This window comes from Methanosarcina sp. 1.H.T.1A.1, from assembly GCF_000979295.1.
Lineage (GTDB): Archaea > Halobacteriota > Methanosarcinia > Methanosarcinales > Methanosarcinaceae > Methanosarcina.
Genome location: NZ_JJQY01000002.1, coordinates 1 through 57,671 on the forward strand (window position 1 = coordinate 1; position 57,671 = coordinate 57,671).

The following is a 57,671-nucleotide window of genomic DNA, read 5'->3' on the forward strand; positions in this document are numbered from 1 at the left end:
AAACTACTGGTAACTGGTGGCTGCGGATTCATAGGCAGCAATTTCATCCGCTATATGCTGGAAAAATATCCGGATTATCAAATTGTAAACCTTGACAAACTAACCTATGCCGGAAACCCCACCAACCTCAAAGACCTTGAAAACAATCCTAATTACTCTTTTGTCAAAGGCGACATCTGCGACCCTGTAATTGTCAATGAAGTAATGAAAAAGGTAGATCAGGTTGTCCATTTCGCAGCCGAAAGCCATGTTGACCGTTCAATTGAAGACGGTTCAGTCTTCGTTATGACAAACGTACTCGGAACAAACACCCTTCTGCAGAGCGCCCTTGCAAATAACATAAAAAAGTTTATCCATATTTCAACTGATGAGGTTTACGGAAGCACCATGGAAGGTTCTTTTATCGAAACAGACAACCTGAACCCTTCGAGCCCCTATTCTTCAAGCAAAGCAGGTTCGGATCTGCTTGCAAAATCATACTACACTACATACGGTCTGCCAGTATGCATAACCCGATGTACAAACAACTTCGGACCTTACCAGTATCCTGAAAAATTAATTCCCTTTTTCATCAGTAGATTAATGGAAGGAAAGAAAATACCTGTCTACGGTACCGGTCTGAACATAAGAGACTGGATCCATGTTGAAGACCACTGCTCTGCAGTAGACTTTGTCCTCCACAAAGGCAGTAGCGGAGAAATCTACAACATCGACGGCGGAAATGAACTGACAAACCTTGAAATCACTCACCGCCTTCTTAAAATGCTTGGCAAAGATGAATCTTCAATCGAGTACGTTGAAGATAGAAAAGGCCACGATTTCCGGTACTCCCTTGACGGCAGCAAACTGGAAAAAATGGGCTGGAAACCCCAATATGATTTTGATACTGCTCTGGAACAGACAGTCAGGTGGTACGTCGAAAACAAATGGTGGTGGGAGCCATTAAAACGCTGATAATAGGTTCTAACGGAATGCTTGGCTCAGACCTCTGCAAAGTCTTTCCCTACGCCGTCAAACTAACTCATAAAAATCTTGACATTACCAACCGGACGAGGGTAATAAACTGCATTCAAGAGATAAGACCTGATGTTGTAATAAATGCAGCAGCCTATACCAATGTGGACGGCTGTGAAGACAACAAGGAACTTGCATTTCAGGTCAATGGATACGGACCGGGGTACATTGCAGAAGCCTGCACCAAAGTTGGTGCATCACTTGTTCATTTCAGTACTGATTATGTTTTTGAAGGCTCCAAAAAAGAGTATGTAGAGTCTGAGATCCCAAATCCAATTAATGTATACGGCCATTCAAAATTGCTCGGTGAAAAGAAAATCATCGAGAATATGAATGATTACAGGATTGTAAGAATTTCCTGGCTTTTTGGCATTCATGGGAAAAATTTCGTTGAAACCATGCTAAAGTTATCCGGGGAAATGGATAATGTTAAGGTGGTCAACGACCAGTTCGGCAAACCTACCTACACAATGGACCTTGCCAGCAAAGTAAAAGAAATAATTGAACTAGAGCCCGGAATTTATCATATTACAAATGATGGAATCTGTTCCTGGTATGAATTTGCTTCATCTATTATTGATAACGTGGTTCCCTGTACCAGTGAAGAATTCCAAAGAAAAGCAAAAAGGCCGAAATATTCAGTTCTCGTGAATACTAAAACAGAACCCATGAGGCACTGGAAAGAAGCGCTTAAAGCCTATTTGAAGGAGAGAAATATATGAAAGGCGTAATACTTGCAGGCGGTACAGGCAGCAGACTGTATCCTCTAACCAAAGTGACTAACAAACACCTTTTGCCGGTTTATGACAAACCAATGATTTACTACCCAATGGAGACTCTAATAAACGCCGGAATAAAAGACATTATGATCGTATCCGGCAGAGGGCATGCAGGGCATTTTCTTGAACTTTTAGGTTCAGGGGTAGACCATGGAGTGCATTTTACCTATGAAATTCAGGAAAAAGCCGGAGGTATTGCCCAGGCACTTAGCTTAGCCGAAGATTTTGTTGATGGGGACAGTGTAACTGTTATTCTTGGAGATAACATCTTCCAGGATAACATCAAAGAGGATGTCACAAATTTCAATGGTGGTGCCAGGATTTTTCTGAAAGAAGTCACAGATGCTCACAGGTTTGGCGTGGCAGAACTGAAGGGTGAAAAAGTAATAGGCATCGAGGAAAAACCAAAAGTGCCAAAAACCAATTTTGCAGTTACAGGGCTTTATATTTATGGCTCTGATGTTTTTGATGCAATTAAAACACTCAAGCCTTCCGGAAGAGGTGAACTTGAGATAACGGACGTAAATAATTATTACATAAGCGAAGGGGCCATGGAGTACGGGGTTCTTGGGGGGTTCTGGAGTGACGCCGGGACTTTTGAAAGTTTGTTAAGAGCTAGTGAAATGGTAAAAATACATATGAGATAACTTGCTCTTAGTCATTTTTTTGTGGAGATGAGATTCAATTTGAAGCCCGTTGGTTTTTATATGATAGATATCTGCACAAAATAGCGAAGATCAGGTTGTATCAAAACTCGATCAATTTCTATAATTGGATAGCGAGAATTGTTGACTTTAAATATAAAAAATTATACAGAAATGCGAGTATAATATAGCCTTATAATAGAATGATTTACCCTAGTAGAATCAAATGTAGTTTTGAGATAGCCTAAATTTTGGAATAAACCAAAGGTACTATTTTGAGTTTAATGCAATAGTTACTGATAGTTTTAGGAACAAGCAATCCCACAATATCTAGGAGAAGTGGATCTTTCATTGAAACTGAAGTTTAAAAATCGGAGAAATAGATGTCAAAAGAAGATATGTACAACAATAAGAGTTGCATTTACTATTCAAATATTCGATGGGATATAATTGACCTAATACCCGAAGGAGATCACAAGGTACTCGAAGTTGGATGTGGTGCAGGGAATACTCTGATGAAAATAAAAGAAGTTAATAAAGCCAAAGAGATATACGGAGTAGAGATAAACAAAGAAAGTATACAAGAAAATATCAGAAATATTAATAAAGTAGCTATTGGGAACGTCGAACAGATTGATCCGCAATTTCCAGAGGAATTATTTGATTTCATTATATTTGGAGATGTTTTAGAACATTTAATCAACCCAGAAGAGGTTTTAAAAAAGTACTTGAAATATCTTAAAAAGAATGGAATAATTATTGCAAGCATACCCAATATAAAAAATTATGCTGTGCTATTTAATCTAATAATTCGAGATAAGTTTGAATACAAAGATGCTGGTATCTTAGACCGAACCCATTTGAGATTTTTTACAAAAAGGGAAATAATAAACATGTTCGATAGATCTAACATGCATATAATAAAAATTAAATTAAAGCTTAATTTTCCAATAAAATTTAGAGGTAAATATGTTCATTTTGATAGTGAGAATGTAATTCCTGGTTCCTCTTTCTTTACATCTCAGTATATAGTCTGCGCTAAAAAAAAGTTCTGAATTATGAAGAATAACCTAGGAATGAGATGAGTTGAATACTATCCAAAAAATTACTAAAAATACATCTGTTTTGTTTGTCGCACAGATAGTAAGCTTAGGACTGGGCTTTCTTTATACAATATATACAGCCCGTTATCTAGGGGCCGGCAGATTCGGAATTCTATGTTTTGCACTGGCATTTACAAGTATTTTTGGAGTATTTGCAGATTTGGGACTTAACACATTAGCCACTCGAGAGATTTCTAGGAATATGTCACTATCAAGAAAGTATCTTGGGAACATAATTCCGTTAAAGGTAATTCTAGCTATAATCACTTTAGGTTTTATTGTGCAAATAATAAACCTGATAGGATATTCTGATGAAACTAAAAAAGTTGTGTATATTATTGCATTATCTGCCATACTTACAACTTTTACAGGAATATTCAATTCAATATTTCAGGCATTTGAGAAGATGGAATATCAATCTATAGGTTTGATATTACAGAGTATGTTAATGTTTATTGGGGTACTTTTTGCATTAAATCAAAGGTTAGATATTATTAGTTTTTCCTTCATTTATTTAGTTGTCAATTTTATTGTTTTGGGATACAGTTCTATAATCTGTGTATGGAAGTTTGTTTTACCTAAATTTGAGGTTGATTGGAGTTTTTGGACGCATACTATAAAAGCAGCTCTTCCCTTTGGACTTACTGGAATTTCTGGCCTGGCCTATACATACACAGATTCTGTTATGCTTTCGTTAATGCAAGGAGATGAGGTTGTTGGATGGTACAGCGCAGCCTATAGGTTACCACTGATTTTGTTATTTATTCCAAGCGTTATTAATATTTCAATTTTCCCTTTGATGTCCCGATCTTATATCTCATCGAAAAGTTCTTTGAAATCAATATGTGAAGTATATTGCATATCCATGTTGATCATTGGCATTCCTATTGGAGTCGGGACAACTGCACTCGCGGATAAGATAATTTTGTTAATATTTGGAAGTGGATACGAGCCATCAGTAATTGCATTGAAAATACTTATCTGGACAATAGTAATTACTTATTCAGGTGCCGCATTTGTGAAATTATTTGAATCAACAAATAGACAAATAGTTATAACAAAAATATCAGGTATTTGTTTAGTGGTAAATATTATACTTAACTTGTTGTTGATTCCTAAATTCAGTTACATTGGTGCCAGTGTTGCTACAGTAATCACAGAGTTCATTCTTGTTGGGAGCATATTTATTTATTCATATAAAAGTGGATACGGAATTCCAGGAAAAAAACTTATTAGGATAATATCAAAAATAACTGTCTCTAGCATAATAATGGGCGTTTTTGTCTGGTATTTTGTGAACTTGAACTTATTACTATTGGTATCATTAGCAATTCCATTATATTTTGGAGTGCTCTATATGCTTAGAGATAGGGGATATATTTTGGAATTGAAACAGATGAAACAGATAAGTCTAGCCAAAAATAATAGTAAGTAGAGATAAGGTATTGTACATTAGCAACATACAAAAAGATTAAACTAATTATGATTGTTTTTGAATGTATATTAGAGTGGTGGATCAATGATTTCAATAGTGTGCGTAAATAATAATGACAAAATCCTTAATAATTATCTACTGAAAAGTCTAGAAAATCAAACGTTAGATTACGAACTAATTATTGTGGATAATACGAAAGGAACTTTCAAATCAGCGGCAGAAGCTCTAAATTATGGTGGAAGAAAGGCAAAAAGAAAATACATAATGTTTGTACATAACGACGTAAGTTTATCTTCAAATAAATGGTTAGAAGAAACCGAAAAGATGTTAGATTCTTTATCTAATTTAGGAATTGCAGGAGTTGCAGGAAAAAAAAATCATGACGGTGTAATGACAAATGTTACACATGGTGATCCACCAAAATTAGCTGGGAAAATTAGTATTCAGAGTCCAATAAAAGTCCAAACTCTGGATGAATGTTTAATAATAATTCCTAAATGTGTGTTCGAGGTACTGCAGTTTGATGAAAAAGTATGTGACAATTGGCATTTATATGCAGTAGACTATTGTTTAAGCGTAAAAATACTTGGTTTTGATGCTTATGTAATACCTAAAGGGATATATCATAGATCTTCAGGATATTCGATGTCAGAAATATATTATGTGACTTTAAAAAAAGTATCAAATAAACATAACAAAAGTTATAAAAACGTATATACAACAATGGGAGATTGGAACACCTCTAATCCTCTGATTTTGCAGAGAATCTGGAAGAAATTAAAATGTATACCAAAATACCTATCGGCAAAATTGATAGCTGAAAGATGCTGAAAATATTATTAAATTCTCGCGGGTTTCTCTCCTCGGGGAGAGACCCTCAACCTGTTTGCCGGATCCTTATTAGGGAAGCTCGAGCCGTGAATTCTACAGCAGTGTAAGTTCCAGTCTTTCTGGCACCTCCTCAATGAAGTGGCGCTCCGGCACCTTGTTCAGGCTCTGCCAGGGAGATCATGAAGGGGGTGCTCGTGATCGGCGCATATATTGGCGCATTCTGGGGGCTTATGCAGTGGTAGAAACGTGGATTATTTATGGTGTACTTTTTGCCGGGATTACGGTTGTGTGTCTCAGGAGGGGAAATGGAGCAACTATGGAACATGATTCATGAGGTTATAAAACTGAAGAATGATAACCGCAATTTGATTAGTTCAAAAAGCAAGTTAAAAACTCACATTTCGACCCCCCTTTCAAAAAGAAGGTTATTTTTGAGACCATTGAATAAATTTATTGTATCAGCTGAAAAAATAGAATCCATAATGTCAATAAGTTGTGCATGAATCTTACAATTCCGCGAAAATTCCGGCCCATTCTATAAAAATTACCACACAGTTGAGATATATTTCATCAAGAACTCATGAGAAATGCAAAATTTAATGTATAAGTGGGCGCGAAATGGGCACCGGACTGTATTAATAAAAAGATTAAGTTGGGTTTTATTGGAGGGGTCGAAATGTGAGTTAAAAACAAAAAATGGGATTGATAAATAGTGTTACTAGATACAGTTTTATGAAATGTGCAGATGCCCGCACAAGTTTGCGGAATTCGGCTGAATTCATAGAAAAAATTTATAAGTACAACTCGAAATATTATAAGTGTCGGTAGGAAAAATAATGTTCCCAAAAGTGAGTATCATTATTCTCAATTGGAATGGTTGGAAAGATACCATTGAGTGTTTAGAATCACTTTATCAAATAGATTATCCAAATTATGACGTTATTGTTGTTGATAACGCCTCAAAAAATGAATCAATTGAGAAAATAAAGGAATATGCAAAAGGTGAAATTGAAGTAAAATCAAAGTTTTTCATATTTAATCCGGACAACAAACCAAAAAAAGTCATCGAGTACACAACGGATGGATTGGAATCCAAAAATGAGAATTTAGAGAAATATGAAAATCTGGACTCTGACAGAAAATTGATCATAATAAAAAACGATGAAAATTATGGATTTGCCGAAGGAAATAACATTGCTATAAGATACGCTTTGAAGACTTTAAAACCTGGATATGTACTATTATTAAACAATGATACTGTTGTTGACAATTATTTTGTAAAAGAATTAGTGACAATTGGAGAAAGAGACAAATCAATAGGAATAATAGGTCCAAAAATATATTATTATGATAGAGACGGAAAAAATAATGTTATTTGGTTTGCAGGAGGAAAAATAGGGAAATGGTCAGGAAAAACCTATCATTTAGGGCGCGATAAAGAAGACAAAGATATTTACGATGAAATCAAGGAATGTGAATATCTAACTGGCTGTGCAATACTACTTCGGAGAAATTTAGTAGAACAGTTGAAAGGGTTTGATAGCTCTTATTTTGCATACTATGAAGACGTAGATCTTTCAGTTAGAGCCACGAGAAGAGGTTGGAAAAATGTATATGTTCCAACGTCAAAAGTGTGGCATAAGGTTTCAAAGAGTACTACAAAAAGAGGGAAAAAATTTTCTCCGACAACAATATATTATATAACCAGAAATAAAATATTATTTATGAAGAAACACAAAAGTAAATTTAGATATATATTGTTTATTATATATTTTATAACATATAGAAATGCGCAAATGTTTATGTATTTACTTCTTATCGAAAAAGACACAACGTTATTAAAGAAATTCTACCAAGGAATGATAGCTAGCAAACCATTTAATAAAAGTTAATAACTCGTAACCTGCTTTCGGCAGGTAAATGTATAGTGTCAAGGCCGGTGAATAATTCCTCATTTTAGCCGGATTAAAATTCCCCAATTTCCAATCCTTGAGAAAAACTCGAGGATCCTAAATAATGCTGAAAACGGAGGAATGGCTATTGATACGAGATTTGTATTCACAAGGCTTTAGCATCAGTGAAATCGCCAGACAAACAGGTTTTGACAGGAAAACTGTGGGGAAATATCTTCGGCTGAAAACCTTGCCTGAACCCCAGAGACGTCCTGGAAGGAAGAGCAAGCTTGATCCATACAAACCTTATATTCTTGATAAACTCAAAGAAGGTCCCTATACTGCTATTCGCCTCTATCGGGAAATCAAAGAAATGGGTTTTGATGGAGGAAAAACCATAGTCAAGGACTTCGTACAAAAAGTCCGACCTGAGCAGGGAATCCCTGCCGTACTCCGATATGAAACAAAACCAGGTGTCCAGGCTCAGGTTGACTGGGGAGAGTTAGGAACTGTTGAGGTTGATGGAAAGGTAAAGAAGCTTTACTGTTTTAACATGATTCTTGGATATTCCAGAATGAGATATGTTGAATTTACACTGAGCATAGACACTCCAACTCTAATTCAGTGTCATCTGAACGCTTTTGAGTACTTTGGAGGATTTCCACAGGAGATTCTCTATGATAACATGAAGCAGGTTGTTATCAAAAGAGCCTTAAAGTCATCAGATTCTGAATGGAACTCACAGTTTGAGGATTTCTTCAAATGCTTTGGTTTTATTCCACGGTTATGCAGGCCTTACAGGCCTCAGACAAAAGGCAAAATTGAAAATACAGTCGGTTACGTTAAGAGGGATTTTTTCCTTGGAAGAAGGTTTTCCTCTCTTGAAGACCTGAACGCCCAAGTTCACAGGTGGTTAGAAAGGGTAAATTCAACTGTCCATGGAACAACCTATCAAATCCCTATTGAACGCTTTAAGGAGGAGAACCTGAGCCCTCTGGGCCAGGTTCCTCCTTACAAAGTTGTCCATAAGGAGACCAGAAAGGTCTCCAGAGACTGTTATATTTCTTTCCTTGGAAATAAGTATTCTGTTCCTTACAGGTTTGCAGGAAGAACTGCAGAGCTTCAGATCTTTGAAGGAAAATTTGATGTCTATGTTGATTATGAGAAGATCTGTGAACATGAAATTCTTCCCGGAAACTGCAGAGTTTCAAGGAAAAAGGAACATTTCCAGGGTCTTCTGAGCGAGATTCTTAAAGAGAATTCAAAATGCAAGAAAAATTCACAGATTCCGTTGAAATTCTCAGGTCCAGAAGTTGAAAAAAGGTCTCTTGATGTCTATGAAACATTCAGTGAAGGTGGTTTTGAATGAACAACTTCAGCTACGAAAGGATTCACAGTAACTTGCAGTACCTGAAACTGAATACAATCGAAGAGCTCCTTGATAACTGCCTTGAAATTGCTGCAAGGGACAGCAAGACAACAATGGAAGTCCTTGATTATCTGTTTGAACGGGAAAAGAAACACAAGGAAGCTGCTGCAATTGAGAGAAGGATGAAAAGTGCAGGTTTTCCTGTGAAAAAGACGCTTGAAGAATTCGATTTTGAGTTTCAGTTATCTATTGATAAAAAAGTCATAGAAGACCTTGCAACCTTGAGATTTGTTCATAATGCAGAAAACGTTGTTTTGCTCGGTCCTCCTGGCGTTGGAAAGTCGCATCTTGCAATTGCTCTTGGAATTGAAGCGGTAAAAGCAGGAATTTCGGTTTACTTTACCAATACAGGAAACCTTATTGAAAGGTTGAAATTAGCAAATAGAGAAGGAACGCTTGAAAAGAAACTCAGGGACTTGATGAAATATAAAGTGCTGATAATTGATGAAATAGGATATCTCCCATTTGACGAAGAAGGAGCTCACTGCTTATTTCAGCTAATCTCCAGACGTTATGAAAAGTGTTCAACGATCCTGACATCAAACAAGTCATACGGAGAATGGGGAGAGATATTCCAGGATCAAGTAATAGCGGCTGCTGTACTGGATCGCATACTCCATCATTCTACTACGATTAACATAAAAGGAGAGAGCTATAGGCTAAAGGAAAGGAAAAAACAGGGAATAAAAATGGGAAATATGTATCAGTGATTTTAGAGTAAGCTTTTAAAAAATTGAGTAAAATTTATATCAGCATATGAGGAAATTTATACCGGCTAATGTGAGGAAAAGTAAACCGGCCTTGACATATAGCTTAATCAGTATCTCCGAACGAAGTTTATACTTTAGTCAAAAAGTATAAACTACGATAAAAATCAGGTTATGAATAAAGGATTTTACTACCTCCATTAGAATATATGGAATTTAATTTATCCAAAAAAGGATCCATCTCTTTAATATCGTAATAAGTTGGAGCAGAAAGCTTTGGATCATATCCAATGCAAACACCTTCAACAATATTTAAATAACTTAAATATACATAATTTCCTTTGTTAATTTGTGTTGTATCACTATTTAGAGGATATATTTTGGCAGGCGATATCAAGCCATAAGCAATAAGTGCACTACCACCCTCACCATTTCCTTTAGTAGCATAAACATTGCTTTTTTGAACCATATTTAAAGATAACCATTTAGCATTAAACACATTATCTTCATACATGTAATCAATAAAATAACCTTTGTGTTCGAGATCTCCATACTGTTTCACACTTTCTTGACTCAATGAGATGGAAGAGGGATTGTCTTTGAAAACTTCAAAAATAAACCCACTGTTAAATAGAAGGAAAATTATAAAAAATACATACAATGTTCTTAATTCGAATTTAGTGACCTGAGAAAAACAAGTATTCTTTAATATTCTGCAACTTAGCAATTTGATACAAATAATACCACCTATCACCCCAATTGGAGAAAGGAAAAAAAGAGATAGATGATATAATCTATAAGGATTCATTACTGCAAAGCCAGAAATTACGATTCCTGCCACACATATGAGGAGCCAATACAGAGAGAAACAAGAATAAATATTTTCGAATTTTGCAATACATTCTTTTATAGAGACAGCTAAAAGCCCAACACAAATAAAAAACATGGTTACATAATGTAACATTTTATAGATCAACCGTAAAAGAGAGTCTGGAGAACTTGCAAAGTAATTCATGCCCCTCGAATATTCGGGGCTCATAAAATTTATATAAATTGTTTCAAAAATATTAGTTCCAAGATTGAAAATTGAATTAAATATAGATGAATTCGAAATATATAGATACCACGCAAATACCATCGTACAAAATATTATGAGATAATTTAGAGAGATATATTTGTTTATTCCATTCAATTCGTTGTTCTTCATAATTAAAAAATAAGTATTTGATTTATTTTGCGAGAGATATGAGACAATACGTCCATAAATAGACAAACTAACAAAAACAAAAAGTAAAGAGAACAGAATAAGGTAAGAAGTCCCATAGTGAGAAACAATTAAAGAGAAGGAAAGAACAATCAATAAGAATTTGGATGTGGCATCTTTTTTAAAATCAAACATTAAGAGTAATAATAAAGCGAAGAATATTTCGGCTGTTGACTGTTTACATAAAGAGGGTATAACTTTGTAGAAAGGATATAAAGACATGAAATAGAAAGAAGCTAAAAATGCAATTTTTTCATTCGTTAGTTTATTATATAGACTGTAAAGTCCTAAGGGAATAAAAGAATATAAAAATGGATAAACTATTTTATAGACCCACGTCAAATTGAAACCACATAGAATTTTAAAGATCGGTGCAATTAGCGTTACACTTAACATAGAATTATAATTAGAAGGAAGTGTAGAATTCCAATATAAATTATTAATTACCAAAGATGAAAAATATAATTCACTAATTGCATCATATTTATTCACATACATAGATATCAACGTATCGTGAAATATAAGTGAAATTGATATTATCCATACTGCCAAAGGATATAATTTATTGGGCACAAACACATCAAATCCAATAAGAAATACAAGAACGGAGATTAAAACAAACATTGCCATTAAAATGCCATTATAATGATAAAAGTTCACACAATATGTTCCAAATATACATAAGAAAGGAATAATAAATAGAGAAAGAAATTGAGAGGAAAAAATTTCTTTGAGATCTATATAATTTGGTTCTGAAAATTCCTTATCTCTTAAATAACAAATTAAACATAAAATCAGTATAAACACAAAAATTGTAAACATTAAATACTTTAGAGAAAGTGGAGTATAAATACCAAATAACGGATATGTAACATTTATGAAAAGTCCAATAGACATTAAAGAAAAGAGACTCAAACCAATTGAAAAGAATAGTGTTTTAGTGATACCTAACTTATGTAATTTAAGTATTCGAAGTATAAGAATGCCTGGTACAAATGCAAGATCAATAAAACAAATTATCTGCCTTATTATTGAGATTTGATATGTTATTGAGACAGAGATTACACTGTCAAACATAATTAGTCCAAAAACGGAAAGTTGAACAGAGAATATTATTATTAGAAAATTCTTTATGCACCAATCATTGATTTGAAAAGGATCTTTTATTTTCATTATAATACCCGTTCTCACAAATCTGTAGAAAGTTCCATATACACATTTAGCGTTTCTTTGCCAAACTTTTCCCAACTAAAAAACTTAGGACTCACCGCGAAATAACATAGGCAGTTTTTAAGAATGTATTAAATAACTTTCACGAGCAAGATAGCTGATTTAACTTTAACTAAATTGTCTATTGCCTAAGTTATTTCGTTACAAATCCTTAGCCCTTTCCAGTCCTTTTGCAATCATTTTGTTTTTGAGATCATCGTCTGTCAATCCCTATAAATTGAATTTGCTAATTCTGCTGGATTAAGAGGATCAAAAAGACATCCTGCATCCCCTAGAACTTCCGGAAGAGAGGAAGTGTTTGACACAATTACAGGAGTGCCACAAGCCATTGCCTCAAGAGGTGGTAATCCAAAACCTTCGTACAAAGAAGGATAAACAAATAAATCAGCTGCATTATACAAAGCAGGCAAATCTTCATCGGGAACATAACCTGTAAATATGACATCGTTTTGCAGGTTTAATTCATTCACTAAATATAAGAGTATCTCTATATGTTCCTCAAATACGGAAGATGTACTTACTTGTTCATAACTAGTGCTGCGATTCCCAAATAAATCCATTATTTGGGGAGGGATTTGTTGATCACGAGATGGATTTTGAAGTTTAGGTTTATGGATGTAATCTGGAATCGATACACTAGTCAATAACTCACGAATACAACTTATGTAAGGAAGATAAAGATTGGATATAAAACAAACTTTCATATTAACTCCTAAGTAACGAATCTGTATACGCTTTAAGAGTACCTTGTGTACATTTTTCCCACGAAAAATTCTTCTCTACAAGTTTTCTCCCGTTCTCCCCCATTTCAATTCTTAAAGCTTCATTGTTTAGCAGATAAAGCATAGAATCTGCTAGTGAGTTTTGATCTTTAGGAGGAACTAATAACCCAGTTTCTCTATGCTTTATTACGTATTGTATTCCTCCCACTTTTGTACCTATTACAGGTTTACCACACGCACCCCCTTCTATCAACACCATCCCAAATCCTTCTGTAATTCTTGTTGAGGGTAACACAATAATGTCTGAACCTCTATAATATTCTATTAATTCCTTTTCCTCAATAAATCCAGAAAATATTACTTTATCAGAAATATTCAGATCTTCACACATTTTTTGATAAATAGGGATCATATCCCCTTTTCCAACAATAATCAAATAAACATCTTTTTTAATTTTAGATACCTTATCAAAAGCTTGGATCAAATAATCTACGCCTTTATGTGTGTGGGTCCTGCGGAGTTGACCTACAAAAAGAATAATATTTGATGAATGAGGTATGTTATAAGCATCGTGTGGCTTGAATGATTTGCCAACAGTATAATTTTCAAGATCAACTGCTGGAGGAACTAATACAAGCTTATTTTTAAAAGGATCAAGAAATTGTGATTCATTATAACAATAAGGAGATGCTGTAATTATTGGAGAACTAATTTTAAGAGGTATGGTTCCGAATGTATGATTGTAAATAGTCGAAATTAAGTTCATGAAAAAAGTAGGTTTAATAACATCGTTATGGTAAGTCAGTACAAATGGGACCTTATAAATCTTACTGACAATTGAAGCAACCTCTGCATAAAAGGGAACAGGAGTTACTCCATTAATTATATCATACCCATTATCTTTGACTAATTTAGACATTTTGAAAAAAAGATCAAATCTTATAGGGGTATTATAAAAGGTAAAATTTGGTTTATGCCTGATAACTTTAATACCATAAATTTGTTCGATAGAATCTACATCATTTCTTGTACTACATAATACAGTAACATTATGTCCTTTTCTTACCATCTGTTTTGCTACATTGTATTCATAATTTTCCAGTCCTCCAAGTTCCGGAAAAAAGTAAGGGCAAACCATAAGTATATTTAAAGATTTTTTCTCCCTTTGAACAAGTTGGTCCAAATTTGGGATAATGGTTCTGCTTGCAGCAACCTTCATAATAGGATTCAATTTCATTTACTATTTCCTCCCAATCATACTTTTTTGGCATCCTCTTCAAATAGAGTGGAAAGCTCTTCACTTTCAACTTAATGTACTTTTTTCTCTGATAAATTGAGCCAGAGATAGTATCTCAAATTTCTTGCTCACTCTGTCAAACATATACTGATATGCACTTACACCCAGTTTTTTGCAGTCTGAACAAAGGAGTACGGTCGGCAGCAAGGGTATAAATTGTGCGAACCTCCATTTTCACTAAATTCTTTTGACTGCTGTTTAATGACTTCGCTTACACCAGAATAGATCCTAAATTCGTGAACAAATATTGCAACATTCAAACATTACTTTCAATAAAACCGAAACCCATAAAAGAATTTAATGTTATATTGAATTATATAATTGATCCATTTTTTTAGATATTATTTCCCAACTATAATTAAATACAACAAATTCTTTACATCCTTCCATCAGCTTCTTCAAAGATAGATCATCCTGAAATAATCCAATAATCTTTTCTGCGAGTTGTTCAAAATTTTCAGAAGAAAAAACACATATATTCTCTTTTGGTAGCATTTGCGTGAAACAGGGAAGATCACTAACAACTAGAGGAGTACCACATATAAGAGATTCCAATGTAACTATACCCTGAGTCTCCCCGAAAATACTTGGTACTACAGTTAAATCCGCAATGTGGTAACATAATACTAATTCATAAAAAGAAACAAAACCCATGAAGATTACATTTTGTTCCAATTTAGAGTCTGATACTATTTTTTTTAAAGAGTTTTTGAGTGGACCATCACCTACAATTATTAATTTTGTATCTGGGCAACTTTTATTAATAATAGCATAAGCCTTGATTAAGTCCAAAATTCCTTTCCTATCTACTAAACGACCGACAAACAATAAAATTCGTTCATTTTCTTTAAGACCCAACTTTTCCTTAAAATGTATTATATCTCTTACATCCACCATATAATCCTGTGGATATATCCCATTCGGAACAATTTCCAAATTGTTGAGACCAAATTCACTAAAGATTCTCTTATTCTCGGCATTATGGACAACAACCTTGCGAGCACCTCTCAAAATAAATATTCCAATCGTTGAGATGTATAGATCTTGAAAAACGGATTTTATTTTGGAATTATAAATTAGCTTATTTGTATGGCAGGTAATAATCAAAGGATATTTTTTAATTCTATTCATAAATCCAGCTATTATTGTTCCAAAAAGAAAAAAATCATGAGCATGAACGATATCAAAATCGCTCTTCATCAATTCTATAAATATTGATGGTGTAATTGGGTTATTAAGTGGTCTACCCAACGACCTCAAAGGAATTACATGTACATTTGGATGAATATCAATTGAACTTATATCTCCGACATCATTCGGACAATAAATTGTAACATAGTGACCTTGTTTTGCTTGAAGCTGTGACAGATCATAAACATGTTTAGCAATACCACTAACTGCAGGTGGATATTTTGTACAAATATGACAGATATGTAATTTATTTTGGGATTCCCCCATTTTCACACCTACTATTTAAGATACTCAATTTTCGTATTCCATCTTCTTCAACCTGTACAAAATCTCATCCTGAATCTTCCGCTGGGTTTTCAGGATATCAGCTATCATTCCAAGAGTCATCGTGGAAACCCCAATAAGTATCAGTAACACTGTCATCACAGCTGAAGGCAAATATCCTCCCACTGCCCCTGTTTTAAAGAATCCTAAAAGTACCCGAGACCCGAAAAGAAGACCTACTAAGATAAATAGGGAACCAAAACCAAAAAATGTATCAAGAGGATGGAAGTCACGGTACCCCCTTGCAATTGTAACCCCTGCCCTCTGGGCATATTTCCAGATATTTGAGATCAGGCGGGAAGGACCCCCTTCCCGTTTTCTGAACTCGATTGGGACTTCTTCGATCACAAGCCCGTAGTAGGAAGCCTGGATGAGGGTTTCCTGGACATAGGTGTAATCAGCCATCACATTCAGGCGCAGGGCACAGTCCCTGGTAAATGCCCTGAAACCGGACTGGGCGTCAGAGATCGGGATACCCGAAACCTGTCTTGTGATGAAAGTTGCGATTCTATTCCCTATTCTTTTCTGGAAGGGCATGTACTCGATATGGCCTTTTGTGCGGGAGCCCAGGACAAAATCGGCTCTGCCTTCAAGGATTGGCTCTATGAGTTTACAGATTTCTTTTCCGTTATACTGTCCATCTCCATCGGTATTCACAATGATGTCGGCACCCATTTCAAGGGCGGTCTGAAGGCCTGCTCTGAAGGCGGGGGCAAGACCTTTGTTTTTCTTGAAACTGAGAATTTTATCTGCGCCTGCTGTTTCAGCTTCCTGAATCGTATTATCGGTTGAGCCGTCGTTGATGACAAGGACTTCAACTTCGTCACAACAGTCACGGGGAATTTCTTTTATAACGGAGGCAATTGTTTTTTCTTCATTGTAAGAAGGAATCATTACTACTAATTTCATAACATCACCAGATAGACAAAAAAAGGAATAGGGGTTTCATCCCTGTAAACAGAAGCCAAAAACATTTTTTGAACCAACATTTTTTAAACCAGCATTTTTTAAAACATGATTATTTCTATCCACCTTCAGGCATTTCCTACGATAAAGGGGGACCAGTTTTTGAAAGGATCAGGATTACATTTTGGGGAGATGTCGTCCTAACTCGATTATTTTCTTTCGGGTTATGCACAGAACATTGTTGCCCATAAACTGTTCGGCACTCATTTAGAATAACTCCCTTTGAAAGATGAGGATGAAAATTTTTAGATATATACTAGATAAGTGATGATAAGCCTCGTGGCTTTAATGACATAATGACTGTTTGAATTTAATGAGGAAGGTAATTTTTTAAACAATGTGGAAGGGAGATCTATATAAACTTTTTGATTTGGCATTAAAATATAATAAAAATAAAGTAATAATAAGAAGGGGAGAACCAGTGTTTAAATAAAAATAATATAATAGGATTGAACTAACAGTTGTAGAAAAAGGGCAATGTTAGAGAGATTGCAGAAATCGAAACATGATAAAAAAATAGAATGGTAATCCAAAAACATGATTATCCGCCCCTATAATTACCTTGCCACATCTAAAGGCGAGACTTCAAAAAGCCTCAAGAGATATTTCTCATTGGTATGGCCCTTGTGAGCCAAATCTCTCTAAGGGGCACTTGCCGCATTTTTATGTGGCGGTAAAATAAGAAAAAATAAGACTATCCAGGCGAAATATGAATACCTGAAAAATGAATAAGTTAAGTTTGTTTTTCGACGGAAAGGAGAGAAATGCCTGGAAAAATAAGAAGGGTAATAAAGAAATTGCCATTAAAAAAATAATTCAGTACCAAAAAAATAATTCAGCCCCCCGGTATAGATGAAAAGAATTTAAAAGAGGGGCTGAAAGCGAATAATTAAACAGACTCGGTCTGCCTGGTAGCTCCTGCCATGGAATGCGCTACAATTCCCCTGAGGGTCATGTATGCACCTGCAAGGGACAGGAAGACCATAAGGAAGGTATGCCCGAAGTTAAGGCTTGCACTGCCCAGGAAAACGGTCTCAAGTAACTTGAAACCCATATAGAAGCCGCATGTTGCAAGGGCAAAGCCCGGTACCGAGTAGAAGTACAGGGGCCTGTTGGCTTCCATATCCTCACCCACGGCCTTCAGGGCTCCGCGGAGGTACTTTACCGGGTTTCTGGTTGAGGTTTCGGAGAGCTTGAAAGCTCCGATCTCGACTTCAGTTATGCGGACGCCTGACCTGCCTGCATCTGCAAGCATTTCATTTTCTATGGCTATCTTTTTGCCGCTGAACCGGAAGATGTTTTTTGTAGAGGCTGCAAAGGCACGGAACCCGCTCTGGGAGTCGGTAATCTTGAGGTCAAAGTTCATTTTTACAGCGGTGCCCTGCATGGTCTGGCCGACGCGGCGGTAGATGGGGACGTTTTTGTCCGGATAGCTCAGGTAGCGACTGCCGTTTACCATCTCGGCATTTCCTTTAATGATAGGGGCAACGAGCTTAGGGATGTCAGCAGGGTTGTGCTGGCCGTTCGCGTCCATTGTAACTATAATATCTGCGCCGAGGTCGGCTGCAGTTTTAAAGCCGGTTTTGAGGGCTTCGGCTTTTCCCTTGTTGGTTTGGTGAGCCACTACTTCAGCTCCGGCTTTCCTGGCGACTTCAGCTGTCCGGTCAGTGCTGCCGTCATCGACAACGATTACATTATCGACATAAAGTTTGGTGAGAAGGACCAGGCTTCCGATTGAGACTTCTTCATTGTAAGCTGGAAGGATAGCGGTTATATTTTGAGAGGATATCCCCCTGAAACGTTGGTTCTCTTTATGGGTTAGGTACTGGGTACTGTTGCCCATAAGCAGTTCGTTACTCATTTGTATGACCCCTTTGAAATTTATATTATGAAGTTTGTATTATTAAGTAGAAATTATAGCGGCTAAAAGCCACTTAATGCCAGTGATGGCATGATTGTTTGAATTTTTAAAGGTTGGTTTGAATACCAAATGCACTTAAATTTTTTATAGACTTGAATCTGGGGCACGAATATATAAATATATTGACAGCCCTACTGTGGCAGAATTATAGATGAGTTATAATAATATCGGTAGAGTCTTTAGTATGATAAATATAACATTATATGATTGAGATACGCGCCTGCAAAAAGCATCGGAAATCTGAGGGTAAAAAGTATAAGTAATCAAAAATAAAAAAATGATTCCGAAAAAAAACAATATCATAAGAACACGAGATTCTGCGCTCTGGTGCCGCAGGCTCTCCCGGATACCAGGGAATTTATTTCAAGGGGTCTGAAACTTTAGAGCTCAACTCAACTCCATCTCCCACTTGCCGCATCTGCAGAAGAGAGGGAAAAAAATGAAACCGGTGAATATGAAAAAAATCAAATTGAATCTGTTTGCCCGGGCTTGACGGGAAAAACATATTCTGAAATTAAGCAAGTTTAAGCAAAAGGTCGTCCTCTGATACATGGTTGATATACACCGAATGCTTGAGGAAAAGTGACAGCTCCCCCGAATAAATTCGCAGACATATTTGCAGCTTCCAGAACAAAACTTGACAATAGAGTAGAGGTTGTAAAGTACAAAAACATCATCAATCAGCGCATTGTTGAAGAGTTGGCGACGGCATCCCGCATTAAAACGACAGGGATTAGCCTTAGACACCCCTAAAAAGAGCGAAAGAATAAAATGTATGAGAAAAAGATAGTTACTCTCCTGAAAGAAACTGGAGAAATATAATAATTTTTTAAATTATACGCCGGATGACCTTAATGACCGGAAAAAAAGTTCCATCAGACCTCTTGACCGTTATTGGGCTTGTGATCCTTACCGATCTCTTTGTACTTACGCCCGGATTAAGTGAAACTGTGCTCCGCAATATACTTGGCCTGCCCCTTGTACTTTTCCTGCCCGGGTATGCCCTGATTGCGGCACTCTTTCCTGCAAAATCCGACCTTGACGGGATCGAAAGGACAGCCCTATCCTTCGGGCTGAGCATTGCAGTCGTGCCCCTGATTGGCCTCGGCCTTAACTACACCCCCTGGGGGATAAGGCTTCTACCAATCTTGATAAGCCTGTCACTGTTCACCATTGCAATGTGCGGGCTTGCATACCTGAGGCGGGCAGGACTTCCCGAAGCCGATGCTTTCGAGGTGCCCTTCAGAGAAACAGCACTCGCGCTTAAAGCCGAAATTCTGGAAAAACCTGAACCGGGACTCGACAGGGCCCTCACAGTTATTCTGGTCCTGTCCATCCTCCTTTCTGTTACAACTCTGTTCTATGTAGTTGTCACCCCAAAAGAAGGGGAACACTTCACAGAGTTCTACGTCCTCGGACCTGAAGGGATGGCTGACAATTACCCGACAAACTACACACTCGGAGAGAGCGGGACAGTAATTGTTGGGGTCGTAAACCATGAATACAGGCCAGTAAATTATACAATGGAAGTAAGGCTTGAAAACAAATCCCTGCCTCTGCCCGAAGATATGCAGCAGGTCGCACTTGCTTATAACGAGACCTGGGAAGAGCCTCTAACGCTCACTCCACCGGTCGAAGGAAAGGATATGAAACTTGAGTTCCTGCTCTTCAACGAGACCGACAAAAACACGCCCTACAGGGACCTCCACCTCTGGATAAATGTAAACTCAACAGATGGCTGAGGGTGTAAAAGTCCCGGAGACTGCAAAAACGTGACTTCGGAAGCAAAGGTCTCCGGGATCCTCAGGCTGGCAGCCTTAAAGATTAAATGCCGGCTGCCTTTTCAAGCTTTATCTGCCTTCATTTCAGAGCTTTCCGTGGAAGAAACTCAATCATCCTGACTGAGCCCCCATGTCCGGTCAGTCGGAGAAGCTGGGCAGAGGGCCATATGAGTGAAATACATTTGCACCGGTCCTGTGGATTTGTGAACTTTTTTGCTTTTGGGATACAGTATTTAACTCGGAACGGAGGCCAGTGAATATTTATAAAGACCTCACCTTTTTCAGTAGCCATTAAGTTCACAAAAGTTAAAGCTCGCTATTTAAGGGAGGTCACTGTCTACGAAACTTTATATAACATTTACAATAAAAACGTGTATAATATGAGAGCTGCATGGCATCTCTGATATTTAATAATAAAAAACCAGTAAAAAACCTTTAATAAGAGATACACCGAATAGATCTGAACCCGCCCCGATTTGAAAGAGGAGTAATTTCAGTGCAAAAATTAATTAATTCTCATAAAAATCAAAAAGAACTGAATTTTCTAATTATCGTTTCAGTTCTGATTCTGGCTTTACTGGCAATTTCTCCAGAAGCCGCATCAAGTAGCAACCTGGAGTTATCACCTTCTCCAGAGATGGGGCCCGTTTCAGAGCATATAAGCGCCGAAGCCCCGGAAGAAACAGGAGATTCCGGAGTTATTTTAAACTCATATGAAGATCCCGAAACACCCCCGAAAATCGGACAGTATGTAGACATTGTCTATACGGTAGGCGGAATCGGGGCAGCAGTTCTGATTCTTCTCGCATATTTACGCATGACTTCGGGAGATCCCGGACTTGTAAAAAACCCCCTGAAAGATCTCCCTTCACTAAAAATCTGGAAAACAGCCAGGCCTGAAGAATCTGAAGAAACTGCTCAGGAAAAACTCGAAGCCAGAAAACTCAAGCTCTTTACCGCAGTCCCTGTCCTGAGTATAACCTTTGCCGAACTCCTTATCTTTTCAGGCAGGATGGGAGCAGCTGTCTGGATACATATAGGCACCACAATTGCCCTTTCCCTTTCCAATATCTTCATAAAAGACCCCGAAGTCCACAAAATCCACCAGGCCCTGATGTTGCTCCCGGTGCTCAGGCTGATAAACCTGTCAATGCCTATCTTTTATGATACCACCCTTTATACCTTCGTTTTCATCTACGGCCCCCTGGCAATTCCTGTGGCAGTCATTGTACTGCACCAGCGGGATTCCCTTGAACAGATAGGGATTACCCTGAAGCACATAATACCCTACATGATTATCTCAGTCCCGCTGGGTCTTATACTCGGGCTTGGAGAGTATTTGACCATCAGGACAGGTTACCTGATCCCGGACCTCACCTTTATAAACCTGCTTAAGCTCACCATTGTAATGGTTTTTTTCGTGGGCCTTGTCGAGGAAGTGATCTTCAGGTCAATCCTGCAGACCAGGCTCGAGACCGCCCACGGTGTGTGGGCAGCCCTTATAATTTCAAGCCTCCTGTTCGGACTCATGCACTCCGGATACGGTACTATTCAGGAAATCCTCTACACTGGCTTTGTAGGATTTATCATGGGCCTTGCCTTCCATAAAACAAAAAGCCTGCCCTTTATTGCTGTGCTCCACGGCTTTGTCAATGTATTCCTTTTCGGGATCCTGCCTCACCAGCTAAGCCTTTGGCCGGGTTTCTGAACCCCAAAAGAAATCATAAAAACTCTTTTTAGGAAAACTTTCCCGGAGCTATTGGTACTCTGGGCCCCCCTTTTTAATTATGCTTCGGAAAAAACCTGATAGACCCTATGAAGGAAAAACGGGAAAAAGAGAGCCTTGAGTAAAACCTGAAAAAAAGGTCATCCATGGGAAGAAAACAGATGGCTCTTCGTTGTTTTGTGTGGATATCCTCAGAAAAACCAACGCGGTCTTGAATTGAAAATCAGCAGGTCAAATCGAAAAAGATACTCATTTTATTTTGTGACAACGCCGGCGAGCCAAAAAGAGAAGTAAAACCAGTCAGGGCATGAAAAAATTAAATGAAAAAATTAAATGGAAAGGGAATTTTTTCAAAAACAGAAATTAAATAATCTCGGCAACCTTGAAAACGACGATCCCCGCAAAACTCAAAAGTAGGGGAATAATTGCCAGATTAAAAGAGCTGTTAAGAGATTTATTCCAGCATTTGGATGCGGAAAGGACTTCCTTTAGAGACAGGAGAGCAATAAGCCCGACAACCACTGCGGCCCCGTACTGAGGAAGTCCCGGGCTCGTAACCATGGAAATTGCACTTGAAGAAATCGCACTTGAAGAGATAATACTAGATGAAATTACGCTTAGCAACATACGAACACCCCTGTAAACATTGAAGCATATACCCGGACACTGAAGAATCACTGGTATAATAATAAACTATTGGAATAAGATTATATCACTGGCATAATGCTGCAACATACTATAAAATACTTATTACTAATTCTGAATTATAAGAGAAGGTAGATCCCTCTGTCAGCCCATCAAGTCACCTGAGTACGTTTTTAAAATTAAGAAGAGGTGATAAATGAATAGAGTTATGAGACGTTTGGAATTATAACACACAAATAACCATCAATAGAGAGAAAATACGGAATATGAGAAACCAGAATTTCATAAAAACCAGGCTTCAACAAACAAAATTAATTAAATAACTGATGTAAAAAATAGACAATAAAGCTGTGCAAAAAATCCGGCACATATTCCCTGCAGACAGTTGTTAAAAAGTCCCTTAAGGCAGTCGATTTTTTATTCAGCGTCCCTCCAGCCTCAGTCTTGCCCTGACTTTCATATTTAACTGTACTCAATATTGCTTACTTTTCTCTGCTTTTTTAGCCTTTGAATATTCTCACGTCTCAGTCCTTCATGTACCCCTGATTTCTGGCTCTTGATCCTGAATGCTTAAAATACTCCAGGCTTCTATCCGCCTTACTTGTACCAAAAAGGACTGAGAAACAGAACAAAATGGGAACAACCAGAGAAAAACTTGAGAAAGAAACCTGAAAAAGAAAATAGTAACTAAAACACCGAGAAAAAAAATCACTAAAAAAGAAAATTGTAGTGCAGAAACGCACAAAAAATGGTTAGTGGTGTCAAGAAGGAGGAGAGGATTCCGGAAGCCCGGAATTTAGACTACCTCTCCAACCTTGAAAACAACAATTAAAGCAAAACAGAAGAGCATAGGTAGGATTGCCAGGTTAAAAGAACTGTTAAGGGCCTTGTTCCAGTGTTCGGATGCCGAAAGGACCTCCTTTAAAGAAAGAAGGGCAATCAGCCCGACAACTACCGCTGCACCATACTGAGGGAGCCCGGGACTTGTAACCATGGAAATTGCACTCGATGAAATTGCACTCGATGAAATTGCACTCGATGAAATTATGCTTAATAGAATACAGATACCTCCCATAAATAATAACTCAGATATACTCACGATTTTGTGAAATTAGTCATATATGAAGAATGCATACTATAAAAAAGTTTCCTGAGATATTAAACGATTGAGATATGAAATATAGTAGAGTAGTATCATAGCCTCATAGACAAGAACCTCATAGAGGGAGAAGAACATAGAGAAGAATCAGCATCTAAAGAAGGAGATAGAGATTCATGCAGAAGGTTATGAGATAAGAATGTTGAGAAGCTTATAGAATAAATGCGAGAAAAGGATATAAACATCAAATAACATTACTAAAACGTTTGCCAAAAAAAGAAGAGGAAGTGAAAATCGGAAGTATGCAGTCATGTTAATTTAAAAAATTAGGGAGTCGGTAGAACTCAGGATATACTATTAAAAAACAAACAGAATAGAAAATCATATAATTGAAATCCAGAGAATTTAACTCACTATCAATAGAAATTTATATAACATTCACGGTAAAAATCTATACAATGATCGTTCTTTAGCATTATTATAAATATATAATTTTGAGCTAGTTATAACAAAAATTTAAATAGACACGTGATAAAAATAAGTAGTATGTCCTTGTTTGAAAAGGAGTAATTCCCGTGAAAAAATTCATTCATCCCCCTAAAAGGCGAAAAACATCTGCCTTTATAATCCTCTCCCTTTCGGTTCTTATTCTGGCTTTACTTACAACCTCACCTGCAGCTGCAGCAGTTAACAGCTGGGATTTATCCCCCGAAAACCCCGTTCTTGGAGATACCCTTCGAATTAAAGGGAGTGCATCTCCGGAAGAGGAAATCGAAGTACAGGTAACTTTTGAGAAGGCCGTTCCGGTATCCGGAGGGGAGTACGAGTACATATTGGAAGGCGTGAAAATCCCTGAAGGTTTCAAAAACCGCTTCACAGTCCAGGCCAGCGAAGCCAAAAACCTCAATGTAAGGGTAAAAATGCTAATCTGGGTGACTAAAAGTTCAGAAGCTTCCGGAAACACTGCAACTGTGACGCAGTCAAGTGTCCCTCCGGGAACCTACCAGATAAAGATGGATGGGGATACCAGAGGAGGAGCCTCAACTGTAACCCTGAAAATCACAGCTGTCCAGCAGATACAAGCTGATTCGGATGGTGATTTCAGTTATTCTTATAATACAAAAGCCGTTCCTCCGGGGGACTTTGAAATAAGTGTCGGGGGCATCAAGAAAAAAGTAACCGTTCAGCAAGGGAAGATCCCAGCTGTGACTCCAGCCCCTTCAGAGGAAACAGAACCTGAAACCGTAGAAGAGACCGGGGAAACAGAAGATACTGAAGACAGCTTAAATCCAGCCCAGCCCCCTGAAAACGGAAATGAAACATCTGTTTTAGATATAGAAACTCAGGGGCCCAAAGCTGCTGAAAATACAGGACTGTCTGTAGATACAGCTTATATGCTGGGAGGAATGGGAGCAGCCGTTCTAATCCTTATCATGTATTCAAAAAGAAAATGAAGCAAAAATAGGAATTTCAGCCCATAGCATGCAAACAATTTGCTATCCTGAAACTGATGAATCAAACAGATTCAATGGGAATATGGAGGAATGTAAATTGAGAAAAAGTCTATTGATACTTATACTAACGATATTCATATTAACCTCTGCACCGGCAATGGCGGGGGGTGGAAAAACAGATGTAAACCAGCTCGGCAACATAAACTTTACCGATAAAGTGGTTTACTTCCAGAGCCATACAAGCGACCCGGCCGAAGGGAACTGGATCACAATGGGATGCCCAAATGAAGGTAGAAGAGTCCAACTTCCTCAGCCGATAAAACTCACTTATAACGGCCCTAAATATGTAGAATATAGCGGGGCTTCCGGGATCTTAAATAAGGACGAAGAGAAAAGTTATACGATAACATACCCTTCAACTGATTCTTATACCACCCTCCCCGTTTACCTCCCTGATGAAGACTTGAGCATGTCTTTCCACGGAGAGACCGGTCTTGAAGGAGAAAATGTAGATATCTACCTGTTCAAAGTGACCTCGGACTGTGCATACGGGCTTTTTGATGCCTTCCAGGCAGGAGATATCGAAAATTTAAACACCCTTTTCCAGGACAGCGTTGAGGGAGAATATGAAAAGTATTCTACTCAACTCGGAGATTGCGGCGATTTATCAGACTATGGCCTTGGATGCCTTGGTGCAGGCCAGTACTGCATAGTTATGGTTCAGCAAAATGATGACGGAAGCATGACAGTCCTTTCTTCAACAGTTTTTGTGGTTGTGGAATCTGAACTGTACGTCTCCTCCCCTTCAAGTATAGAAAAAGGGGATGAACTGGACATAAGCATAACAGGAGTTACCAACGAAAACGCCTGCACCTACGGAGCAGTCCTCATAAAGGAACAGGCATACAAAGCAAACATAGAAATCAACTCCGATGGCACCAGGGACGGAACTTCAGTAATAGTAAACGATCTGGACCTTATTGATGAATTTGACATAACCTCCTCAAACTACAGGTCTAAACTGACCAGGAACGAGCTTCAGAAAGAAATCCAGACCCTTATAGGGGAAGGAAATGGAGCCATAGCAATAGGGGAATCTGGTCAGAAAAAACTGTCACTTACCGCATTCGATCTGCCTGTAGGCTGCTATTACCTCCTTGTGGGCGCATATAACCCCGAAAAGGGACTGGTAGGGCTCTCCCAGATGGAAGTCGAGATTAAATCAAAAGGAAATTCAAACGGTGGCGGCAATTCAGGAGAAAACAAAGGAGGAAAAGGAGGCAGCGGAGGAGCAGGAGGCTCCCCTGAACCTGCGAAGAATGTCAAGTCAAAAGAGCTCTGCCAGCAGTTTGTCTCAAATGGCCACAGGATAAAGTTTGAGTTCACAAAGGGAGCTACCTCTGTCGGTTATGTGGAGTTTAACGCCAAAAAGACTGCAGGCAAGATAACAACTATTATTGAGGAACTGAAAGGAAAATCCCCACTTACTCCCACCGAGCCTGAAGGAGAGATCTACAAACACCTTAATATCTGGGTAGGAAACGGCGGCTTTGCAAATTCAAACAACATTGAAAACGCCATTGTGGGCTTCAGGGTGAGCAAGGAATGGATCACTGAAAACCACATTAATATGGATGCAATAACCCTTCAGCATTTCAATGGAGATCAATGGGACTCCCTTAAAACGGACAAAGTAGACGAAGATGATGAGTATCTCTATTTTGAAGCTGAAACTCCGGGCTTTTCCCCATTTGCAATTACAGCCAGCAAGAATATCCTTGAGATTGGAGAAAAAACAGGAGACACTGAGGTTCAGTCAACTTCAGATGCAGGGCAACAAGACAATTCAGGGTCAGTTATGGAATCTGATATGCCTTCTAAAGAAACCGGAAAAACTGGATTAAGAATTACCAGTTTCTTTATAGGTTTCCTTGTAATCGTTCTGACGGGAGCAATTATAAAGAAGAAAATAGACCAGAACAATGAAGATGGAGATGGAGATTCTGAAGAGTAACTGGAGATTCTGAAGAGTAAGAACGAACAGGAGATATTATTTCTCCTGTTTAAATTCGATTTTTAAAATTACCATGTTGAATAATTGATCCGGTTTTAAAAAATCAGGCCCTTATAGACTTAAATAAGGCTTTTTAATCCCTGTTCCAGTTCGATCTCTCCTTTCCACCAGCCGGCAATTTTTGAGACATCTGCCCTTGAGTCCCGAACATCTCCTGCCCTTGATGCGGCATGGATGATCTGGCTTGAGGAGCCGGTCAGTTTAATTATATTCTCAGCAAGCTCCAGGACTGTTACGCTTTTTCCCATAGCTACATTGAAGACCTGACCATCCCCATGCTCGAGGGCTGCTACGTTTGCCCTGACAACATCCCTGACATGCACGAAGTCCCTGCTCTGAAGTCCGTCGCCGTAAATGACAAGGTCTTTTCCTGCCTTTGCCCTTTCCAAAAAAAGGGGGATAACGGCTGCGTACGGAGATTTAGGGTCCTGGCGCGGACCGTAGACATTAAAGTAACGCAGGCAGGTAGTCCGAAGCCCGTGGTCCTCATAAAACATCCTTGCCAGATACTCACCGTCAAGTTTGGAGATTGCATAAGGTGAGGCAGGTTCAGGATACATACCCTCGCTTTTAGGAAGTACAGGGTTATTCCCATAAATTGCAGCTGAGGATGCGGTCACAAATTTTTCAACTCCTGCCCTGACGCATGCCTGCAATACATTAAGTGTTCCAAGAGTGTTTATCCGGAAAGCCTCGACTGGTTTTTCACAGCTGAGAGGCACCGATACCAGGGCAGCTTCATTGAAGACGCAGTCCATGTCCGAGACCGCCTTTTCAACTACAGCGGGATCACAGATATCCCCCTGGATGAATTCAACATTTCTGTGCTGAGGGATATTTCGGGAAAAACCAGTAGTAAGATTGTCAAGGATCCTTACACTATGGCCTGCTTCTGCGAAATACTCAGCTAAATGGGAGCCTATGAAACCTGCTCCTCCTGTAACCAGCACTTTCATGTTTCGAGAAAAGGAAGAGGTATAAAATAAAATTTTCCATGCGGGCCTGAAAGTTCCTTAGTTCGGGAAAAATAGTGAAAGATCCAGGAGATAGTTATCACCAGGAGAAATCCCTTCAGAGGGGAAAATATTTTCATAGAAAGAAGCCTTATGGGTACAGGGGAATTAAAAAAAATTGGGAATTCGGGTCTTCACGATAAACCAGAAACTGAGAAGTAAAGTACAGTTAGCCATACAGCTTGAGGGGGCTGGAAATTTCCAAAAAATGTTTCTTCAAATTAGTGGCTTATTTACCAGTTTATTAAGCCGATTTACTCAATCGATTATTCCTTTTAGGTTTTCCATTATTCTGCAGTAACAATCTCTGAAGAGAGAATGCTGGCTGAGTAAAGTGGGGAAAATGCAGCAGGGTAAAATGCGGGGTGTGCATAAGAGAGATAAAAATATATGCATAAATCGACATAAAACGAATGGATTATAGAAGATTGGCGGAAAGCTTACATAACTATAAATTATAGGAAGATGGAATACTAAATATTTAAGCAGTGATAAAAATGGCTGGAAACAGACAATCTCCTCTGGATCTGCTGCTTGTGGCAGGTCTTGTGATCCTTACTGATATCTTTATACTTGTGCCCGCACTCAGCGGAAGCTTTCTGCGTACAATCTTTGGACTTCTTCTGGTCCTTTTCTTGCCAGGATATGCCCTGATAGGGGCTCTACTTCCTGCAAAAAAAGACCTTGACGGAATTGAAAGAGCCCTGCTTTCCTTAGGATTAAGCATTGCCGTGGTCCCACTCATGGGACTTGGAATGAACTACACTGACTGGGGAATCAGGGAAGTTCCAGTCCTCACGGGGCTTTCAATTTTCACCATTTTCATGTGTGGGGTAGCATATTACAGAAGACGCCAGCTGCCTGAAGCTGAAGCTTTTGAAGTCCCGGTCAAAGCCTCTATCTCTGCTCTGAAGGCAGATCTTCTGGGAGAAACTCGGGGGGAAACCAGATCCGGAGCCGACAGAGCCATTTCAATGTTACTGGTAATCTCGATTCTGGCCTCTCTTGGCAGCCTTGCTTATGTCATAGGAAATCCCAGAGAAGGAGAAGCGTTCACCGAGTTTTATATCATGGGACCTGACAGAATGATTGAGAACTACCCCACAAACTATACACTCGGAGACAGTGGAACAGTTGTTGTAGGGATTACGAACCATGAGTATAGAACTGTGGATTATACAATGGAGATCAGGCTTGAAAATAGTTCCCTGCCTCTTCCGGAAAACCAGAAATATGTAAACCTTGACCATGACGTATCCTGGAAAGAGCCAGTTACTTTTACTCCGCCGTTTGAGGGAAAGAACATGAAACTGGAATTTCTGCTTTTTAATGAAACCGAAAAAAGTGTGCCTTACAGGAACGTGCATCTCTGGATTAATGTCACAAAGGAGGACTGAATATGGCATCTCCAGACTATCCATCTTCGGAGCTGGAAGCAGGACAGATCTCTTTGCCGGAGCTTGGGAAAATGTTTAAAATGCAGACCGATGAAAAAACCGGATTCTTAAAAAAGATGTTCTCTGCAGGAGCTCCCGTTATTGCTATTGCTTTTGCCGAACTGCTAATCTTTAGCGGAAGAATAAAAGAAGCCGCGCTAACCTATACGCTGCTTCTCATCATCCTTTCACTTTCAATAATGGTCTCAAAAAAAATGGAGATACGCAAAGTTCACCAGGCACTTATACTCCTGCCCATTCTTCGCATGGTAAACATTTCAATGCCGATCTTCTTTGAATCCAACCTTTACTCTTTCGTATTCATATATGTACCTATGACAATTCCGGCAACTATCATATCCATTCATCAAAAAATCCCGGGAGAGAGGAAAGTAGATTTACTCAGGAAAATGTGGATTTATCTGCCCGTTTCTGTCCTCGCAGGCCTGATCTTTGCAGAGGCAGAGTATTTATTAATCCAGACCAGCCCTCTTATCCCGGATCTTTCACCCATTAACCTGCTGGAACTCACAATTATAATGATTTTTGTAGTCGGCCTGATAGAGGAATTTATCTTCAGAGGGATTATCCAGACAAGGCTGGAAGAGTTTTTAGGGCCTGTGGGAGGCATCCTGCTTGCAAGCCTGTTATTCGGGATAATGCATTCAAGTTATGGCACCCCTTACGAGATGGCATACACATTTCTTGCGGGAGGCGCACTTGGGTATTTATTTTACAGAACAAAAAGCTTTTCTCTCGTAGTAATGATTCACGGTTTTATAAACATATTTTTATTTGGGCTAATTCCACACCTGGGTCCGGGATTGGGACTGATATAAACACTGTTGAAAAAAGTATAAAAGAAACTATACATAACATGGCGCACAAATTAAGCAAGATAGGCGAAAATTAAAAGCCCATGCAAAATCAAAGTCGTTACTATATCAACAGATGAATTTCAACAGATGAATTTGAGAATGAGTTAAAAAGGAAAATCGGAGAAGTTACCAGAGTTGCAAACGAAAATATATGGAATCGGAAAACACCAGAGTGTGGGAAGAAAGTACAGGAAAAGATGGGATGTAAATATATAAATACGGAAGAAAAACTATGAAGCCTCTCATGCTCAAACCTAACAGAGCAGGACTGAAGCCCCTGTTTTGTTTACTCATTATACTAATCCTTTTTTTTGGGGCTACAGCCTCTCCTGCCGCTGCAAAGGTAACAGGCTGGGAAGTAAGCCCTGAGAACCCGAAAATCGGGGATACTCTTATAATCAGCGGACTTGCCACTCCTGAAGAAGAAGTGGAGGTTTCGGTTTCCTTTGAAAAGACAGTGCCTGTATACCTGAGAGAGTACACCTACGAGTTCGAAAACATTGAAATCCTTAATTTTAATAACCTCTTTACTGTAAGAGCAGAAGGGGTGGAGAACCTTAAAGTTAAAATGAAAATGGTTCTCTCAAAGACAGAGAGCGCCTGGGCAGATGGCGGGATAGCTACCGTGTCCCACTCCGGGGTTTCTCCGGGAGAGTATAGAGTCAGGGTAGACGGTATAGCAGAAGATGGAGCTTCAGGTGTTAACCTGAAGGTCACAACAGTTCAAAAACTGAACGCCGGAAAAGACGGAAAGTTTAGCTACAGGTACAGTACCGGATCGGTTCCTTCAGGAAAACTTGAAATCAAATTGGGGAATTCGGAAAGGGAAATTATCTTTGACGCAAAAGGAAACGTCCCTGTCTTACAGGCTCCTCCGGCTTCTTCTCAGGTCCGGGCATCTGGAGAGCCTGAGGAGAGAAAAACCTCCGAAATGGCACTTGCAGGCAAGGAATCCACAGATACGGAACTAACAGACAGAGAAAATGAAGAAAAACGCAGTATTTACCTGGCTGAAAGTTCGTGGGATGAAGATAATACTATAGCTGCAACTGCTGGAGAGGTCCCTTCAAAAGAATCAGTAAAAGAATCAGTAAAAGAATCAGCAAAAGAATCAGCAAAAGAACAGGAAATTCAAGAGCATGAGAATCGGGTCATCGATTACTTCTATTTGCTTGCCGGTATCTTAGCAGGATTTGGGGTTTTACTGGCGGGCAGGATGAAAAAGTAAAGAGTGTTGACCTCTTTATTCCCTGTGTCCCGTAGAGTATATAAGTGTGGTTCTCTTAAAAGGGAGTCGAAAGTTATTTAGTAACAGGATTTCAGGGCATTTCGGAGAAAAAGTTTATGGGAAGGCACTCAAACCGCTTCTGGGAAATTGATTGCCTGCGGGGTTTTGCCGTTATTTTAATGCTCGGATATCATTTTCTCTATGACCTCGATTTTTTCGGGCTTGCTGATATTGAGTTAAGGTCCGGCACTTTTTTATATATAGGTAGAGGTGCAGCATTCCTTTTTATCCTGATATCCGGAGCCGCTCTTTCCATAAGCCGTTCAAGAGGTCTTGATAATGGAGTCTCAGGAAAGCCTGCGGAAAATTTTTCAAAATACCTTAAAAGAGGGCTGAGACTTTTTGCAATGGGAATGATAATTACAGGAATAACCTGGATTTTTTTTCCGGGACAGTATATTCTCTTTGGGATCCTGCACTTTTTCGGAGTCTCAGCAGTGCTTGCCTACCCGTTCCTGAAGTACGGAAAAGAAAACCTGTTCTTTGGCCTGTTTTTTGGCATTATAGGGCTCTACCTCAAAGACAGGACTTTCGGGTTTTCTGCTCTTCTCTGGTTGGGCTTCAGGCCAGAAGGCTTCATAACCCTGGACTATTTCCCTCTGTTCCCCTGGTTTGGGGTACTTCTTACAGGAATTTTCCTTGGAAACTCTCTCTATAAAGATGGAAATAGGCAGTTTAAAGTCCCGGAAGCCGAGAACTTCTTGCTTCAGAAACTCATTTCCTGGATCGGAAAACATTCCCTGTTCATATATTTTATCCACCAGCCTCTCTTCCTCGGACTTTTGCTCCTGAGCGGGCTCCTTGACCCGGGAATGATCTAAATATTTGCTACCTGCCTGTTTCCTCCGCGAAAAACTGCTTTTTCGTCTGCTTTTTTGGCGCAAACAGAATTGACAGAAAGAACTAAACCTGCTGGTTTTATATATTATATAGAGTACCTGATTTTGCATTATTATCCGGTATTTAATATTACATCTGTAACTACTCAACGATAATATTTTCACATAACCAGGTAATGTTTTCACATAACAAAGCAATATTGTCGTATAACCGGGAAATATTTTCACATATAAAATTATCCACGTATTGCAATACGAGAAACCGTACTGCAATACTAATCTTGCACTGTCCCCTGAAAAATCATCAGCGCGATTTACCCGTGTATATACAGTTGAACTCTTGAGAATCAACCTGTAAGGAATAAAAAAGTGCGAAACCACAAAGAAAATGGAGAAAAGAATGTATCTGGAAATTGCAATGCTTGCCTATTTTGTAGCCCTCTTCCTAACAATTCGAGATATTCGGATTTTTAAAAGAACGGGGTATTTTTCCTACAGGAAAGGTGCCCTCAGGGGGCTTGCAGCTTCTTCCCTGATCCTCTTAGGGGCAATCAGCATTGAGATAAAGCCGGATCTTGGTCTGCTTATTGTTTTACTCGGGCTTATTGTCAACCGCAAAGGGGTAAGAGAACCGGTTTTTACGAGTGCAGGAACACTTGACCGCTTTCTTGGAAAGACTGATTATGTAAAGAGCAACAAGTTAAAAAGAAGAGATTAAAAAACAGGAATAAACAAAAACTGAAGGGTGAGAAGGGACAGGTAGAAATATAGTCCTCACGGTAGAAATTAACACTTTACAAACTGATGTGGATGTATTTATCGTCACGTACCAAAATTTCTCTACTTACTCTTAAATATAAAGTGAACCACGGAAAACACGTAATAAAGGAAGTACGGGCACAAGCGTTAAGTGCTTTCCGCGTCTTCCGTGATTATAGCATCAGGAGAGGGGTTTTCCCTGACTTTCTGTGTTTTCCGCGCCTATAAACCTTCGAGTGACTTAAGTGTATATTTACATCAGAAACTATGGCAGAAGAAAAAACATTTACAGAAAAGGTAGGGACATTCCCGAAAATACTTTTTCACCCCAAAACTTATAAATCTCAAGTTACCTATTAGTCGACAAAATCAGTATAGTTAAATTTTTGAATCCAGTTTCCGCTAAATCATTAATCGGAGATAGAAGAAAACCCATGTTATGGAACTGCTTCCTTCTCCGACTTCACGTTAACCAGAATTCACAGGGAAACATGGTTAGACAAACCACAAAAACTTGAATAACTGGAATAAAAAACAAAAATCTAAGAGGAGATACGATGGGAAATATAAGACAGACAAACATCAAAAGAACTGCATTTAGCCTGCTTGAAAACTACGGAGACGTTTTTACAAAGGACTTTGAGACCAACAAACTCCTTGTGACAAAGTATACAACCATTGAGAGCAAAATAATCAGAAACAGGGTTGCAGGCTACGTCACAAGAAAAGTTGCACGCATGAAAGTTTACTGAATAAGTTTACTGAATAGATAAAGAACTTATTTCCAGGGAACAGGCAGGGATATCGTATATGTTTGAAGGAGCAATGCCTGCCCTGATCACTCCTTTTACGAAAGACGACAGGATTGACAGGGAAGGTCTACGAAGGAATATAGCGTTTGTAGAAGAGGGAGGGGTTTCAGGAATCGTGCCCTGTGGCACAACCGGAGAATCGGCAACCCTTTCCGCTTTGGAGCATGAAGAAGTAATCAACATTGCAGTGGAGTGCGCAAAGGTTCCTGTGATTGCAGGAACAGGTTCAAACAACACGGGAGAAGCCCTCCAGTTTACAAAACATGCCGCAGATGCGGGTGTTGATGGCGTACTTCTGATCTCTCCCTATTACAATAAGCCTAATCCTGCAGGCCTGCTTGCTCACTTCAAGAAAATTGCAGAGGCAGTAGATATCCCTATGATCCTCTACAATGTCCCCTCCCGGACAGGGCAGGACATGCCTGTGGATGTTATCACCAAACTTGCAAAGGTAGAAAACATCGTGGGAATCAAAGAAGCCAGCGGGAACGTCGGCAAAGTTTCCCAGATCCTTGAGCAGACTATAGATGACGATTTCGTGGTGCTCTCAGGCGAGGACGGGCTGACTCTTCCGATTATTTCCATGGGAGGCAGCGGAGTCATTTCAGTTGTTGCAAATATTGTGCCTGACAAAATGTCGGGAATGGTAAATGCAGCCCTCAGGGGAGACTACGAGACTGCAAGAAAGATCCATTTCGAGATAGCCCCTCTAATACGTGCCCTTTTCCTTGAAACAAACCCGATTCCGGCTAAGAAAGCTGCAGAACTTATCGGGCTCGCAAGCGGGCACCTGAGGCTTCCACTCGCTCCCATAAGCGACGACAACCAGTTAAAGCTTGCAAATGAGCTCAGAAAACTGGGGGTAATGGAATGATTAATGTAGCAGTACTCGGAGCCTGCGGCAGGATGGGCTCCTTAATTATAGAAAACATTACCTGCTCCACCAACATGCAGCTAGTTGCTGCTTTTGATGTGGGCAACATCGGAAAGGATGCAGGGGAATTTGCTCATGTGGGCAACCTGGGAATCCAGATTTCAGATGTTAAAGACCTCGAAACAGTCCTGAAAAAGACTCAGGCTGATGTCCTTATCGACTTTACTATAGCCGGTGCAACCATTGTAAATGCGCCTGTTGCCGCAGGATGCGGAGTAAACCTTATAATAGGAACTACGGGCCTGACTCCGGAACAACGGACAGTAATTGATGAAGCTATCCAGAAAAACAAGGTACGTGCAGTCATATCTCCGAACTATTCCGTAGGAGTTAACGTCTTTTTCAAACTCCTTAGAGAAGCTGCAAAGTATCTTGAAGACTACGATATAGAGATTATCGAAGCTCACCACAACCAGAAAAAAGACGCTCCAAGCGGGACCGCTCTTCGCGCAGCTGATGTGATCAGTGAGGCTCTGGGTGGCAAAGAGTACGTATACGGAAGGGAAGGCATCGCCCCCCGCGGCAAGGAAATCGGAATCCACGCCGTGCGTGGAGGAGACATCACCGGGGACCACACTGTACTTTTCGTAGGAAACTCCGAAAGGATTGAGATCCGGCATATGGCTCATTCCCGCCAGATCTTTGCCAAAGGTGCAGTCCGTGCAGCCGAATGGGTCTGCGGGCAAACCCCCGGAATTTATAATATGGACGACGTGCTCGGCCTCTGAGCTGATTGAGTTAAACTCATTCAGCCCGATTTTTAATTTTATACTTTTTTTGGATAATTCTTTTGAACCCCAGCCAGGAGGGGGCATTTTTGAGAATGGATTTAAGCTCCGCTCCCTTAATTCAAACAGATATCTCTCCTATTGAAATTGGCTGGCCTTCTGCATAGTCAGCATAGAGTTCGACTTCAACAGTGTTCCAGGGCTGAACATTCGTACTGTATGTTTCCGTAGACATGTTGTCAAGAGTGAATTTGAACGTATAATCCACGATTTCAAACCCCGGAACCCGGAACCGGAAGGGTTTGGGATGATAAACTTCCTCTCCTGCTGCAAGTTCATATGTTTCATCAAGCACGGAATTATTTTCCGAGTCATAGATTTCTACCCTGAGTTCATGCCCTTCGTTGTCATGGTTCCTGACAGTAAAAAGTGGAGTCGGTGGCCCGGCAATGAGATAGGGGACGACCACAAACAGTAACATGAATATCAATACCAGAAGGGAAATTCCGAGCATTAGTTTTCTTCTAAAACTTCTCATAATGATTTCACCTGATTGCTGTGACTGAATCTCAATTACTGAATCTCAATTACTGAATCTCAATTACTGAATCTCAATTACTGAATCTCAATGCCGGCCTCAGGGCTAACTGAAATTGTCATAGGCACATCTGAAGCGCTGGATTCTTCAAGCGGTCTGTTCCCTGTAGAAGCATCAGATTTTGAAAGAGAGGATTTGTTTTCGGTCTCCACGAAAATACTGACGTTATTCGAGCTGGTCTGCCCTATCCAGTAGGGTTTTGTGAGATCTTCCCCTCCAGAAGTGTGATACTCTGCAAAAAGAGTATATTCTCCCGGGGGAAGAGTCCAGCAGCTTGAATCCTGGTCTATCTTCAGAGACTCTTCCGGCTGAAGTTCCACAAGGGCGTCATCCATTAGCAACTCCCTTTGAATCACCCCGCATTCATAATGTACATAAGAGCTGTTCGAACTCACAAAAGTAATATCATAACTGATCTGTTCCATCAATTTCCATACGTTTACATTTGTATTTCCTGCGTTTGTCAGGGTAAGCTCGATATTGAAGGGTTCTCCTTCAGTAACCCGGGTTCTATCGGGTACAAGCGTAAAATCCAATTCTTCTGCTTGAGTTTCCGAGTTTTTACTGTCAATACACCCTGAGCAAAGAATCAAAAAGAAAAAAACTGAACTGATCAAAGAAACTCTTTTATTTAGTTTCATGTCTACCCTTCCCGGCCAACCCTCACACCTCATAGGGATTTAAAGAGAGATCAGTCCCTGCCAAAGCAGAAATCTTCCTCCTTACACCGAAGGAGCAACTCAAGGACTGAACCCCTGCTGGCATCCCTGCTGCCGGGGACAAGGACTATAATTTTTTCAACAGGCTCATAGATCTTTATTTTTCTGCCCCTCTGGCTCCATTTTACCTCTGAAACCCGTATCATACCTACAGCGATAAGGGAGTCGAGATTATATTTGAGAGTGCTTAAGCCCAAACCGAGCTTTTCTGCAAGTTCACCTGCTGACAGATCCCTAGTTTCCAGAAGCTTCAGGATTTTTATTGAATTTGCATTGGAGAGAGCCTGCATTAGTTTCCGGGAATTTTCCGAAATAAACAAAACTTCTAAACTTTGTTCTGAATAATCCTCCTTCTGCATATCAAACCCTCATTCCATCTTCAGCTTCTAACTTAGATTAGCGTGAAACCTAATTTAATTATTATACTATTCAAAAAATATTCCTGCTTGAAAACAAATTTTGACCTTATTCCATATAGATTTTCCGGCCAGATCATCAAACTATTCTTGAGAAAACTTTGGGATTCCCACAATCTGGTAAAAATATTCAGAACCGGAACTCTAAAAATTTAAGAAGATAGGAAGCTATAAATTGTCAACATCCAGATGTTTACATATGTCCTTCCGGCAGGTGAAAAACAGTTTGAATTCTGGGTCCTGCGCCGAAACGGGCTCCCGAATATCAATATAGCAAAGCGTTTCGGGGTCTCCAGACAGGCGATCTCAAGAGCCCTCCTCAGTATGGATAAACGCATTGAAGAATCCCTGCTTGAGATGGCCAGGGCAAACAGGATAGAAGTAGAAAAGCTGGACTCAAAGAAAGGAATTCTCTTAGGGAGATCAGTTCCTTTCAAGACCAGCGCAATAGTCTTTGTCTCAGTAAAACATGGAATGCAGGTCTGGTACGAACATGAAGGGGAATGCGGGTCTTGCGAAAGGTACAGGGAATGTATCGAACTCCTCTGGGACTTTGCAGAAGAAATGCAACTCAAACTCCAGAGTTCGGAAGACCCCACAAAAATAGCTGACGAATTGTTTGGAAAATTGAAAGAATTGGTGGAACAGGCCTGACTTAAGGCAAATTAAATGGGGGAAAGATAGACGATGGATATATTCACAAAAAGTATAAGGAAACTGATGGGCTGGTGCCCAATGAAAAATTCCCTCGCGAAAGGATGGCAGGAAGACAACTTCCCTAACTTTAAATTGGAAGATAGGAACATTCAGCTAGTGCCATCTCCCGTGAATCTGCACGGAAGTAGAATTCCTAAGGTACGGGTTAGCCTCTTTGATGGGAAGTGGGTATTATGGGCATTAATAATCACTTTTTTCACAATAATAGTCTCATTGTTTTTCTGGACATGTAGTCCTGAAGGCTCTTACTTAGTCATTTTTTCAGGCCTTATTATGTTCCTTATGCCTCTCATATTATTTCTTAACCGTCCAAATGCTGCTTCAGTAACGCCCGGAAAAATCATAATCAAGAAACCTATGCGTAAGACAGTTGTGATCGAAAAAGAGAACATTAAACAAATCTCAGTAACGAGGACAGGAAATCGTTTTATTTGCTGGCTGATGCGCTTAGTTTACGTTATTTGGATACCACTTTACTTTAAAAAAGAGATAATGACAACTTTGCATGATCTGAAAATGTCATATCCAGACTACATTGAACTCAGTCAATTTCTACGCCAGCTTGCATTACTAGCAATGTTCCTTGTAATGTTTTACAATAGCGAACTCATGGCACCTTATCAACGAGCCATTAAAGTAACCACAAACTCAAACCTGAGAATCTGGTTGTATACCAAAGAACCTGAAGAACTTACAACGATCCTCAGAAACGAGAAGGAATAAGAAAAAAGAGAAAAAAGAGGAATTATTCTGAAATTGTGATTCCCTGGAGACTAATTACCTGGAACATATAAACAAACTCATTATTTCAGGCTTTTTAAGAGTTGTTGAAAGCCCTTTTCATCCACAACCCTCTGGGTATTGAGCATTTTCTTAAATTCATCGACGCCTTTTTCCCCACCTTTCCCCTCAAGCTTATCCTTCAGCTCCATTGCCGCCCGCAAAAGCCCGGCTGCCTCCTCATAGAGAGCTTCTGCCTCTGCCTTTGTAAGTTCTTCTGTTTCCAGCAGTTCTTCATCTGCTTTTGCCCTTTCCTTCAGTTTCGGGATAAGAGCCCTGATTTCAGCAGTTTCATCCAGATTGAGGAGTTCTTTTTCCCCCAGTTCCCGGACCATGTCCCGCAGCCTGTACTCCTCACCCTCAATCTCCACACTTTCAGGGATTTTCTTCCCGGCCCAGGCAAAATCACTCCTGAGACTCCAGAGAAGTTTGCTGCGCTCCTGAGAGCCAAGATATTCTGATTTGGTTTTGTTTGTGTTAATTTCATCTTTTAGCATGAACTCTTCCCCTCAAATCCAGACATACTTTTATGATTTATCCGCCCGGGCTCTTATTCTTTTCCATTCCTGCCCGGAAAACCGTTTTAATCTACATTGAAAGTGTAAGAGTAAACTGTGCAAATCTACTGAACTGGCATCCGGAAAAGGACTTATCTTACCCGGAGAGAAGACCTGAAGACCTCAGATTTCTCGTATTTTCAAGCCAATTTTTCAAGCCAGTTATACTGCACTTGGATTTGTCTATATTCATTTTTTTACTTAATTTCCGTTTATCAGTATTAATTTTTTATCCACACATACAAAATAGATTGAAGAGTTTATTGTCCAGTTATTATCTATTCCTCTTTTTTTCTCTAAAAAACAGCTGCATTATGCCTTTAAGAAGAAGAAAAAAATGATTCATTTCATAGCATCCATATAATTTAGTGAACATCCCATCCAAAACATATATATTAATTTTATATAGAAAAGTGTTAAATATTTAAGAAAATAATTATAGATTGGGGGGATTTCGACTAACTGGCAATCAGATAAGGAGCCTGGGGAAGAGGGCGAAACATTAAAAATAATATAACCTTTTCTGTGCCTGCGATGCCGTCCCTCCCAATAAATAGTAAAATGGAGTGAAAAACTTGAGGTATTTGACAAAAATATTAGTACTGACAGCCTGCCTGATCGCATTGAGTGGGGTTGCAGCAGCTACGGCCATCAATGGTATCGTATGGTACGATAAAAATTGTAATGGGAATCTCGAAAACGGAGAGGGAATGAATGGAATCGAAGTAAAGTTATATGAATCCAATGGAAACTTCGTCGCTTCTACGAATACAGCATCTAATTCGGGAGTTCCCGGATATTATTATATAAATATTCCAACAGCTATACAATCATCGGGTACCATCAAATATTACTATATCCAGATAGAAGATCCATCATTCCGTACATTCAAGAGTGACTGCATCAAAGTGCCCTTCTGCAACACTATTCGCGTGAATGCACCTCTCTGCAAAGATGTATGTCCCAGAAGTCCTGGTTACTGGAAAAATCATCCTGATGCATGGCCAGTGGACGAAATTACAATTGGTGGTGTAACTTATCAGATGGGAGATACAAACACAGAGGGAACTGCTTTATACTACATGTCCCAACCTGTAAAAAAGGACAAAACTATCACTATGTTCAAGTCACTGGTCGCTGCCAAACTGAATGGAGGTTATTGTGATCCATGTATAGCCAACACGGTTTACGCTGCTGATCAATGGATGAAAGAGCATCCGATTGAACAGACCACAAGAGCGAACACCTGCTGCTGGGAAAGAGGGGAACCTCTGAATATAGCTCTTGATGCATACAACAACGGGCAGTTATAAACGGCACTAACAGAGCCAAAAGTTTAGTCAGCCATATGTGACCCCCCCACGGCTTTCCGGGGGGTTTTCAGGATAAAAACTGAAAAAAAAATTACTTTTCTAACCGGATTTGGATTCCCCTTCCGGTTACAGTAATTTTTTAATTTTTTAGAAGCCATTCTTTTTTCGTGAAAAATTTGGTAGTGTCCTTGAGTAATTGACTTATTTTTATATATCTGTGAATTCTAGAATTGTTTGTAAAGTGGATTGAAATCACTTCCGAAATAGAATTAACACAATCACGAAATGAAAAGTCAAGTAAATATTGTCTTTAAAAAAGACACGACCCATGAATTATTCCCGAATCCAATATATTTTCGTAATGTCTCTGCCCCGGCATACACTCTTTTCCACTATGAATGTAAAAACTAATTTAATGTGTGTTTAAAAGAAGAAAATTTAATTTGCTTGTATAACAACACTTACAACACTTGTATTTTAGTTGACTATTTCGGCCGCTACTTATTTTAAAATTCGATACAGAAAAGTGTTAAATATTTAAGAGTATTATCAATTGTTGGGGAAGATTAGACTAACTGGTAATCCGGTAGGGAGTCTAGGGGAAAATATAGAATAATTGGTCATACTATTTGCCTATCTGACTAGCAGTATCTTTGTTTTTCCACACATAGAAATATGAGAAACAGAATCTTGTGAGAAATAGAATCTTAGAAGAAAGTATCTCAATTAATCGAATAGAAATAGGGAGTGGGAAAACTTTAATGGTTGGGGTAGAGACTACTTAGTATCTCAGCATGGGCTTTTGAGGAATGATTCTAACACTTGATTTTATTATGCTTATGCCAGGCTAGCGGTTGCTATATTCACCACCCGATTAAAGTGAGAGGGAGTGAAAAAGTTGAAACATTTAAGCCGTTTAATATTACTTGTATTATGTGTAAGCTTGCTGGCAGGAACAGCCTCTGCATGTAACGAGTGCTTGAGCCCTGGGTACTGGAAAAAATCATCCGGAAGCATGGGGTCCTGTACTATCGCCCATATCATCCTGTGGGAAGATCACAATCTGAGGTCAGGACTACTCGCCGGCGGAGGCAATAGCCATTATGGAACATCCTGTAAAAGGGAACAAGACATACACCCTTTTCAATGCGATTGTTGCCGCAAAATTGAACAAATTTAATGGATGTAATACTCCATGTGAGGTCAAGGAAGCTATCATTGAGGCAAATAATTTGATTGAACCTTACAGTGAAAAATTCAAAGATGGCTGTATCACAAATGGACGTACTCTAGAAGCGAACAGTCTTGATTGGCAAGGTTGCGGAAAAGGGGAAGACCTGTACGAGATACTTGACGCTTACAACAATAACTGCTACTCATGTAGTTGTTGAGTGTTGATTCAAAAAACTGAACTTACAACCAATCATGCATATCTTACCCCACCGGGCAACCGGTGGGAATTTCAAGATAAAAAGAGATCCATATTCCTCGGCAGGAGTACCGCCCTGCTGAGGATTTCCTCTTGCTGAAAAGTGCTGAAGAACATCTGGCTTTCCTGATGATCAGCACTTCTTCTTTTCACGGCTTTTTTAAAGGATCAAAGCAGATTTTCCGCGATCTCGTCGGAGATTACGTGTTCACAATACAGGCAGTGGAGGGAAACTCCTTCTTCTTCGGACTGCAATACTGAAAATTTGGATTTTATGGGTTCGCTGCTGTTAGAGATGCATTTTGGATTCGTACAGCGTACAACGCCTTCCACATAAGACGGAAGCACGACATCATTTTTCTGAACCACTTCAAAATCCCTTATGATATTAATTGTAGCTTTAGGAGAGATCAGGGCTATTCTGTTAAGTTCCTCAACACTGAGTTCCTTTCCCTCGATCTTAACAACGTCTTTTTTGCCTCGCGCCCCGGGAGCGTTCATCACAAAACTGATAGTTTCCCGAAAAGCACTGGAAATTCCCAGGATGCGCAGAACGTTTAGAGCCTGTCCAGCCTTTACGTGGTCGATCACAGTCCCGTTTTCGATTGCCTGAATCTTCAGGTCCCTTTTTTCTTTCACTCAATCGCCCCCATTGCAAGAGCAAGCAGTGCCATACGGATTGGAACTCCATAGAAAGCCTGCTCGAAATAGCGTGCATGGGGGGTTTCATCCACCTCAGGAGAGATCTCATTGACCCTCGGGAGAGGATGAAGGATCTTAAGGTCAGGGTCTGCAGCTTTTAAAAGATCGCCTGTAACCCTCAGACTGTTTTTAACCTTTTCATATTCATCAGGATCAGGAAAACGCTCCCGTTGAACTCTTGTCATATACAGGACATCGACATCCCCTATTATATCCTCAAGAGAATCAGTTTCCTTTACACGGATCTTTTGCTTCCGAAGACTCCGGACAATTTCAGGGGGCATCCTGAGTTCCGGAGGTGAAACAAAGGTCATTTCGGCCCCATAAAGGGACAGGGCATGGCAAAGGGAATGGACGGTCCTCCCGTATTTAAGGTCTCCTGCCATGGCGATTTTCAGGCCTTCAAGATGGCTTTCCCTGCGGATTGTGTAGAGGTCAAGAAAAGTCTGGGTAGGGTGATGAACAGAACCATCCCCTCCGTTGATCACAGGGACAGTCGCGAACTCCGCAGCCATCTGTGCCGACCCATCAAGGGGATGACGCAGCACGATAAGGTCAGCATATTTACTGATCACGCGGATAGTATCAGCAAGGTTTTCCCCTTTCATGACAGAGCTTGCCTCAACTGAGCCCAGGTTCAGGACCTGTCCTCCAAGCCTTCGGGTAGCAACCTCAAAAGACAGCCTTGTTCTTGTGCTTGGTTCAAAAAAAAGAAGAGAAACAATTTTTCCATCCAGCAGCCGGGACCTTTCCTCGCCCCTGGCAACAGGTTCAAGTTTTTCGGCGGTATCCAGAACATAGTCGATTTCTTCCCGCGAAAAATCTTTCATTGAGATGACGTGTCGGTTCTTAAATGGCATCGAGTTTTCATAAATGATTCCCAGAGATATAACCTTTGCTCCGAAAATATTTCAGGTTAACGCTGCAACAATTAAGCATCGCCTGGCACATCGGTTATGCCATTTTACTTTGACACATTCTTTAGGAATTCAAGCCAGAGCCTGGCATCCTTAACTCTCTGGTTGACAAATTGCTCCTGGAAGCGTTTTGAACTCTCTTTAAGAGCCCCACTTTCAATTTCTTTAAGATCCATTATCGCACGCAATAAGCCTGCAGTCTCGTGATAGAGAGACTTTGCCTGTTCCTGTGTAAGGGGTTTCTCTTCGAGCTCCTTTTCGTCCTTTTGTTCTTTTGCCGAAATAATATCGATACATTTATCTATTCCGGCTTTTTCGCTTGCCGTGAGGTTTTCTTTCTGAATCAGTTCCCATACATAGTTATGAAGCGGGTATGTTTCTCCTTCAAATTCCACATAATCCGGAATATGCTGCCCGACCCAGAAGAGACGGGAATGTAGAGCTGATAAAAGCTGTCTGCGTTCCTCATCAGTGATATATTTTTGAGAAAAGTCGTCTTCATCATCTGTTTTAAGGCTCTTTTCCATAAACTATCCCCAAACTAGATTGTTCTCCCTGATAAAAAATTTTTGTGAGAACTATTTAGTGAGGAGTTTTCGGCTGCGAATGTGAAACTGCAAAAACCTAACCATTACAGGAAAAGTGTCCGGAATGAAAAGCAATATAGATAATGAAGAACTCACATACTAAAAATGAGCAGAAAATAATGAACAGTAAACAATGAACAGGGGTAATAAGTGAATCAAAAAAGGTAATAAAGGTCATAGTAAAAATTTAAGAGTATAATAAAAATTTAAGATTTGTTCTAAAAATTCAAGATAGATAATAAAAATTAAAAAAATAAAAACAGAAGCGAAACCGATACAAAAACTCAATTTTTCACTTTATTCGGTTTCCCAATAGAGGTGATACTATCGTTCCCATAATTCAGGTTGCACTTGATCTTCTGGAACTTGACCGCTCAGTTGAGATTGCAAAGGAAGCAATCGCAGGAGGTGCTGACTGGATCGAGATCGGGACCCCCCTGATCAAAAGTGAGGGCATGGACGCTATCCGTGCCATGAGAAAAGCTTTTTCGGACAGGACAATTCTTGCCGACATGAAAACCGTAGATACAGGAGCCATGGAAGTAGAGATGGCTGCAAAAGCCGGTGCAGACGTAGCCATCATCCTCGGCAGTGCAGATGATTCCACAATTCTTGACGCACTCCGTTCGGCTCACAAATATGGGATCAGGTTGATGGCAGACCTTATCTCGGCTCCGGACCCTGTAAACCGGGCAGTGGAACTCGAAGCTCTGGGTGTGGACTATGTGAACGTTCATGTAGGCATAGACCAGCAGATGATTGGAAAAGACCCAATATCCATTTTAATGGAAATTTCAGAAAAGGTGAATTTACAGCTTGCAGTAGCTGGAGGGCTTGATGCCGAAAGTGCAGCTCAGGCCGTCAAAGCAGGTGCCGGGATTGTTATAGTGGGAGGAAACATAACCCGTTCTGACAATGTGACCGAAGCTGCAAGAAAAATAAGGCAGAGTGTGGACTCTCCTGAATCTGTAGATATCCGGAGCAGGGGAACCGTAGACCAGGAAATAAGGGAGATCTTTAAGGAAGTCTCCACCCCAAATATTTCGGATGCGATGCACAAAAAAGGGGCAATGAAAGGTATCCATCCTCTCGTAAGAGGAAAAATGGTGGGAACTGCCGTTACGGTGCAGTCTTTTGCCGGAGACTGGGCAAAAACAGTCGAAGCTATTGATATAGCAAAAGAAGGAAATGTAATAGTAATTTATAATGAAAGTAAGGATATTGCCTGCTGGGGAGGGCTTGCAACCCTGAGCAGTCTGAATAAAGGAATTGAAGGTGTGGTAATAGAAGGTGCTGTAAGAGACATTGACGAGGTAGAAACTCTTGGGCTCCCAATTTATACCAGCAATACAGTTCCCAATGCCGGGGACCCGAAAGGTTTTGGGGAAATCAATGCTGAAATCACCTGTGGAGGCCAGACTGTAAAACCCGGGGATTATATAATCGGCGACGAAAGCGGAGTTGTGGTTGTCCCAAGGGAACGGGCCTACGAACTTGCAAGAAGGGCAAAGGAAGTAAATAAAACCGAAAAGAGAATCTACGATGAGATCCGGAGGGGCGGAACCCTCTCAGAAATCCTGGAACTCAAGAAATGGGAAAAACTTTGAAAAAAGCCATTCCCCTGCAAGCCTCTGAAAACTGGAAAAGCGGGAGTAAACGCCGGGATTAAAAACTAAACTAAAGAAGCTACAGAATATAATAAAAATCAGTACGAAAAAAGATTGTAACCGGAGAAATACACAAATCAAAAGAGTAGAAATCTACACATGATAGAAATTTTGAAATTGGCAGCCTGTCTGCCTTTTCTCCTTTACTCTTCCTACCTGGACCTGAAAACCCGCAGGGTTCCAAACCGTGTATGGAAGCTTATGCTTCTTTCCCTTTCAGGTTTCTTAATATATGAGATTGTGAATGGGGGAATTTACTTTCTTTTCCAGTTAGTTTTTTCTTTTTTTTCCAGTTTATTTCTGGTTTATCTGCTTTTCAGGAGCAGGGTTTTCGGAGGCGCAGATGCAAAAGCACTGATAGTGATCGGGACTCTTATCCCGGTTTACCCTGCCCTTGAGTTTCACGGCTACACTTTTCCCCTGCTTGGATTTCCTCCTGCAGGGCTCTTTGCACTTACTGTTCTTGAAAATTCCTTCCTTCTTACCGCTGCCGTTCCGTTAGGACTTTTCTGTTACAACCTTCTTCATTTTACTCCTGATATGCTCAAAAAGCCATTTTATATGCTCTTTGCATACAGGATAAACATTAAAGATCTGCGAAGACTTCTGGAGAAAGGCAGGCACATCCGGCTAGCTGAACGTTTTGAGCTGAATAACGGGAAGTTATATCCTTTTTTTGCAGGCAGAGGAATTACTGTAAACCATAATATGCTCTCCCGACTTGAGGCACACGAAAAGCAGGGACTCCTTGGCAGCACTGTCTGGGTAACTCCAGGACTTCCATTCATGATTCCCATAACAGCAAGTTTTGTTCTGGCAGTCATATTAGGAGACCTCATTTATTATTTCCTGACAGAAATTCTTTCCCGATTTTACTTTTTTATAGGTAAATAAGTACATCATCTAAGACCTGATTAAGGATTGATAAAGAACCGGTGTCTTTTGAAACTTTTTTATACATTGAGACACATAACAGTATTAATAAATTAATATGACAGATGTAAATTGATTTTACGATGGGGATGAAGCTATTTCGGGTTCAGGGTTCTTAGGAAAATTCACATATGATGAGAAAGCCGTAAGCCGTATTGTAGTCATTGCCCTCGCAATGATGTGCATGGGGCTCCTAGTTCTCATGGGGGTAGCTGTACTCTTTGGAGGGAGTACGGAAAGAGCCCTGAAATCAGGGACTTTTACACAACTGGATGTCCAGATACTCGATTCAAAGACCCTTAAAATAGAACATAATGGAGGAGACCCACTTACCTTTGGGGAAAGCACCAGCATCTATCTCCAGCATAACGGTATCGAGTATGAGATTAGCCCTGATCCTCCTGTTGTTCTGGAAGTAGCAAACAATATGAAACTGTCCTTGCCTGAAGGAGTTGAACTGAAAGATGGAGATTCAGCTATTATCCTGATAAAAAATGAAAGGAAAAACAAAACAATTTATAGAAAAGAGCTTATTTTGAACCCTTCAGACTGAGAAAAGCATTTTTGACAGGAGGAGAGCTTTTATAAGCTTCAGTTCATCTTCCTGGCAGTTTTCTCCCATCCTCGCCCTGAGCAGGGAGTCGAGTTCAACCTCCAGTACTTCCAATACTATTTTTATTTGCTGCTGCCTTTCAGGAGGCACAAGTCCTTCAATTTTCCTGACCTTTCCGGCAAGTATCAGCCTCTCAAATTGCCTGTACACATTTTTTACACTCAAACCTTCGATTTCTGCAATTTCACCAATATCGAGCCCCTGTAAATAGAGCGAATAAGTCTTTTCAAGAGAGGCCTTTTCAAAGAGACCTATTTCAGAAGAATCTATTTCAGAAGAATCTATTTCAGAAGAATCTATTTCAGAGGAAACCATTTCAGAGGAAACCATTTCAGAGGAAACCATTTCAAGAGAGTTCACCTCAAAGGAATCCATTTCAAAAGAATCTGCCTCAAGGTAGTCAGGTTTAAAAGAATCTGTTGCGAAAGGGTCTTCTTCGACAGGTTCCATCTCAAGAGAGCCATTTTCGAAAAAATCGTCAGGACAATCCGTTTTTGGCATATCGTCAACCGGTTCAGGAGAATTTCCTTCAGAGTCGATTTCATTAAGGCTGCCAGAAGAAGAATCTGCTTCCGACCAATCCTGAATACTCATATCCAGATACCTTGCTCTCTTTGTGGGCAACCTGCGATCGGGAAGTCTTTCGGGAGGTCTTTTGGAGGGTATGTCGATGGATGAGGTTTCTAATGCTTTCTCTATACCGGTTTCCGGAACGGAAGTTTCAATCCCGAGACTGTCGGTTTCAATTTCAAGTTCTGAAAATGCGCTTTTGTGGATGGGACTCTTTAAGGCTTTCCTCTTTTTTTCAGGTTCAGTCTCGCGATCTTCGGAATCTTCAGTTTTCTCTGCCGGAATCAAACCGTAGTCATTGCAATAATCCCTGATCTCCTTGAGGAAATCGTCTCCGTATTTCCGGAGTTTATGGTCTCCTACCCCTGTGATAGAATGAAACTCTTCAGGGCTTTGCGGGAGCCTTGCAGCCATCTCCTTCAGGCTGGTATCGGAAAAAATGATGTATGGAGGAAGATTTTTCTTTAAAGCAATCTGTTTTCTGAGGGTTTTTAGCCTCTCAAAAAGAATGGGGTCATGCTCTGTCCCCGATTTTGGAAGTCCTCCAGAAGTTGCTTTTTTAAGGACCTCAGTAGCAGTTGAATATACATTGGCAGGAAGCTGTATATTATCTTCGCCTTTTCCTGTGATTTTACCTGCAGGCGCTGGCGGTATAAAACGCTCTTCAGCTCCGGGCATGAAACCCTCAGGACAGACAAGCTCAACGCTCTCCGCTCCCTTCAAAATTTTCCTGCTCATGGCGTTCAGTTTCAGAACAGGATACTGGGCCCCGCTTACATCCAGAAGCCCGGTATTTGTCATTTCGGAGGCCAGTGCCCTCCACTGCTCCTTTGTAAACTCTCGCCCGTTGCCGTGGGACTTCAGCCGTTCATGGTGATTTTGTATGATCTTTTTATTCTTTGAGCCTGTGAGCACGTCAATAACATAATTGGTGCCGAAACGCTGATTCAGTTCCTGGACACAGGCGACCAGTTTCCTGGCAGCTGCGGTCCCATCAAAAGTGTCTTTAGGCCTGAGGCAGGTATCACAGTTACCGCATGACGCTGGAAACTCTTCACCGAAATATTCCATAAGAGTCTGGCGCCTGCACTTATTTCCTTCGCAGTAGGCCACCATCTGCCTTAACTGCACAAGAGAGATATCCTTTTCTTTCTCATTTGTTTTCTGTGCGATGAAGTACTCAATTTTAAAGCGGTCTCCCCTGCTGAAAAAAAGGATGCATTCGCATGGGCTGCCGTCCCTGCCCCCTCTTCCTGTTTCCTGGTAATAACTTTCAAGATTTCGGGGAAGGTCATAGTGTATTACAAACCGGACATTGGACTTGTCAATCCCCATCCCGAAAGCGATTGTAGCCACTATTATGTCCACATCATCTTTTATGAACATCTCCTGGTTTCGGGCACGTTCGGAATCTGAAAGTCCGGCATGATAGGGAAGAGCCCTGAACCCGGCAATATTCAGCTTTTTTGTAAGGTTTTCCACGTTGTTCCGGCTCTGGCAGTAGATGATTCCGGCTTCTCCCCTGTGCCTGCGCAGGTAGTCGGCAATTTCCGAAAAAGTATCTTTTTTTGGCCTGACCTCATAGTAAAGGTTGCTCCGGTTAAAGCTGGCAACATAAGGCCCTTTTTCCGGATCGATAGCAAATCCAAGCTGGGATATGATGTCTTTTCTGACCCTGTCGGTGGCTGTAGCCGTGAGTGCAATAACCGGCACATCAGGAAAGCCTGTCTTCGGGTCCCTCAGGAGTTTCAGTTTCCGGTACTCAGGCCGGAAGTCATGGCCCCATTCCGAAATACAGTGCGCCTCATCGATTGCAAAAAGGCTAACCTTGCCTTTCTTCAGGAACGCAAAAGTCCCGGGCATCATGAGCCTCTCGGGTGCAATATAAAGTATCTTCAGCCTGTTTTCCAGAAAAGCTGTTTTTATATCCCGGATTTCTCTGGCGCTCTGGGTGCTGTTCATACAGGCCGCTGCAATCCCATTTGCATCAAGCCCGTCAACCTGGTCTTTCATCAGGGAAATCAGGGGAGAAACCACGACAGTGACCCCATCCAGGAGGAGGGCAGGCAGCTGGTAGCAGATCGACTTGCCCCCTCCTGTCGGCATGAGCACGAAGACGTCTTTTCGGTCCAGGACATCCCTGATAATTTCCTCCTGAAGGGGGCGAAAAGCAGTATATCCGAAGTACTGGCGGAGTACAGAGTACATTCTGGCAGACATCAATACCCTGGACTCAAGCTCATTTTTACTATCTCTCAATACTCCGTAATCAATGCCCATTATCTCATCCCTGAGTTTGCAGACCTCGTACCATGCCAGGATATAAAATTGCAGGAAGATCTTTGAAAGTCAACGTATTATTTGAAAGTCAACGTATTATTTGAAAGTCAACGTATTATTTGAAATAGATGTCCCCATGACATCAATTTATAACACTTGCGCAATAGCTATGCTTAGTTGTAAATCCGCACCGCTGTGGTGTTTTGGGTTCATCTTATTTAAGTTGCAGGTATGCGGATTGAAAGTATTTACATCAGATATACAAAAAGGATATTCATTTGCTTTCAAAAAACGAGAGATAAATTTCTTTTTTAAACCTGCGGAGATAAAAATCCGGAGCTGATTTACTGAGATAATTTAGAGCGCCACTCTAGAAAGAAATTTATGTGATGATGTTGTTTAACTCTATTGGGAAATTAAATATGTTGAGAGGATACCTCAGATTTGAAATCGGTTAACTCTGGAATTGCAGTCCGCAAGACAACCGGGAGAACTGCAGATTAAGCGATCCGTTTATCCCGAATGTTGACCCGGGTTATTCTCTGAACATGAAAGTTATTCCCTGAACATGAAGAGCACTCCTGTCCACAGTCCCGTGACACTTGAAATCCTGGACTAGAGAGCAAAACCTCACATAAACATAACGATGATGGTGCCTTTTCTTCATGAGATGATAGGACTTAAGAAGAAAAGGCGAGGCCGCTAACGCGGAAAAGCAAATGTGGAAGTAAAGAAAGGGGGGAATGGAGCGGATACCATAACCTCTAAAATCAGGCATCCTCAGCGCCTGGGAAGTCAGTGCCTGGTAAGAGGTAAAAGAATAAGGGGGAAGAAATATGGCCGCACATATCGATCTTTACTTCCACCATTTGCAAAATACCTTCTTTTAAGTACTGACTTTTAATATTCGACTATAATTTTAGATCCAGCCGATTTTAGATTCAGCCGACCTCAATTCTCAGTTAACCTCATATCCAAGTGCCTTCAGGTATATGGTCATCCGGACAAACTAAAATGAAATGTTCAAAGAAATTGATATATAAAACTTCATTTTAAAAAGTTTGATAAAAATCCCGCTAAAAGTCTCCTCTTAAGACAAGAATAGATCTTTTATCCGATGCTGTTTATGATTAGCCAGCGATTACCATAAGTAGAATAAACAGCACCCCAAGCATCAGTATAAACATCAGAGCCATCCATAACTTTAACGCTTTTTCTGTATTCAAAGTTCCAACTCCCCTGTTCTTAATTTGAGATGTACTGATTTATAAATGCAAGAACAAATATTCAGAAACATGAGTATTTAGTATCGGATTGTTTATTATACCCCCGATTTTTCGATTGATGTACCGGCTTTATGACACCATAGGCAAGTTTTTACATATTTGCTATCGAAAATTAAAATAAATACATGATAAGAAATTTCCAGAGGAAGTGGAGGTATCAAACAAATACTCCGGAAAAAACAAATATGGAGTTTATTTTTCCGTTTTCAAAATTTCCGGTATCTTTTCAGGCCTGAAAATAAACCTGGTACTTCACAGCAATCTTCCCCGGAAAAACCCCTTTAACTGCTGAAGCAAAAGTCCCCCAGTTAAATTAAAATCAACACTTATGATCCAAATCAGCACTTCTGATCCAAATCAACATTTCTGATCCTGATGTTTTTTCGCTTAATATTAATTTTTACTTTTGACATATCCTCATTTCTTCAAATCTATAATTTCTTTTTCCTGTACCATCAACTCCAGAATATCAACCATTCTCTTCTGAGATTCTGCCATACTCTGCAGGGATTTTGCAATATTCTCAAGTTTATCAATAATTTCATAGTTTTCACTGCCCATTCCTATCACTAACTCCCGTCCGATCTTTTTAATAGCAATATTTTGGAGAAGCTTAATATATAATTGTAATTTTCGGTTTTTTTGAAAGGGTTCGAAGGTAATTTCAGAGCTTAAAAAACTCTCATAACAGTTTTGTCCATTGATTTTTACCCAATCTATCCTCTCTGGTCTTTTTATTCCCTGCCACTACCCGCATTTTTCATACACCTCTTGAAGAAATAGAAGTTTATGCCATCCAGAGAGATCTTACCAGCCAGTAAGTTACTGGATAGTCGGATAAAATAAAGATAATTTCCAGAGGGTCCTGAGAAACTTTGGACATTACGGAAAATAGTAAAAACAGGTAAACATCTGGCCTTCAAGAGAACGAGAATAACTTTAAAAATTATCTGGATTAAAGAAGGAAATCAATGACTTCTCCGACTATACCTTTAAATATCAAAAACCCCATGCACTGACTCATATATCACAAGAATATATAATCAAATTTTAATAATTTTCATACATTCACCAATCACCATCATTTCTTCAAAGGAAGATTAATTTAGCATCATTTAAGGAGCATTTCAATGGTAAAACCCGAGAAATTCATTCCAAAGGCAATTGAGAAGATCAGTCAGGAAATAAAAGACGGGAAAGCAATTATTGCTCTCTCGGGCGGCGTGGACAGTTCTGTTTGTGCGGAGCTGGCTTACAGGGCGATCGGGGACAGGCTGCAACCGATCTATATCGACACCGGGCTCATGAGGAAAGGAGAAACCGAGAGGATAAAGCATATCTTCTCCCACATGAACCTGGATATTGTCTATGCAAAGGACAGGTTCCTTGCGGCCCTGAAGGATATTACTGACCCTGAAGAGAAACGGAAGGCTATAGGCGAGACCTTTATCCGCGTTTTTGAAGACGAGGCAAAGAAGCTTGCAGCCGATTACCTGATCCAGGGCACGATCTATCCTGACAGAATCGAATCCGAAGGCGGGATCAAGTCCCACCACAATGTTGGAGGGCTCCCCAGCGTAATGGACTTTAAGAAAATTGTTGAGCCTATCGGGGACCTTTACAAGGATGAGGTAAGGGAAGTAGCCTGGGCACTCCAGTTGCCTGAAGAGATCTGCGAGAGGATGCCTTTCCCGGGCCCCGGGCTTGCAGTGCGCATTCTCGGAGAGATTACCGAAGAAAAACTTGAAGTCGTGCGAGAAGCAAACTTCATAGTAGAAGAGGAACTGCTTGAGAGGTTCTGCCCCTGGCAGACTTTTGCTGCGGTGCTCGGCAAAGGCACAGGAGTAAAAGGAGATGTCCGGGCTTACGGCTGGATCGTGGCTGTAAGGGCTGTAGGGTCAAGGGACGGAATGACTGCAGAAGCACTCGAACTCCCATGGGAGGTCCTCAAGACACTCGAATCGAGGATCACTTCTGAAATTTCGAATGTCGCCAGGGTGGTATACGATATCACACCAAAACCGCCTGCAACTATCGAGTTTGAGTAAAACCGGAAAATTGAAGATAAAAGTGAAGCCCGAAATGGCTTCATCCACCTTTTTTACAAATCGTGCAGTAAATCATAAAATGAATATTAAATGAATATTAAATGAATATTAATCCATAATAGCGAGTTCTACGCCCATGTCCCTTAATAAAGCAGTACTGGATATCCGGCAGCGGATAAAAGTCAAGCCATCACCTACGAATGAACCTGCGGCAAGCTGGACCGGAACAGACCTTGTAAACGGGGTAGAGACAAAGACCCTCACGGTCATCTTCAAAAGTGCAGGCTGCCGCTGGGGAAAAGCCGGCGGCTGTACGATGTGCGGATACGTCTATGACTGTGCAAGTGAGCCCCCATCCCTCGAAGACTACATCGCCCAGCTTGCAAAAGCAATGAGGAAAGCTGAAAAGTTCCCTGAGTTAATGGTCAAGATCTTCACCTCAGGTAGTTTCCTTGACGAACAGGAAGTCTTTCCTGAAGCCAGAGATGCAATCCTTAAAAACCTTGCAGATGATCCAAGGGTCATCAAAGTGCTTGTTGAAACCCGGCCTAACTTCGTAACCGAAGAGAATGTACAGGCCTGCCTCAGCATCCTGAAAGACAAACCCTTCGAACTCGCGTTCGGGCTGGAGACAAGTTCGGATAAGATCCGAAAAGATTCCATTAACAAGGGTTTCACATTCCAGGACTTTGTCCGTGCAGCAGAAATTGCAAAAAAGTATGGAGTAACCATAAAAGCTTACCTTATGCTCAAACCCCTCTTCCTCTCCGAAAAGCAGGCAATGGAAGATATCATACGTTCCATAGATGATGCAGCTCCTTATGCTGACACCGTATCCATCAACCTCTGTAACGTCCAGAAAGGCACCCTTGTCGAAGCCCTCTGGGAGAAAGGTCAGTACCGCCCACCCTGGCTCTGGAGCATAGTAGAAATCCTGAAAAAGGCAAAAGCCGCCCATCCGGATCTTCCTCTAATGTCCGACCCGGTCGGGGCAGGCTCAAAGCGCGGCCCTCGCAACTGTAAAATATGCAGCCCGGAAGTTGCAGATTCCCTCAGGACTTTCTCACTCACCCAGAACCCAGCCGACCTCAGTACAACAGACTGTGAATGCAAAGAACTCTGGAAAAAAGTCCTTGAAGTAGAAGACTTCACCTATGGGGCGCCAATTTTAGACTGAGCTTGCTGAAAAAACACTCCATTTGAAAAAAGTGAATGCTAAAATCTGAAAAGTTGCCAGGGCAAGTGCATTCGCCCTGACGCCTTTTTGCCTTTTGGCCTCTTTATTTCATTATTTTTCCAGAAATTAAAGACCACTGGTACCCGTGGTTACTCCGACGGGTGCTCCGGCCCGTAGATCATTGTCCCGACTCCACCATCTGTGAAGAGCTCAAGAAGCATAGAGTGGGAAACGCTCCCATTTATGATATGTGCCTTCTCTACCCCACTTTTAACCGCAACAGCAGCACCTTTGATTTTGGGGATCATGCCCCCACTGATAACTCCTTCCTCAATAAGGGGATCAATTTCATCCAGATTTACGCGAGAGATGCGGCTGCTTGGGTCTTTAATGTCTCTCAGGAGACCTGAAACATCGGTCATAAGTATCAATTTTTTAGCATTCAAAGACGCTGCAATGTCTCCTGCAACCGTATCAGCATTGATATTCAGGGCATTGCCTTTTGCATCCACAGCAATCGGAGAGATTACAGGGATATAGCCTTTATCAAGCATAATATGGAGAATTTCCGGGTTTATGACCTCACTTTCCCCGACCCAGCCTATATCCACTTCAGTTTCCACGCCATCAATAAATACACGTTTTACAGCCTGTTTATGGCCAAGGATCATTCTTCCGTCGTAGCCTGTAAATCCGACACCTTTGCCGCCGAACATCCCGATAAGGGATACAATTTTAGTATTGATATTCCCGACAAGAACCATCCTTGCAATTTCCATAGTTTCGTCATCTGTAATGCGAAGGCCCTGGAAAAACTCAGCCTTCTTGCCCATACGTTCCATTTTTTCAGTTATTTCAGGCCCGCCGCCATGCACGATAACGGGTTTGATCCCCACGTAACGCAGGAGGACAATATCTTTTATGATATCCTCCATGATCTGGGCGCTGACCATTGCGTTTCCACCCACTTTGATAACCATTATTGAATCATAGAACTCCTGCATATAAGGCAGGGCTTCAATAAGCACATTTTCTCTTTTGAGTCCCATGATTTAGGAATCATAAAATCTCTTTTTAAACTTATCGTTAAACCTTAAAGATACAGGCTCAGAGAAATTCTGTAAAAAAAGCAAATTTATTTGAACTTTATTAAGAATAAATGAATGTAGAGGGATTATAGAAATTATAGAAATCGTAGAAATTGTAGAAATTATAGAAATTGTAGAAATTATAGAAATTGTAGAAATTATAGCAATTATAGAAATCGTAGAAAATATAGAAGTTATAGAAATAAGCCAGCCCGGATAGTATTAAGAATCCGTCCAGGCTAATTCTGCATATGGATATCAAAAAGAAAAAGAAAGAACCCCGATTTCCAGGGTATGTGAGGGATATAGGTTTATTCGATTTTTTCGATCTTTTCTTTCTTGACAAAGGGCTTGCTAATTTTCTCAGGCATCCATTCAGGCCTATTCTTGGGGGCTGCGACAAGTTCCTTCCATGCCTTGAAAACGTGCACCTTCTTTGTCCCGCGTTCTCTGAGGCGGATGACATCCGGTTTGGATTTGGTACCGGCGCCCCGGTTTGCAGCTTTCAAAGCAGCCTGACGAGGCTGTTTACCTGTGAAAACTCCATGCTCATTGCCTTCTTCGTCTCGTAAAACAAAATTTCTTGTGTTGGACATAAAGGTCACCTCGCAAATTGTATTGCTAGACACTGATTAATTTTTAAAGTATATAAAATCTTTCTTCAGGATGTCGCCAGTAGTTATTGGTTTATGCAAAACTGCCCTAAATCTGTACAGGGCATATAAACTAAATTTTTATATATTGTGGTCAAAATGGGAAATATTTAAATATTTATTCATTGTTAAAAATGTGATATAAAATAGGATTCAGGAAAGGGTTTGTAGAGACTCTTGCAAAATATATTTTTTTGTACTTTTGGAAAAGAGCCTGGAAAGCACAAACTTTACATGCTATAACTTCTTATGGTCACTATATTTTTCCAAATACATATAATAAAATTATGTATTTGTTAAGGATTTATTCTATAAATCAATCATACACTCATCTTTTCACGGATCTGGTTAAAATATGGAACACTGTAATTTCAACCTCCCGGATGTCCAAGCCAGCAAACCAAGC

The 57,671-nt window shown here is 40.2% G+C and carries 54 protein-coding genes and 1 pseudogene (1 of these 55 running past the window's edge); 34 read left to right on the forward strand and 21 right to left on the reverse strand.

All coding sequences use genetic code 11. The annotated features are described in order from the left end of the window. The 9 genes from rfbB to istB all read left to right on the forward strand — a co-directional run. On the forward strand, positions 1–954 hold a 954-nt coding region (gene rfbB, locus EO95_RS00130), incomplete at its 5' end, for a dTDP-glucose 4,6-dehydratase (RefSeq protein WP_235282779.1). Beyond that, positions 927–1,736 carry a dTDP-4-dehydrorhamnose reductase gene (gene rfbD / locus EO95_RS00135; protein ID WP_048131301.1) on the forward strand — a complete coding sequence of 270 codons (810 nt, stop codon included), beginning with the start codon at positions 927–929 and terminating at the stop codon, positions 1,734–1,736. The genes rfbB and rfbD, both read left to right, overlap by 28 nt. Further along, entirely contained in the window at positions 1,733–2,440 is a 708-nt protein-coding gene (locus tag EO95_RS00140) for a sugar phosphate nucleotidyltransferase (protein WP_048131236.1), read from the forward strand. The genes rfbD and EO95_RS00140 overlap by 4 nt, the downstream gene beginning before the upstream one ends. A 380-nt stretch (positions 2,441–2,820) precedes the next feature. Then, positions 2,821–3,492: a class I SAM-dependent methyltransferase gene (locus EO95_RS00145; RefSeq protein WP_048131237.1), complete on the forward strand. Its 672-nt coding sequence runs from the start codon at positions 2,821–2,823 to the stop codon at positions 3,490–3,492. A 31-nt stretch (positions 3,493–3,523) separates the two neighbouring features. Continuing rightward, complete coding sequence (locus tag EO95_RS00150) at positions 3,524–4,975, forward strand: flippase (protein WP_048131238.1); 1,452 nt, start codon at positions 3,524–3,526, stop codon at positions 4,973–4,975. 84 nt (positions 4,976–5,059) lie between these two features. After that, the gene (locus tag EO95_RS00155; protein WP_048131239.1) at positions 5,060–5,806 is read left to right on the forward strand and encodes a glycosyltransferase; all 747 of its coding nucleotides are present in this window, start codon (positions 5,060–5,062) and stop codon (positions 5,804–5,806) included. 818 nt (positions 5,807–6,624) lie between these two features. Further along, the gene (locus EO95_RS00165) at positions 6,625–7,698 is read left to right on the forward strand and encodes a glycosyltransferase family 2 protein (RefSeq protein ID WP_200894961.1); all 1,074 of its coding nucleotides are present in this window, start codon (positions 6,625–6,627) and stop codon (positions 7,696–7,698) included. A gap of 124 nt (positions 7,699–7,822) precedes the next feature. Then, entirely contained in the window at positions 7,823–9,067 is a 1,245-nt protein-coding gene (istA, locus tag EO95_RS00170; protein WP_048131242.1) for an IS21 family transposase, read from the forward strand. Then, positions 9,064–9,837 (forward strand): IS21-like element helper ATPase IstB, encoded by a 774-nt coding sequence (gene istB, locus EO95_RS00175; protein ID WP_048131243.1) that lies wholly within the window; start codon positions 9,064–9,066, stop codon positions 9,835–9,837. Before istA ends, istB begins: the two co-directional genes overlap by 4 nt. A gap of 169 nt (positions 9,838–10,006) precedes the next feature. Here istB and EO95_RS00180 read toward each other — a convergent pair whose 3' ends face one another. From EO95_RS00180 to EO95_RS00205, 6 genes are all read right to left on the reverse strand, one after another. Next, positions 10,007–12,271 carry a DUF2206 domain-containing protein gene (locus tag EO95_RS00180; protein ID WP_048131244.1) on the reverse strand — a complete coding sequence of 755 codons (2,265 nt, stop codon included), beginning with the start codon at positions 12,269–12,271 and terminating at the stop codon, positions 10,007–10,009. 260 nt (positions 12,272–12,531) lie between these two features. Further along, entirely contained in the window at positions 12,532–13,032 is a 501-nt protein-coding gene (locus tag EO95_RS00185) for a glycosyltransferase family 1 protein (RefSeq protein WP_048131245.1), read from the reverse strand. 1 nt (position 13,033) lies between these two features. After that, positions 13,034–14,287, reverse strand: a complete 1,254-nt coding sequence (locus tag EO95_RS00190) for a glycosyltransferase family 4 protein (RefSeq protein ID WP_200894962.1) — start codon at positions 14,285–14,287, stop codon at positions 13,034–13,036. 363 nt (positions 14,288–14,650) lie between these two features. Then, on the reverse strand, positions 14,651–15,805 hold the full coding sequence (locus EO95_RS00195; RefSeq protein WP_048131246.1) for a glycosyltransferase family 4 protein: 1,155 nt from the start codon (positions 15,803–15,805) through the stop codon (positions 14,651–14,653). A gap of 24 nt (positions 15,806–15,829) precedes the next feature. Beyond that, the gene (locus EO95_RS00200; protein WP_048131247.1) at positions 15,830–16,771 is read right to left on the reverse strand and encodes a glycosyltransferase family 2 protein; all 942 of its coding nucleotides are present in this window, start codon (positions 16,769–16,771) and stop codon (positions 15,830–15,832) included. 946 nt (positions 16,772–17,717) lie between these two features. Next, positions 17,718–18,689: a glycosyltransferase family 2 protein gene (locus EO95_RS00205; RefSeq protein ID WP_048131248.1), complete on the reverse strand. Its 972-nt coding sequence runs from the start codon at positions 18,687–18,689 to the stop codon at positions 17,718–17,720. A 642-nt stretch (positions 18,690–19,331) separates the two neighbouring features. On the opposite strand from EO95_RS00205, the gene EO95_RS17315 reads away from it, so the two are divergent. From EO95_RS17315 to EO95_RS00215, 4 genes are all read left to right on the forward strand, one after another. After that, on the forward strand, positions 19,332–19,502 hold the full coding sequence (locus tag EO95_RS17315; RefSeq protein ID WP_156163930.1) for a hypothetical protein: 171 nt from the start codon (positions 19,332–19,334) through the stop codon (positions 19,500–19,502). Positions 19,503–19,603: 101 nt separating this feature from the next. After that, complete coding sequence (locus EO95_RS00210; protein WP_048131249.1) at positions 19,604–20,491, forward strand: DUF1616 domain-containing protein; 888 nt, start codon at positions 19,604–19,606, stop codon at positions 20,489–20,491. 30 nt (positions 20,492–20,521) lie between these two features. Then, positions 20,522–20,650 carry a hypothetical protein gene (locus EO95_RS18385; protein ID WP_268767877.1) on the forward strand — a complete coding sequence of 43 codons (129 nt, stop codon included), beginning with the start codon at positions 20,522–20,524 and terminating at the stop codon, positions 20,648–20,650. A 376-nt stretch (positions 20,651–21,026) separates the two neighbouring features. Then, positions 21,027–22,238 carry a CPBP family intramembrane glutamic endopeptidase gene (locus EO95_RS00215; RefSeq protein WP_235282780.1) on the forward strand — a complete coding sequence of 404 codons (1,212 nt, stop codon included), beginning with the start codon at positions 21,027–21,029 and terminating at the stop codon, positions 22,236–22,238. A gap of 381 nt (positions 22,239–22,619) precedes the next feature. Here the strand turns inward: EO95_RS00215 and EO95_RS00220 are convergent, their stop codons facing one another. Together EO95_RS00220 and EO95_RS00225 are read right to left on the reverse strand one after the other, a co-directional pair. Further along, entirely contained in the window at positions 22,620–22,883 is a 264-nt protein-coding gene (locus tag EO95_RS00220; RefSeq protein WP_048131250.1) for a hypothetical protein, read from the reverse strand. A gap of 814 nt (positions 22,884–23,697) precedes the next feature. Beyond that, the gene (locus EO95_RS00225; protein ID WP_156163931.1) at positions 23,698–23,895 is read right to left on the reverse strand and encodes a hypothetical protein; all 198 of its coding nucleotides are present in this window, start codon (positions 23,893–23,895) and stop codon (positions 23,698–23,700) included. A 680-nt stretch (positions 23,896–24,575) separates the two neighbouring features. Here EO95_RS00225 and EO95_RS00230 point away from each other — a divergent pair. Next, positions 24,576–25,454 carry a hypothetical protein gene (locus tag EO95_RS00230; protein WP_235282781.1) on the forward strand — a complete coding sequence of 293 codons (879 nt, stop codon included), beginning with the start codon at positions 24,576–24,578 and terminating at the stop codon, positions 25,452–25,454. Between the two features lie 97 nt (positions 25,455–25,551). Continuing rightward, on the forward strand, positions 25,552–27,468 hold the full coding sequence (locus EO95_RS00235) for a TIGR04279 domain-containing protein (protein ID WP_235282782.1): 1,917 nt from the start codon (positions 25,552–25,554) through the stop codon (positions 27,466–27,468). A 119-nt stretch (positions 27,469–27,587) separates the two neighbouring features. Here EO95_RS00235 and EO95_RS00240 read toward each other — a convergent pair whose 3' ends face one another. Further along, positions 27,588–28,484: an SDR family NAD(P)-dependent oxidoreductase gene (locus EO95_RS00240; protein ID WP_048131251.1), complete on the reverse strand. Its 897-nt coding sequence runs from the start codon at positions 28,482–28,484 to the stop codon at positions 27,588–27,590. Positions 28,485–29,038: 554 nt separating this feature from the next. On the opposite strand from EO95_RS00240, the gene EO95_RS00250 reads away from it, so the two are divergent. From EO95_RS00250 to dapB, 8 genes are all read left to right on the forward strand, one after another. Further along, positions 29,039–29,938 (forward strand): DUF1616 domain-containing protein, encoded by a 900-nt coding sequence (locus EO95_RS00250; protein WP_048131253.1) that lies wholly within the window; start codon positions 29,039–29,041, stop codon positions 29,936–29,938. 2 nt (positions 29,939–29,940) lie between these two features. Further along, positions 29,941–30,816, forward strand: a complete 876-nt coding sequence (locus tag EO95_RS00255) for a CPBP family intramembrane glutamic endopeptidase (protein WP_048131254.1) — start codon at positions 29,941–29,943, stop codon at positions 30,814–30,816. Positions 30,817–31,087: 271 nt separating this feature from the next. Beyond that, a complete protein-coding gene (locus EO95_RS00260) occupies positions 31,088–32,083 on the forward strand; it encodes a hypothetical protein (RefSeq protein WP_048131255.1) in 996 nt (331 codons plus the stop codon). Between the two features lie 116 nt (positions 32,084–32,199). Beyond that, positions 32,200–32,964, forward strand: coding sequence for a heparan-alpha-glucosaminide N-acetyltransferase (locus tag EO95_RS00265; RefSeq protein WP_048131256.1), 765 nt, complete (start codon positions 32,200–32,202; stop codon positions 32,962–32,964). A 418-nt stretch (positions 32,965–33,382) separates the two neighbouring features. After that, entirely contained in the window at positions 33,383–33,700 is a 318-nt protein-coding gene (locus tag EO95_RS00270; protein ID WP_048131257.1) for a hypothetical protein, read from the forward strand. A 598-nt stretch (positions 33,701–34,298) separates the two neighbouring features. Next, entirely contained in the window at positions 34,299–34,493 is a 195-nt protein-coding gene (locus tag EO95_RS00275) for a 30S ribosomal protein S17e (protein ID WP_048131258.1), read from the forward strand. Between the two features lie 58 nt (positions 34,494–34,551). Continuing rightward, the gene (dapA, locus tag EO95_RS00280; protein ID WP_048131259.1) at positions 34,552–35,427 is read left to right on the forward strand and encodes a 4-hydroxy-tetrahydrodipicolinate synthase; all 876 of its coding nucleotides are present in this window, start codon (positions 34,552–34,554) and stop codon (positions 35,425–35,427) included. After that, positions 35,424–36,215, forward strand: coding sequence for a 4-hydroxy-tetrahydrodipicolinate reductase (gene dapB, locus EO95_RS00285; protein WP_048131260.1), 792 nt, complete (start codon positions 35,424–35,426; stop codon positions 36,213–36,215). The genes dapA and dapB overlap by 4 nt, the downstream gene beginning before the upstream one ends. Before the next feature lie 121 nt (positions 36,216–36,336). Here the strand turns inward: dapB and EO95_RS00290 are convergent, their stop codons facing one another. The 3 genes from EO95_RS00290 to EO95_RS00300 all read right to left on the reverse strand — a co-directional run bounded on the left by EO95_RS00290 (position 36,337) and on the right by EO95_RS00300 (position 37,891). After that, on the reverse strand, positions 36,337–36,753 hold the full coding sequence (locus EO95_RS00290) for a hypothetical protein (RefSeq protein ID WP_048131261.1): 417 nt from the start codon (positions 36,751–36,753) through the stop codon (positions 36,337–36,339). 77 nt (positions 36,754–36,830) lie between these two features. Then, on the reverse strand, positions 36,831–37,406 hold the full coding sequence (locus EO95_RS00295; protein ID WP_156163932.1) for a hypothetical protein: 576 nt from the start codon (positions 37,404–37,406) through the stop codon (positions 36,831–36,833). 98 nt (positions 37,407–37,504) lie between these two features. Then, positions 37,505–37,891 carry a transcriptional regulator gene (locus EO95_RS00300; RefSeq protein ID WP_048131263.1) on the reverse strand — a complete coding sequence of 129 codons (387 nt, stop codon included), beginning with the start codon at positions 37,889–37,891 and terminating at the stop codon, positions 37,505–37,507. 246 nt (positions 37,892–38,137) lie between these two features. On the opposite strand from EO95_RS00300, the gene EO95_RS00305 reads away from it, so the two are divergent. Next, complete coding sequence (locus EO95_RS00305; RefSeq protein ID WP_048131264.1) at positions 38,138–38,602, forward strand: hypothetical protein; 465 nt, start codon at positions 38,138–38,140, stop codon at positions 38,600–38,602. 33 nt (positions 38,603–38,635) lie between these two features. Beyond that, the gene (locus tag EO95_RS00310; protein ID WP_048131265.1) at positions 38,636–39,388 is read left to right on the forward strand and encodes a DUF1673 family protein; all 753 of its coding nucleotides are present in this window, start codon (positions 38,636–38,638) and stop codon (positions 39,386–39,388) included. A gap of 80 nt (positions 39,389–39,468) precedes the next feature. Here EO95_RS00310 and EO95_RS00315 read toward each other — a convergent pair whose 3' ends face one another. After that, positions 39,469–39,942, reverse strand: a complete 474-nt coding sequence (locus EO95_RS00315) for a DUF5788 family protein (protein WP_048131266.1) — start codon at positions 39,940–39,942, stop codon at positions 39,469–39,471. A 644-nt stretch (positions 39,943–40,586) separates the two neighbouring features. Between EO95_RS00315 and EO95_RS16610 the strand changes: the two genes are divergently transcribed. After that, a complete protein-coding gene (locus tag EO95_RS16610) occupies positions 40,587–41,315 on the forward strand; it encodes an SdrD B-like domain-containing protein (protein ID WP_162197332.1) in 729 nt (242 codons plus the stop codon). A 1,103-nt stretch (positions 41,316–42,418) separates the two neighbouring features. Next, positions 42,419–42,706, forward strand: coding sequence for a hypothetical protein (locus EO95_RS00325; RefSeq protein ID WP_048131267.1), 288 nt, complete (start codon positions 42,419–42,421; stop codon positions 42,704–42,706). A 206-nt stretch (positions 42,707–42,912) separates the two neighbouring features. Here EO95_RS00325 and pyrI read toward each other — a convergent pair whose 3' ends face one another. From pyrI to EO95_RS00340, 3 genes are all read right to left on the reverse strand, one after another. After that, the gene (pyrI, locus tag EO95_RS00330; protein ID WP_048131268.1) at positions 42,913–43,383 is read right to left on the reverse strand and encodes an aspartate carbamoyltransferase regulatory subunit; all 471 of its coding nucleotides are present in this window, start codon (positions 43,381–43,383) and stop codon (positions 42,913–42,915) included. Continuing rightward, positions 43,380–44,306, reverse strand: a complete 927-nt coding sequence (pyrB, locus tag EO95_RS00335; RefSeq protein WP_048131269.1) for an aspartate carbamoyltransferase — start codon at positions 44,304–44,306, stop codon at positions 43,380–43,382. The genes pyrI and pyrB overlap by 4 nt, the downstream gene beginning before the upstream one ends. Before the next feature lie 104 nt (positions 44,307–44,410). Further along, on the reverse strand, positions 44,411–44,890 hold the full coding sequence (locus EO95_RS00340) for a DUF5788 family protein (protein WP_048131270.1): 480 nt from the start codon (positions 44,888–44,890) through the stop codon (positions 44,411–44,413). 386 nt (positions 44,891–45,276) lie between these two features. On the opposite strand from EO95_RS00340, the gene hxlA reads away from it, so the two are divergent. The 3 genes from hxlA (at position 45,277) to EO95_RS00355 (ending at position 48,103) form a co-directional block, all read left to right on the forward strand. Next, entirely contained in the window at positions 45,277–46,557 is a 1,281-nt protein-coding gene (hxlA, locus tag EO95_RS00345) for a 3-hexulose-6-phosphate synthase (RefSeq protein ID WP_156161288.1), read from the forward strand. Between the two features lie 159 nt (positions 46,558–46,716). Continuing rightward, on the forward strand, positions 46,717–47,511 hold the full coding sequence (locus EO95_RS00350; protein WP_048131272.1) for an A24 family peptidase C-terminal domain-containing protein: 795 nt from the start codon (positions 46,717–46,719) through the stop codon (positions 47,509–47,511). A gap of 214 nt (positions 47,512–47,725) precedes the next feature. Then, positions 47,726–48,103: a hypothetical protein gene (locus EO95_RS00355; RefSeq protein WP_235282783.1), complete on the forward strand. Its 378-nt coding sequence runs from the start codon at positions 47,726–47,728 to the stop codon at positions 48,101–48,103. Here the strand turns inward: EO95_RS00355 and EO95_RS18650 are convergent. Further along, entirely contained in the window at positions 48,095–48,538 is a 444-nt protein-coding gene (locus EO95_RS18650) for a helix-turn-helix domain-containing protein (RefSeq protein WP_394297332.1), read from the reverse strand. The two genes, EO95_RS00355 and EO95_RS18650, sit on opposite strands and share 9 nt — an antisense overlap. Between EO95_RS18650 and EO95_RS18655 the strand changes: the two genes are divergently transcribed. Continuing rightward, positions 48,458–48,841, forward strand: a complete 384-nt coding sequence (locus tag EO95_RS18655; protein ID WP_394297333.1) for a hypothetical protein — start codon at positions 48,458–48,460, stop codon at positions 48,839–48,841. The two genes, EO95_RS18650 and EO95_RS18655, sit on opposite strands and share 81 nt — an antisense overlap. Positions 48,842–49,105: 264 nt before the next feature. Here EO95_RS18655 and recQ read toward each other — a convergent pair. Both recQ and EO95_RS17325 read right to left on the reverse strand, forming a co-directional pair. Continuing rightward, positions 49,106–51,013: pseudogene (gene recQ, locus EO95_RS00360) on the reverse strand (DNA helicase RecQ); the annotation flags it as partial. A gap of 1,703 nt (positions 51,014–52,716) precedes the next feature. Beyond that, on the reverse strand, positions 52,717–52,869 hold the full coding sequence (locus EO95_RS17325; RefSeq protein ID WP_156160984.1) for a hypothetical protein: 153 nt from the start codon (positions 52,867–52,869) through the stop codon (positions 52,717–52,719). A gap of 560 nt (positions 52,870–53,429) precedes the next feature. Here EO95_RS17325 and guaA point away from each other — a divergent pair. Both guaA and EO95_RS00370 read left to right on the forward strand, forming a co-directional pair. Beyond that, complete coding sequence (gene guaA, locus EO95_RS00365; protein ID WP_048131274.1) at positions 53,430–54,347, forward strand: glutamine-hydrolyzing GMP synthase; 918 nt, start codon at positions 53,430–53,432, stop codon at positions 54,345–54,347. 136 nt (positions 54,348–54,483) lie between these two features. Next, complete coding sequence (locus EO95_RS00370) at positions 54,484–55,524, forward strand: archaeosine biosynthesis radical SAM protein RaSEA (protein WP_048131275.1); 1,041 nt, start codon at positions 54,484–54,486, stop codon at positions 55,522–55,524. A gap of 149 nt (positions 55,525–55,673) precedes the next feature. Here the strand turns inward: EO95_RS00370 and argB are convergent, their stop codons facing one another. After that, positions 55,674–56,573, reverse strand: coding sequence for an acetylglutamate kinase (gene argB / locus EO95_RS00375; RefSeq protein ID WP_048131276.1), 900 nt, complete (start codon positions 56,571–56,573; stop codon positions 55,674–55,676). A gap of 350 nt (positions 56,574–56,923) precedes the next feature. Next, on the reverse strand, positions 56,924–57,208 hold the full coding sequence (locus tag EO95_RS00380) for a non-histone chromosomal MC1 family protein (RefSeq protein WP_048131277.1): 285 nt from the start codon (positions 57,206–57,208) through the stop codon (positions 56,924–56,926). Between the two features lie 412 nt (positions 57,209–57,620). Between EO95_RS00380 and mptA the strand changes: the two genes are divergently transcribed. Next, positions 57,621–57,671, forward strand: partial view of a GTP cyclohydrolase MptA gene (mptA, locus tag EO95_RS00385; protein WP_048131278.1) — the start only. 906 nt of this gene lie beyond the right edge of the window; only the first 51 of its 957 coding nucleotides appear in the window; it begins with the start codon at positions 57,621–57,623; the stop codon falls past the right edge of the window.

Coding starts and splice junctions, on each gene's coding strand:
- rfbD (WP_048131301.1), top strand. CDS start 927: ATGGTGGTGGGAGCCATTAAAACGCTGATAATAGGTTCTAACGGAATG.
- EO95_RS00140 (WP_048131236.1), top strand. CDS start 1,733: ATGAAAGGCGTAATACTTGCAGGCGGTACAGGCAGCAGACTGTATCCT.
- EO95_RS00145 (WP_048131237.1), top strand. CDS start 2,821: ATGTCAAAAGAAGATATGTACAACAATAAGAGTTGCATTTACTATTCA.
- EO95_RS00155 (WP_048131239.1), top strand. CDS start 5,060: ATGATTTCAATAGTGTGCGTAAATAATAATGACAAAATCCTTAATAAT.
- istA (WP_048131242.1), top strand. CDS start 7,823: ATGCTGAAAACGGAGGAATGGCTATTGATACGAGATTTGTATTCACAA.
- istB (WP_048131243.1), top strand. CDS start 9,064: ATGAACAACTTCAGCTACGAAAGGATTCACAGTAACTTGCAGTACCTG.
- EO95_RS00180 (WP_048131244.1), bottom strand. CDS start 12,271: ATGAAAATAAAAGATCCTTTTCAAATCAATGATTGGTGCATAAAGAAT.
- EO95_RS00185 (WP_048131245.1), bottom strand. CDS start 13,032: ATGAAAGTTTGTTTTATATCCAATCTTTATCTTCCTTACATAAGTTGT.
- EO95_RS00190 (WP_200894962.1), bottom strand. CDS start 14,287: ATGAAATTGAATCCTATTATGAAGGTTGCTGCAAGCAGAACCATTATC.
- EO95_RS00195 (WP_048131246.1), bottom strand. CDS start 15,805: ATGGGGGAATCCCAAAATAAATTACATATCTGTCATATTTGTACAAAA.
- EO95_RS00200 (WP_048131247.1), bottom strand. CDS start 16,771: ATGAAATTAGTAGTAATGATTCCTTCTTACAATGAAGAAAAAACAATT.
- EO95_RS00205 (WP_048131248.1), bottom strand. CDS start 18,689: ATGAGTAACGAACTGCTTATGGGCAACAGTACCCAGTACCTAACCCAT.
- EO95_RS00210 (WP_048131249.1), top strand. CDS start 19,604: ATGACCGGAAAAAAAGTTCCATCAGACCTCTTGACCGTTATTGGGCTT.
- EO95_RS00220 (WP_048131250.1), bottom strand. CDS start 22,883: ATGTTGCTAAGCGTAATTTCATCTAGTATTATCTCTTCAAGTGCGATT.
- EO95_RS00225 (WP_156163931.1), bottom strand. CDS start 23,895: ATGGTTACAAGTCCCGGGCTCCCTCAGTATGGTGCAGCGGTAGTTGTC.
- EO95_RS00240 (WP_048131251.1), bottom strand. CDS start 28,484: ATGAAAGTGCTGGTTACAGGAGGAGCAGGTTTCATAGGCTCCCATTTA.
- EO95_RS00250 (WP_048131253.1), top strand. CDS start 29,039: ATGGCTGGAAACAGACAATCTCCTCTGGATCTGCTGCTTGTGGCAGGT.
- EO95_RS00255 (WP_048131254.1), top strand. CDS start 29,941: ATGGCATCTCCAGACTATCCATCTTCGGAGCTGGAAGCAGGACAGATC.
- EO95_RS00260 (WP_048131255.1), top strand. CDS start 31,088: ATGAAGCCTCTCATGCTCAAACCTAACAGAGCAGGACTGAAGCCCCTG.
- EO95_RS00265 (WP_048131256.1), top strand. CDS start 32,200: ATGGGAAGGCACTCAAACCGCTTCTGGGAAATTGATTGCCTGCGGGGT.
- EO95_RS00270 (WP_048131257.1), top strand. CDS start 33,383: ATGTATCTGGAAATTGCAATGCTTGCCTATTTTGTAGCCCTCTTCCTA.
- EO95_RS00275 (WP_048131258.1), top strand. CDS start 34,299: ATGGGAAATATAAGACAGACAAACATCAAAAGAACTGCATTTAGCCTG.
- dapA (WP_048131259.1), top strand. CDS start 34,552: ATGTTTGAAGGAGCAATGCCTGCCCTGATCACTCCTTTTACGAAAGAC.
- dapB (WP_048131260.1), top strand. CDS start 35,424: ATGATTAATGTAGCAGTACTCGGAGCCTGCGGCAGGATGGGCTCCTTA.
- EO95_RS00290 (WP_048131261.1), bottom strand. CDS start 36,753: ATGAGAAGTTTTAGAAGAAAACTAATGCTCGGAATTTCCCTTCTGGTA.
- EO95_RS00300 (WP_048131263.1), bottom strand. CDS start 37,891: ATGCAGAAGGAGGATTATTCAGAACAAAGTTTAGAAGTTTTGTTTATT.
- EO95_RS00305 (WP_048131264.1), top strand. CDS start 38,138: ATGTTTACATATGTCCTTCCGGCAGGTGAAAAACAGTTTGAATTCTGG.
- EO95_RS00310 (WP_048131265.1), top strand. CDS start 38,636: ATGGATATATTCACAAAAAGTATAAGGAAACTGATGGGCTGGTGCCCA.
- EO95_RS00315 (WP_048131266.1), bottom strand. CDS start 39,942: ATGCTAAAAGATGAAATTAACACAAACAAAACCAAATCAGAATATCTT.
- EO95_RS00325 (WP_048131267.1), top strand. CDS start 42,419: ATGGAACATCCTGTAAAAGGGAACAAGACATACACCCTTTTCAATGCG.
- pyrB (WP_048131269.1), bottom strand. CDS start 44,306: ATGCCATTTAAGAACCGACACGTCATCTCAATGAAAGATTTTTCGCGG.
- EO95_RS00340 (WP_048131270.1), bottom strand. CDS start 44,890: ATGGAAAAGAGCCTTAAAACAGATGATGAAGACGACTTTTCTCAAAAA.
- EO95_RS00350 (WP_048131272.1), top strand. CDS start 46,717: ATGATAGAAATTTTGAAATTGGCAGCCTGTCTGCCTTTTCTCCTTTAC.
- EO95_RS00355 (WP_235282783.1), top strand. CDS start 47,726: ATGATGTGCATGGGGCTCCTAGTTCTCATGGGGGTAGCTGTACTCTTT.
- EO95_RS18650 (WP_394297332.1), bottom strand. CDS start 48,538: ATGGATTCCTTTGAGGTGAACTCTCTTGAAATGGTTTCCTCTGAAATG.
- guaA (WP_048131274.1), top strand. CDS start 53,430: ATGGTAAAACCCGAGAAATTCATTCCAAAGGCAATTGAGAAGATCAGT.
- EO95_RS00370 (WP_048131275.1), top strand. CDS start 54,484: ATGTCCCTTAATAAAGCAGTACTGGATATCCGGCAGCGGATAAAAGTC.
- argB (WP_048131276.1), bottom strand. CDS start 56,573: ATGGGACTCAAAAGAGAAAATGTGCTTATTGAAGCCCTGCCTTATATG.
- EO95_RS00380 (WP_048131277.1), bottom strand. CDS start 57,208: ATGTCCAACACAAGAAATTTTGTTTTACGAGACGAAGAAGGCAATGAG.